The sequence below is a fragment of the Flavobacterium sp. GSP6 genome (genome assembly GCF_003984855.1).
Lineage (GTDB): Bacteria > Bacteroidota > Bacteroidia > Flavobacteriales > Flavobacteriaceae > Flavobacterium.
Map to the genome: position 1 here is coordinate 1 of NZ_RYDO01000001.1, position 57,671 is coordinate 57,671.

Annotated in this window: 44 protein-coding genes and 1 tRNA gene (1 of these 45 running past the window's edge); 23 read left to right on the top strand and 22 right to left on the bottom strand. The window is 35.3% G+C overall.

Features of this window, described 5'->3' with window-relative positions:
- Positions 1-43 precede the first annotated feature (43 nt).
- The 3 genes from EKM03_RS00005 to EKM03_RS00015 form a co-directional block, all read right to left on the bottom strand.
- Complete coding sequence (locus tag EKM03_RS00005) at positions 44-535, bottom strand: hypothetical protein (RefSeq protein WP_126739662.1); 492 nt, start codon at positions 533-535, stop codon at positions 44-46.
- Positions 536-619: 84 nt separating this feature from the next.
- Positions 620-3,985, bottom strand: coding sequence for a helicase-related protein (locus EKM03_RS00010; RefSeq protein WP_126739663.1), 3,366 nt, complete (start codon positions 3,983-3,985; stop codon positions 620-622).
- Positions 3,985-7,137 carry a TaqI-like C-terminal specificity domain-containing protein gene (locus EKM03_RS00015; RefSeq protein ID WP_126739664.1) on the bottom strand — a complete coding sequence of 1,051 codons (3,153 nt, stop codon included), beginning with the start codon at positions 7,135-7,137 and terminating at the stop codon, positions 3,985-3,987. The genes EKM03_RS00010 and EKM03_RS00015 overlap by 1 nt, the downstream gene beginning before the upstream one ends.
- A 788-nt stretch (positions 7,138-7,925) precedes the next feature.
- On the opposite strand from EKM03_RS00015, the gene EKM03_RS00020 reads away from it, so the two are divergent.
- Complete coding sequence (locus EKM03_RS00020; RefSeq protein WP_126739665.1) at positions 7,926-9,365, top strand: hypothetical protein; 1,440 nt, start codon at positions 7,926-7,928, stop codon at positions 9,363-9,365.
- A gap of 98 nt (positions 9,366-9,463) precedes the next feature.
- Positions 9,464-9,952 carry a hypothetical protein gene (locus EKM03_RS00025; RefSeq protein ID WP_126739666.1) on the top strand — a complete coding sequence of 163 codons (489 nt, stop codon included), beginning with the start codon at positions 9,464-9,466 and terminating at the stop codon, positions 9,950-9,952.
- A 124-nt stretch (positions 9,953-10,076) separates the two neighbouring features.
- Here the strand turns inward: EKM03_RS00025 and EKM03_RS00030 are convergent.
- Positions 10,077-10,150: transfer RNA gene (locus EKM03_RS00030), tRNA-Ala, on the bottom strand.
- Between the two features lie 125 nt (positions 10,151-10,275).
- Between EKM03_RS00030 and EKM03_RS00035 the strand changes: the two genes are divergently transcribed.
- From EKM03_RS00035 to EKM03_RS00050, 4 genes are all read left to right on the top strand, one after another.
- The gene (locus EKM03_RS00035) at positions 10,276-11,043 is read left to right on the top strand and encodes an enoyl-CoA hydratase/isomerase family protein (RefSeq protein WP_126739667.1); all 768 of its coding nucleotides are present in this window, start codon (positions 10,276-10,278) and stop codon (positions 11,041-11,043) included.
- Between the two features lie 262 nt (positions 11,044-11,305).
- Entirely contained in the window at positions 11,306-11,770 is a 465-nt protein-coding gene (locus EKM03_RS00040; RefSeq protein ID WP_126458035.1) for a 6-carboxytetrahydropterin synthase, read from the top strand.
- Between the two features lie 4 nt (positions 11,771-11,774).
- Positions 11,775-12,533, top strand: coding sequence for a UDP-2,3-diacylglucosamine diphosphatase (locus EKM03_RS00045; RefSeq protein ID WP_126561296.1), 759 nt, complete (start codon positions 11,775-11,777; stop codon positions 12,531-12,533).
- Positions 12,534-12,536: 3 nt separating this feature from the next.
- The gene (locus EKM03_RS00050) at positions 12,537-12,743 is read left to right on the top strand and encodes a hypothetical protein (RefSeq protein ID WP_126515206.1); all 207 of its coding nucleotides are present in this window, start codon (positions 12,537-12,539) and stop codon (positions 12,741-12,743) included.
- A 58-nt stretch (positions 12,744-12,801) separates the two neighbouring features.
- On the opposite strand, the gene EKM03_RS00055 is transcribed toward EKM03_RS00050, so the two are convergent.
- From EKM03_RS00055 to EKM03_RS00080, 6 genes are all read right to left on the bottom strand, one after another.
- Complete coding sequence (locus tag EKM03_RS00055) at positions 12,802-13,158, bottom strand: hypothetical protein (protein ID WP_126458028.1); 357 nt, start codon at positions 13,156-13,158, stop codon at positions 12,802-12,804.
- 254 nt (positions 13,159-13,412) lie between these two features.
- Positions 13,413-14,681, bottom strand: coding sequence for an MFS transporter (locus tag EKM03_RS00060; protein ID WP_126739668.1), 1,269 nt, complete (start codon positions 14,679-14,681; stop codon positions 13,413-13,415).
- A gap of 10 nt (positions 14,682-14,691) precedes the next feature.
- Complete coding sequence (gene recJ / locus EKM03_RS00065) at positions 14,692-16,383, bottom strand: single-stranded-DNA-specific exonuclease RecJ (RefSeq protein WP_126739669.1); 1,692 nt, start codon at positions 16,381-16,383, stop codon at positions 14,692-14,694.
- Positions 16,384-16,489: 106 nt separating this feature from the next.
- Positions 16,490-16,834 carry a HopJ type III effector protein gene (locus EKM03_RS00070; protein WP_126553003.1) on the bottom strand — a complete coding sequence of 115 codons (345 nt, stop codon included), beginning with the start codon at positions 16,832-16,834 and terminating at the stop codon, positions 16,490-16,492.
- Positions 16,835-16,847: 13 nt separating this feature from the next.
- Positions 16,848-17,561: a 16S rRNA (cytidine(1402)-2'-O)-methyltransferase gene (rsmI, locus tag EKM03_RS00075; protein WP_126451961.1), complete on the bottom strand. Its 714-nt coding sequence runs from the start codon at positions 17,559-17,561 to the stop codon at positions 16,848-16,850.
- Positions 17,562-17,638: 77 nt separating this feature from the next.
- The gene (locus EKM03_RS00080) at positions 17,639-18,715 is read right to left on the bottom strand and encodes a hypothetical protein (protein ID WP_126739670.1); all 1,077 of its coding nucleotides are present in this window, start codon (positions 18,713-18,715) and stop codon (positions 17,639-17,641) included.
- 248 nt (positions 18,716-18,963) lie between these two features.
- Here EKM03_RS00080 and EKM03_RS00085 point away from each other — a divergent pair, with 248 nt between their 5' ends.
- A complete protein-coding gene (locus EKM03_RS00085) occupies positions 18,964-19,554 on the top strand; it encodes a thymidine kinase (protein WP_126451959.1) in 591 nt (196 codons plus the stop codon).
- A 423-nt stretch (positions 19,555-19,977) separates the two neighbouring features.
- On the opposite strand, the gene EKM03_RS00090 is transcribed toward EKM03_RS00085, so the two are convergent.
- Positions 19,978-20,583 (bottom strand): thioredoxin family protein, encoded by a 606-nt coding sequence (locus EKM03_RS00090; RefSeq protein WP_126552997.1) that lies wholly within the window; start codon positions 20,581-20,583, stop codon positions 19,978-19,980.
- Positions 20,584-20,688: 105 nt separating this feature from the next.
- Between EKM03_RS00090 and EKM03_RS00095 the strand changes: the two genes are divergently transcribed.
- From EKM03_RS00095 to EKM03_RS00110, 4 genes are all read left to right on the top strand, one after another.
- Positions 20,689-21,468 carry a patatin-like phospholipase family protein gene (locus EKM03_RS00095; RefSeq protein ID WP_126451957.1) on the top strand — a complete coding sequence of 260 codons (780 nt, stop codon included), beginning with the start codon at positions 20,689-20,691 and terminating at the stop codon, positions 21,466-21,468.
- A 68-nt stretch (positions 21,469-21,536) separates the two neighbouring features.
- The gene (pyrH, locus tag EKM03_RS00100; RefSeq protein ID WP_126458007.1) at positions 21,537-22,244 is read left to right on the top strand and encodes a UMP kinase; all 708 of its coding nucleotides are present in this window, start codon (positions 21,537-21,539) and stop codon (positions 22,242-22,244) included.
- Between the two features lie 77 nt (positions 22,245-22,321).
- Positions 22,322-22,885, top strand: coding sequence for a ribosome recycling factor (frr, locus tag EKM03_RS00105; protein ID WP_126451955.1), 564 nt, complete (start codon positions 22,322-22,324; stop codon positions 22,883-22,885).
- 111 nt (positions 22,886-22,996) lie between these two features.
- Entirely contained in the window at positions 22,997-25,495 is a 2,499-nt protein-coding gene (locus EKM03_RS00110) for a DUF5686 family protein (protein WP_126739671.1), read from the top strand.
- Here EKM03_RS00110 and EKM03_RS00115 read toward each other — a convergent pair.
- Positions 25,492-25,821 (bottom strand): multidrug efflux SMR transporter, encoded by a 330-nt coding sequence (locus tag EKM03_RS00115; protein WP_126457989.1) that lies wholly within the window; start codon positions 25,819-25,821, stop codon positions 25,492-25,494. The genes EKM03_RS00110 and EKM03_RS00115 overlap by 4 nt on opposite strands.
- A 1-nt stretch (position 25,822) precedes the next feature.
- On the bottom strand, positions 25,823-28,093 hold the full coding sequence (locus tag EKM03_RS00120) for a cation:proton antiporter (protein WP_126552992.1): 2,271 nt from the start codon (positions 28,091-28,093) through the stop codon (positions 25,823-25,825).
- Positions 28,094-28,291: 198 nt separating this feature from the next.
- Between EKM03_RS00120 and EKM03_RS00125 the strand changes: the two genes are divergently transcribed.
- The 4 genes from EKM03_RS00125 (at position 28,292) to rpoN (ending at position 34,641) form a co-directional block, all read left to right on the top strand.
- The gene (locus EKM03_RS00125; RefSeq protein WP_126739672.1) at positions 28,292-30,709 is read left to right on the top strand and encodes an RND family transporter; all 2,418 of its coding nucleotides are present in this window, start codon (positions 28,292-28,294) and stop codon (positions 30,707-30,709) included.
- 137 nt (positions 30,710-30,846) lie between these two features.
- Positions 30,847-31,143: a hypothetical protein gene (locus EKM03_RS00130; protein WP_126457980.1), complete on the top strand. Its 297-nt coding sequence runs from the start codon at positions 30,847-30,849 to the stop codon at positions 31,141-31,143.
- A gap of 520 nt (positions 31,144-31,663) precedes the next feature.
- Complete coding sequence (gene asnS, locus EKM03_RS00135; RefSeq protein ID WP_126739673.1) at positions 31,664-33,100, top strand: asparagine--tRNA ligase; 1,437 nt, start codon at positions 31,664-31,666, stop codon at positions 33,098-33,100.
- 74 nt (positions 33,101-33,174) lie between these two features.
- Positions 33,175-34,641, top strand: a complete 1,467-nt coding sequence (gene rpoN / locus EKM03_RS00140) for an RNA polymerase factor sigma-54 (RefSeq protein WP_126451949.1) — start codon at positions 33,175-33,177, stop codon at positions 34,639-34,641.
- A gap of 266 nt (positions 34,642-34,907) precedes the next feature.
- On the opposite strand, the gene EKM03_RS00145 is transcribed toward rpoN, so the two are convergent.
- Positions 34,908-36,047, bottom strand: a complete 1,140-nt coding sequence (locus EKM03_RS00145; RefSeq protein WP_126739674.1) for an 8-amino-7-oxononanoate synthase — start codon at positions 36,045-36,047, stop codon at positions 34,908-34,910.
- A 294-nt stretch (positions 36,048-36,341) separates the two neighbouring features.
- On the opposite strand from EKM03_RS00145, the gene EKM03_RS00150 reads away from it, so the two are divergent.
- The 4 genes from EKM03_RS00150 (at position 36,342) to EKM03_RS00165 (ending at position 40,380) form a co-directional block, all read left to right on the top strand.
- Complete coding sequence (locus tag EKM03_RS00150; protein WP_126739675.1) at positions 36,342-36,881, top strand: hypothetical protein; 540 nt, start codon at positions 36,342-36,344, stop codon at positions 36,879-36,881.
- A gap of 485 nt (positions 36,882-37,366) precedes the next feature.
- Positions 37,367-38,290 (top strand): transporter, encoded by a 924-nt coding sequence (locus tag EKM03_RS00155; protein WP_126561309.1) that lies wholly within the window; start codon positions 37,367-37,369, stop codon positions 38,288-38,290.
- Entirely contained in the window at positions 38,280-39,836 is a 1,557-nt protein-coding gene (locus EKM03_RS00160) for a phosphatase PAP2 family protein (RefSeq protein WP_126739676.1), read from the top strand. The genes EKM03_RS00155 and EKM03_RS00160 overlap by 11 nt, the downstream gene beginning before the upstream one ends.
- A 334-nt stretch (positions 39,837-40,170) precedes the next feature.
- Complete coding sequence (locus tag EKM03_RS00165) at positions 40,171-40,380, top strand: helix-turn-helix transcriptional regulator (RefSeq protein ID WP_126552982.1); 210 nt, start codon at positions 40,171-40,173, stop codon at positions 40,378-40,380.
- 167 nt (positions 40,381-40,547) lie between these two features.
- Here the strand turns inward: EKM03_RS00165 and EKM03_RS00170 are convergent, their stop codons facing one another.
- The 7 genes from EKM03_RS00170 to EKM03_RS00200 form a co-directional block, all read right to left on the bottom strand.
- Positions 40,548-40,829 (bottom strand): F0F1 ATP synthase subunit epsilon, encoded by a 282-nt coding sequence (locus EKM03_RS00170; RefSeq protein WP_126457953.1) that lies wholly within the window; start codon positions 40,827-40,829, stop codon positions 40,548-40,550.
- 69 nt (positions 40,830-40,898) lie between these two features.
- On the bottom strand, positions 40,899-42,410 hold the full coding sequence (gene atpD / locus EKM03_RS00175) for a F0F1 ATP synthase subunit beta (protein ID WP_073204939.1): 1,512 nt from the start codon (positions 42,408-42,410) through the stop codon (positions 40,899-40,901).
- A 258-nt stretch (positions 42,411-42,668) separates the two neighbouring features.
- Positions 42,669-44,138 (bottom strand): SGNH/GDSL hydrolase family protein, encoded by a 1,470-nt coding sequence (locus EKM03_RS00180; protein ID WP_126457950.1) that lies wholly within the window; start codon positions 44,136-44,138, stop codon positions 42,669-42,671.
- 33 nt (positions 44,139-44,171) lie between these two features.
- On the bottom strand, positions 44,172-46,997 hold the full coding sequence (locus tag EKM03_RS00185) for a carboxypeptidase-like regulatory domain-containing protein (protein WP_126552976.1): 2,826 nt from the start codon (positions 46,995-46,997) through the stop codon (positions 44,172-44,174).
- A gap of 387 nt (positions 46,998-47,384) precedes the next feature.
- Positions 47,385-49,232, bottom strand: a complete 1,848-nt coding sequence (gene glmS / locus EKM03_RS00190) for a glutamine--fructose-6-phosphate transaminase (isomerizing) (RefSeq protein ID WP_126457944.1) — start codon at positions 49,230-49,232, stop codon at positions 47,385-47,387.
- A gap of 9 nt (positions 49,233-49,241) precedes the next feature.
- Positions 49,242-50,831, bottom strand: a complete 1,590-nt coding sequence (locus EKM03_RS00195; protein ID WP_126567881.1) for a DUF4270 domain-containing protein — start codon at positions 50,829-50,831, stop codon at positions 49,242-49,244.
- A gap of 20 nt (positions 50,832-50,851) precedes the next feature.
- The gene (locus tag EKM03_RS00200; protein WP_126457938.1) at positions 50,852-51,658 is read right to left on the bottom strand and encodes a glycogen/starch synthase; all 807 of its coding nucleotides are present in this window, start codon (positions 51,656-51,658) and stop codon (positions 50,852-50,854) included.
- 108 nt (positions 51,659-51,766) lie between these two features.
- Here EKM03_RS00200 and panC point away from each other — a divergent pair, with 108 nt between their 5' ends.
- From panC to EKM03_RS00220, 4 genes are all read left to right on the top strand, one after another.
- Entirely contained in the window at positions 51,767-52,615 is an 849-nt protein-coding gene (panC, locus tag EKM03_RS00205; RefSeq protein ID WP_126552972.1) for a pantoate--beta-alanine ligase, read from the top strand.
- Positions 52,616-52,629: 14 nt separating this feature from the next.
- Positions 52,630-52,980 (top strand): aspartate 1-decarboxylase, encoded by a 351-nt coding sequence (gene panD, locus EKM03_RS00210; RefSeq protein WP_126451936.1) that lies wholly within the window; start codon positions 52,630-52,632, stop codon positions 52,978-52,980.
- A gap of 235 nt (positions 52,981-53,215) precedes the next feature.
- Entirely contained in the window at positions 53,216-54,577 is a 1,362-nt protein-coding gene (radA, locus tag EKM03_RS00215) for a DNA repair protein RadA (RefSeq protein WP_126451935.1), read from the top strand.
- A gap of 378 nt (positions 54,578-54,955) precedes the next feature.
- Positions 54,956-56,923: a transglycosylase domain-containing protein gene (locus EKM03_RS00220; protein WP_126739677.1), complete on the top strand. Its 1,968-nt coding sequence runs from the start codon at positions 54,956-54,958 to the stop codon at positions 56,921-56,923.
- A 51-nt stretch (positions 56,924-56,974) separates the two neighbouring features.
- Here EKM03_RS00220 and EKM03_RS00225 read toward each other — a convergent pair whose 3' ends face one another.
- Positions 56,975-57,671 carry the 3' portion of an aldo/keto reductase gene (locus tag EKM03_RS00225; RefSeq protein WP_126457926.1) on the bottom strand. Its footprint extends 341 nt past the window's final position, so only the last 697 of its 1,038 coding nucleotides appear in the window; its start codon lies beyond the right edge, outside the window; it ends in the stop codon at positions 56,975-56,977.

Consider the following 57,671-nt stretch of genomic DNA (forward strand, 5'->3'; position numbering starts at 1 on the left):
CTATTGAAGAATTTAACAATCAAATTAATTACAAAAATGTAGCTTAACTTAATGTGCAGTTTTTATTTGCATATCCACAGTAATGTGCCATACATAATGTGACATCATTTAAAAGTATTTCACGAATTTTAATATCTTTTAATGAATCCGTTTGGTAAGCAATATTTCTTCCTTCATCATCAAATTTATGAAAATGTGGTGTATCAACTTTTAGCTCATTTAAAGGAATTAATGGCGTTTTATTTAAATGTGAAAGACCATCAGAATCAAAACGAAAGAATGGTTCTCCAGTCAAACCCGTAGCTCTTAATTTGAATTTAAAATTTCTTTTGTCATCAATTTTTGATTCAATTAATAATTCCACATCCATTTTAATTGTTGAATGTTCTACCTTAACAGATTTTAATCTTGTATCAGCATGATTTTTTTTAATTTCATCTAATATGATTATTTTTTTCTCACAATTTTTTTCACCTGCCAATAGTTTTTCATATTTATCAAAGTGAATTTTAATTTCCTTATTGTTTTTAGTCATAATTTAATTATTTAAAGCGAAATTCACTACCTCACTAGCAACAATCATTTCACTATCATTAGCATGCCTTTCCCATAAATTTTTTTATTCCTTCACATTACTTACCGCTATTATTACATCATTTTCAATTTGACTACTTCTGGTTAATATTAGGTCGAGGTAATCAGCTCCAAGTTTTCTTTTTACTTCAATAATATTAGTTATAAGTTCATCATAATGGTTCTTACCATCTCCTAATATTAATCTTCTCAAAGTGAATTTAGACAGGGTTTTATATTTCTTAATATCTTTTAAAAGTGTACCAATAAATGAAATAAGTTCTTGGTCTAAATCATCTCTTTTTACTTTTAATAATGTTTTTAAAGATGTATTTGCTTTAACTTCTAAAGTTGCTTCAGACTTTCCAGTACTATATTTAGGTTTGTAATCTTTAATTTCTTCATAGGACTTCCAGAATTTTTTAGTTAATGGTTGCCGTTCATCTTCATGTGTACATTTTACAAATTCTAATAATTCTTCAAATGTTTTTTCTGTTGGTTTACCTTCCGTTTTTTCATTTTCAAATTGATGAACTATTGAAAATAAAGCCATTCCTTTTTTTCGCAGAACAACAACATTATTTTCATCATATAATTTTGCCGTTTTGGTTCTATTAGGCAATTTCTTTATTTTTTCAATTATTTCTGGGTGATTATTAAGTATATCGTTGTAATCATTCCTAATTATGGTATTAAGGCTTAATTCTTCAAAGTCTTCGGGATTTTGGCTAATCTTAGTAAATAAACCACTTGGTGTTGGTTCCTCATCTGAATCAAACATTTTAGCATCTTCACCTAATGCACTATGAATTAAAAACATTTTTTGCTGAGCAATTTCTCTGCTTTTTACAATGTCTGCACCTTGGTCTGTCGGAAAAAAATTGTAAATATGTAATTCTTCAAATACTTTGGCACTCATCCTGTTAATCCTTCCTACACGTTGAATCACTCTTGTAGGATTCCATGGAATATCATAGTTGATAATTAGCCCAGCTCTGTTTAAGTTGTACCCCTCAGATAGTTTGTCACTCGTGATTAGCACATCATAATCATCTACTTGATTTTTAAATTTAGCATCAAAATTAGCATTCAATTCCAACGCAAAATTTTTCGTGATATTACCATCACAAAACATAGTTCTTACACCCAATTCTTTTTCAAAAAGCCTTTTCAAATGTCTAACAGTATCCGTATATTCAGTAAATAGAATAACTTTCCTTCTTGGATTAGCTTCTTGATGAAGCACATTTCTAATAGTTTGTAAAACTGCTTTTCGTTTAGGGTCATTTTCCACCAATTTTAAAGTCTTAACTTCATCGTCAATTTTTTCAAATAATAAAATGTCATTTTTTATGTCGGTGATAAACTTATCTTTAAATTCAAATTCAGCAATATCATAAATTTTGGTATGCTTAGGTTTCTTTTTAAATTCAGCATTCTTCTCAAACTCTTCTAATGCTTTTTTAATGGCATCATAAGTAAAATCATCAGCACCGTCATCATCATCATAAATATGTTCAATTACTTTTCTGTCCATTACATATTTACCCGAATGCTCAATAAATGAAAGTACCATTCTATGTGTTCTTAAAAAACGCTCGATACTTTTTTCAAATGCACCAAATGAGCTTTCAAAACGCTTGACCAACAATCTACGCATAAAATCAAATAAGTTACGCTGTTGTTGCAACGCTCTATTGTCGTTTTCAGTTAATTTGTCTTCATCTTTTATCTTACTTTCATATTCAAATGGCTTATAAATAGCTCCACTAAAATTTCCTTCTTCGCTAAAATAATCCGTTATAATCCTGTTATAAAAATCAGATTGTTCTTTAGATAGTTCAAAAAATTGCTCTTCTGGGTCTTTAACTTCAGATAAGTTTTGAACTTCATTTTTGTACTCAAAATCAGTTTTTAAATCTAATCTGTTGCGTCTAAGTACAACTGGTGTAATGATGTTTTTAATATCATTAGCCATTGCTCTCACGTTTTGCCTTACCATATGAATATCTATTGGGGGCTCAATACCAAACAATTTGGTGTAATCGTTTTCGGCTTTTCTAAGCTTATCAACATTTAACGATTGGTGATTTTTTATAATATTAGACAATCGCTTAAAACGATAATTGTAAGCATTAAATCTCCCTTCTAAATCTTGTTCTAATGTAATTCCAGATTGACCAGGGATTATAAATAATTTCAACAATGAAAATATATCAGCTGGTGAATTGTTAAATGGTGTAGCTGTTAACAAAATAACCTTTTTACCTCTACAAATATCTAGTAACGCTTCATAAGCTGAAGTATCTTGGTTTCTAAATTTGTGAGCTTCGTCTACAATAATCACTTCGTAATCTAAATTATTGTTTAAGATACTTTCAGCCTCATTTTCTAAGTTACCAGAACTAGCAATATCCCAATTATGGAGTTTGAATTTATTTTTATATTCCCACCAACCAGTCCCATCTTTTTTGCTTCCAATTAACCCTGGGGGACATAAAATCAATCCTCTTTTACCTAATTGATTAGCTACTAATGAAGCAATTATTGATTTTCCAAGTCCTACCACATCAGCTATTATAACACCATTATAGGTTTCAATAATATTTAAAGCTTGATTAACAGCATCTATTTGATACTTGTATTTTTCAAATCCATTGTCTTCTAAAATACGGTCTATGGCACTGTTAATTTTTTTTACCTCTTGTAGTTCTAAATATGTTTTTAAAATTAGTGTATAGGCTTCATATGGTGTTATAAGCGAAGCTTGACTTTTGTTTTTTAAAAAATCTATAATAACTTTTGTGCCGTTTTCTGCTTCTGTGATGGGAATCGAACTTAACCATAAATCATCAAAATACTTTTCGGCACTTTCAAACCCGTAATCTTTAATTTCTACATTAAATTCCTCTTGTCCATGTAAACCAGCTCTGGTTAAATTACTACTGCCTGTAATAAAACCTTGTTTTAATATTTGCGAATCATTTAACTTAAATAAGTATAATTTAGCGTGATTTGGATTTAATGTTTTACGAATGACCAGCCTACCCTCTTCAAGTAGATGAATGAAAAATGCCATTTGATTATAGAATTCTTCATTATCCATTTCAGCATTGTTGATAGCATTACCCATCGATTTCATAAATTGGGTAAAATGCTCTTCTTGACTCAAGCTATCATCTTTTACACCTACTTCAACAATATTTGACAAATACTTATCTACTTGCAAGCCTACCAGAATTTTTAAAGTCACTTCTTGGTTAGTTTCTAGTTTTTTGTATATCTCTTGCCATCCAGAAAAATAGAAAAAACCAACCAAGAACTTTAATTCTTTACTTGCTGAAATTAAGGTTTCTAAACGTTTTTTTAGGCTATCGTTATTTACGCTATTAGTTATAAAGTTATTCGTCATTATTCAATGGTATAATTTTCGTATTCTTCTTTTGTTAGCATAAATTCGGGGTCTATTACTTTTATTTCGTCATAATTTACTTCATAAAGTTTATATATGAAATTATCTATTTTATTTTCAAGCTCGATTGTTGGTAAATTCTGTTTTTTTAATTCTAAAATAGTATCAATTAATAATGTTATGTTAGATTCGTTTTGTTTCGAAGTTAATTTTATTGGAAGTTTTTGAACAGAATTTGCTTGTATTTCTGAAAATACTTTCTTTGTTGATTTAAATTTGAGAACATATAGATAGTTGAGCAATGTTGAATTTAATATAGCTAAAAGATATTTTAGATTTACTGTGTTTTTTGGTTTGTGATTAACAACTACCAATGTGTTTAAAGCAAAATATTGTTGATTATCATAAGTGAAGATTAGTTTTCCAGATACCCTTCTAAAAAATAATTTTTCGTCACTTTCAAAAATATCTTTACGTTTACAAGAATGTATTCTGTCTAAAGAATAATCCAAAAATTCTCCAGTCCAATTTATACTATATTTATTAATATTTCTCCCGTCAAGCAATTTATAATGATTGCTTTCAGAATTATTATCATATAAAATTGATGCAGATTTATCACCCTTAAGGGCAATTCCTTGGTTAACTAAACATAATTCTTCTAATCTTATAATATTGTTTTGGGTGAATAATTTATCAATAAAAGAATTTGATTTAAAATTAAATGAATAGTTATCTTGTTTAATAAATTCTGAAGAGTTTAACTCTTTTATTAATTCGATAGATTTTAGATTGTCAGATGTTATTTTAATGTTTTTATTAGTTCTTTTTTTCTGAATGAATAAAGTAACATTTTCAACAACTGCATTTTCAAAAGGCATTTTGTCATAATTAACAATTTCATTAAGTTGAAATTTTGCTAAAATTAATTCTCTAGTATAAGTGTAGTAATCTTGAGTCAAAATGGTATTGGGAATAATTAATGATAACTGACCATTTTCGCTTAAATATTCTAATGATAAATGTAAAAAGAAAATAAATGTATTCAATCTTCCTCCAGATGTATTATATCTAGCTTTTAAATATTTTTTATAACTTTCACTGGTGTTCTTTAATTTAGATAATTGGACATAAGGTGGATTCTGTATTATGATGTCAAATCTTTTTACTCCAAACATCCATTCTGGGTCGAACCAAGTAGAAGCATCATCGTTAAATGGATTCCAGCTCATTAATTTGTAGGCTCTGCTATTAGTATCGGCAAACAAGTTGTTTTGAATTACGAATGCTTTTTTTTGAACTCTTAAAAAACGTTCTTTTATTTCATTTTTCTTTTTACCTGAACTTTGCAAATAGTCAGACCTTAGTTGTTCTAATAATTGCAGTTCTTCATAATTATTAAACATTCCTTGCTGTCCACTTTCATCTGGTAACCCAATAAGAGTATTAGCACTAACAAATTTAAACTCTAAGTTAGGGAGCGGCTCAATCCCACGGTTTTCAGCATCATCAACAATATTTTCATCAATTATCAATGATAAAAAACTTCGTAATTTTGAAATCTCAGTAGCTATAGGTTGAATATCGACACCGTAGATAGAATTCTGAATAACGCCTAATTTTCTAATATAATCCGCACTTTCTTTATCTAATTTTTCTTGCATATATTTTCTTGCAAGAGCATTAGGTATGTTTTCAATTTGTTTTTCTTTCCACCAAGAAGCGTCTGGGTCCAATTTATGAAGTACAGTAATTATTTTATGCAATGCTCCCATAGGAAATGCTCCAGAACCACAAGCTGGGTCTAAAATTTTAACAGTATTTAGTGCCTCTAAAATTTCTTCCGTTTGCTCTGAGTCAAATTCATTTTCTCCACCTTCTTTAAATAAATTTTGTAATGCAATCTCATCTTCAACACTTGTTTTAGTTTTTAAATATTGAATGATAGATTGTTCTACCATATAGTCAACAATTTCTCTTGGCGTGTAAAAACTTCCAGTTGCTTTGCGAGCACTTTTTTCTGTATCTGGGTCAATTTCAGCTAATAAATTTTCAAAAATAGTTCCTAACATTTCGGGGTCAATACTTACCTCAGCATCGTTAATACTATTTTCATCAATGGTAAAGTTGAAAGATTCTAACACTTCAAATAATTTAAAAAACCATTTATTTGGGATTTTTAAACCATATGACATTTTATGAATGCCATTGCTATCTCTAGGGAAAAAATCGTAAGGATGAGGTTCAAACAAACCACCATTTAAAAATGGAATAGATTCTTCACCTACTGGTAATTCATAATCTTTTCGTTCATCTTGCTTTTTATTTAAAATTAAGAAAAATAACTTTTCTAAATAATCATGGTAATAATCTAACCCACCATTACTTAATAAATCCACTGTATCAGATGACAACCAATTTTCGGGTATTAAAGGTTTTTTAGCTTCTGATTTTTTATTCTTTAGGAACCAACAAAAAATGGTTCTACCAATAAGCCTAACAGCAAATTCTTGATAAATCTTTCGATTAGCTAAAGGAGTTGAAGGTAACTCTAAAAGGGCATTAAAATCATATTTTTTACTTGCAATAGTTATTTTACCGCCAATTAATTCATAAAACGCTTTGGAAATCTCTTGATAAAATAGCTTGTTTAACGGTTCAACACTAAAGGATTTTATAATTTCATCCAGTGAACTGAAATTACATTCACCAACTTGTTTCTTAAACGTTTTATTTGCTTTTATTGATGATACAAAATAACTATAACGTTTAAAATCTGTGAAATTTCTTTTATTACCTAAGTAATTAGCTTTTACAAAACTGAACCTAAAGTTGCCTTCATCATCAAAAAATATGAATAAAGCCGCATCTTTCAGCTCTTCTTTTAATATCTTTTTTGCAATTTCATATTGATTTTTCTTTCCAGATTTTTCGGTTAACGGGTCTGAAGTTTTTGATGTTATAACTATCAAGTCATCATTTTGAATGGTGGCTTCTCCAATTTTTACAATGGATTCATATTTTTCAAACACTTCGTCATCAAACAAATAACTTAAATCGTCTTCGCCTTGTTTAAAGGTTGGTATTTTGTTTCTTAGGAATTGGGTTAAATTATTTTGACTAAAAGTGTATATGAGGTTATCGATATGCATAATTCGTAGAAAAGTTTAGCCATAAAGATAAAAATTTATATTGTTTAACACCATGTTAATAATAAATATTGGGTGAAAAAAATTTTCATTCTATGAATAATTTTAAGTTTTTTCTTGTAGAATCTATTTTAGCCGATTCATAAAATTATTGTATTTAAACTATTAAAATAGAATAATTATCTCATTTAATAAGGTATTTTAAAAAAATCTAACAGATTTTATTGACTGAATGAGGGTCATATCATAGGGATGCTACTTCAGTGCTCCAAAATCGCCATTTAAAGTCAATAAGACCACAATTGTTAATAATGGCTTAGAATGGTACGGTGCTAATATCAGTACGTTAAGTACATATTAAAGGCCTTTATCTTCGGTATATTTATTCAATAAGAACAATTATTTTGCTAAAAAATATAAAAAAATAATTTTTTAAATAGAGGTGTCTCTTTTCTAAATTACAAAAATATCCGCAGTTTAGTTTAGGGTATTATACCCATGTATAGTAGGGCCTGCGGGGGACAGTCTGAGGGAAGAAACGAGGGGAGTCCTTATGGGGGAAGGGCTACCGATGGGAAGGGTCGGGCAGAATTTAATTTCATAATTTGCTTGACTTATTTTTAAAAATATCTATATTTATAAATGTAGGGTCTATTATCTTACAGCTGGGTTCCAGATAGTAGCTCTATCTGGTTCTCTCCCTAGCTAAACAACAACTGAGAGAAAAAAAATATAATATAAAGAGAGAATAATATTTTATGACCAAATATACCAAGTACAGAACCTTCTGTTTGCCAAAAGAAATTGTTGATTTACTTTTTCTTTCAGCTCATATATCACCTTTAGAAAACAATAAAGAATCAGAAATAATAATAGGATTAACTATTGTAAATGATATATTATCTAAATCAAATCAAAATCGAAATTTAGAAGATTATCCTTTTCATTGTATTCCAATGGATTCTAGATACCTTCAATTGAAATATGGAAATGAATACAATTCATATATGACATGGTTAATAATTAGTAATGTTGTTTGGCATGATTATTATTATGATGGAAGAACAACACATTATTATCTTCAAAGTATGGAAACATATATTCAAAAGATAAATAGTTTATTAAAGATAAATGAGGATAAGATAGAGGATGTAGTTTATACCTATTGTTTACGTAACAACATACAAATATCTCTTGAAAGTACTGCTGTCAAAGGGATGATGGTGACTAGAAAAAGTAGGATTTATGATATGTGGTATAGAGTTAAAATTCCAATTACTAAATCAAATAAAAAGTTCCTAACGAAGGATTACGAGTCTGATTCTAAAGAAATAAATAATGCTCCCACTCATATCAAAAAAATGGGAAGCTATTACAGAAAGAATTTAGAAATAAATTATGATGAAGCAATAGAACATTCTGAGAATCGATATTTAAAAGAACTTGAAGAATCAGCAAATGCGGATGAAGAATCTAAAACTTTTAAACGATATTCATCAAGGATTTCATCCATAAATAACATACATAATGGCCGCAATAATAAAACATTAAGATTTAAAAGGAACGCTACCAATAAAAGATTAGATACCAACCTTACTAACATGGCCAGTGACCTAAGACCTTTTATTGTTGGTTATGAAAACATGTCCTATTTGGATTTGTCTAATTCTCAACCCGTTTTATTCAATATTCTGCTCAAAAAATATCGTGAGGGTGCACCTGGAGAGGTTATAATCGAATTGGATAAATATTTAGAAATTACCACTGACGGTCTTTGGTACGAAGAATTAATTAGGGTATTTGATATTACAAAATATGGAAACCCAGAAACAACAACTTTTGCTACTTATAGAGATACTGCTAAGAAAACTTGGATGTTATTAGCCTATTCCCGAAATACTGATTTGCGTGGGTTAAAGAAAAGATTTGCTGAAGAATACCCATTTATTTCTTCAGTCATGAAATCGATTAAAAAAGAGAAATATGAACAATTTGCAATAACATTACAAATTATCGAGAGTGAAGTTTTTATAGACAAAATTTGTAGAATCTTAGTAAATGAGGGAATTGTGCCCTATACGCTACATGATGGTTTGTTGGTGCCAAATGAATTTGAAAAAAGAACCTTAGAAGTTATGACCGAAGTACTTTTAAAAGAAATTGGAGTTGTTCCGCAAATTAAAATTGAAAACTATAAGCTTAACCAGTTAGATAGAGCAAGTGGTGTTTAGTATTTTTTTAATAAATTAATTATGATGCATATTAACATTGAAGAATTTATAATAAGTTTGGAAGCAAGGATAAAAGAAACATTAAACCTATTTTGCGTATGACTCCAATAATAAAGTTGATTAATTTATTTGAAAGTGTTTTTACTACTTCATTTAAACATACTGCTAGTATGTTGTATAGTGTAACATTTGAAACAAGTAATGTATCAATAACACACAAGAAGGTAATAGAGTTGGAGCACAATTTCACAAATGGCATTCCCACTGGGAAACACGTAGGGCTACAAATAACGATGGATGACATTACTATCGTTAAGCAGAGTCTTTATTCACTTATTCTAGCTTATCAATTAATGCATGAGATAAATGCTACGCCATCAAAATTGAAACTCCATGAAATGATTAAAGAACTGCGAGAAGGAGAATTAAATAAAGATGCAAAACATTTAGCTAAAGACGTTGTTAATGAGATTTTAGCACCGCTACAAACGGGTCAAAAACTAACTAAAAAACAACAAATACATGATTTAGCAACTAAGAAATCACTAGAAAGGCAAATTGACATGTTGAAGAAGCTTGGTAAATAGTGAGTTTGCGTCAATTTCCAATAAAAATAGCAGTGCTAAAACAGTGCTAAATAAACTCAAAATAGCTACTTTTTGAGCATAAAAAAACCCTTTAAACGCTGTTAAAGGGCACTTTTTATGTTAGTGGAGAATATCGGATTCGAACCGATCACCTCTTGCCTGCCAGGCAAGCACTCTAGCCAAATGAGCTAATCCCCCAAACTAGTTCGCAAATATAACATATAAATTTCCCAAAAAGCAAATTTCAAAATACAAATCCATTCTATTTGAAAAAAAGTCAAATCCTCCTTTACTTTTTTTAACTTTACATCAAAATCCCCACTATGGTATCAGAAAACCCAATAGGTTCGCTCTTCACAACAATTGAAAATAATATTGCTACCGTTACATTTGGTCATCCTTCGAGCAATTCTTTTCCAAGAGAATTGTTGGATCTTTTAACGAATGAGTTCACTATTTTGAGCACAAATTCAGCCGTTTCGGTGATAGTTATACAAAGTGGAGGCTCGGGTGCCTTTTGTGCGGGTGCTTCTTTTGATGAACTTTTAGCTGTTTCCAATGAAGAAGCAGGAACACAATTTTTTTCTGGATTTGCGCATTTGATCAATGCAATGCGTTCATGTTCCAAGCTTATCGTCGGGCGCATTCATGGAAAAGCAGTTGGTGGAGGCGTAGGAATTGCTTCCGCCTGTGATTATGCATTGGCTACAAAAAATGCATCAATAAAATTATCAGAATTGGCCATCGGAATTGGTCCCTTTGTAATAGAACCTGTCGTTTCGAAGAAAATCGGAAAAACGGCAATGGCCGAAATGACCCTCGCAGCCCATGAATGGAAAACCGCTGATTGGGCGGTAGCCAAAGGATTATACGCTAATACTTTTGAAACCATAACAGAACTGGATGCCGCAATAGCTGATTTCACTGGTAAATTATCCGGTTACAATCCAGAAGCTTTATTGGAGATGAAAAAGGTTTTCTGGGAAGGAACGCAACATTGGGATACATTGTTGATAGAACGCGCCGCGATTTCGGGTAAATTAGTGTTGTCTGATTTTACCAGAAAAGCATTGTCCCAATTCAAAAAGTGATTTTCGAAGGATTTATTCTGAATTTATTTCAGGAGCTATTTCCTGCTGTACACTATATCTTTTTATAAGGTGAAAAAAAATCACCTTATAAAAAGGATGCCGTTTCCATCAGGGCTAGAACATTTGTGGATTATCAAATTCGGATTACAAACAAAATAATTTCATCCTATCTCCCTCCACTTTGGGGAGGGTTGGGGAGGGAAAATATTTACATCCCATTTCTCATATCAATTTGCTAAATTTGCATCAAAATTAAACTCCAATGAGCAATATCAGAATTACTAAACAATTTAGTTTCGAAACCGGACACGCCTTATATGGCTATGATGGGAAATGTAAAAATGTCCACGGACATAGTTATAAATTGTCAGTAACGGTAATTGGAACCCCAATTTCAGATCGCTCTAATGTGAAATTTGGAATGGTGATTGACTTCACGGATTTAAAGAAAATTGTAAAAGAAGAAATAGTAGATCAATTTGACCATGCGACTGTTTTCAACGGAACAACCCCGCATATCGAATTGGCAAACGAATTAATAGTTCGCGGACACCATGTTATTTTAGTAGAATACCAACCAACAAGCGAAAATATGGTAGTTGATTTTTCTCAAAGAATCATCAGAAGATTACCCGAAGGAATCACCCTTTTCTCTTTGAAATTACAAGAAACCGAATCTTCTTTCGCGGAATGGTTTGCCAGTGATAATGTGAAATCCATACTGTAACTTCATGCAATTACACAATAACAAAAAAATATATTTTGCCTCCGACCAGCATTTTGGAGCACCAACACCCGAATTGAGTTTCCCGAGAGAACAAAAATTCGTAGCTTGGCTCGACGAAGTAAAAGACGATGCTGAAGCTATTTTTCTATTGGGCGATTTATTTGATTTTTGGTTCGAATATAAAACCGTAGTCCCAAAAGGGTTTATCCGTATTTTAGGTAAATTGGCCGAAATCCGAGACAGTGGAATCCCTATTTATTTCTTCGTGGGAAACCATGATTTATGGATGGAAGATTATTTCCAGAAAGAACTGAATATTCCCGTGTTTCATGACAATCAAGAATATACTTTTGGAGATAAAACATTCCTTATTGGCCACGGCGACGGAAAAGGTCCCGGTGATTTAGGATACAAACGCATGAAAAAGATATTTACAAATCCGTTTTTCAAATGGCTTTTTAGATGGCTTCATCCGGATATTGGAGTTAAACTGGCGCAATACCTGTCCGTAAAAAACAAACTGATCTCTGGTGATGAAGATGTGACTTTTCTGGGTGAAGACAATGAATGGTTAATTCTGTATTCCAAAAGAAAATTAGAAACCAAACACTACAATTACCTTATTTTTGGCCATCGTCATTTGCCTATGAAAGTAACAGTAGGAGAAAATGCCGAATATGTGAATTTAGGTGACTGGATTACGTATTTTACTTATGGTGTTTTTGACGGTGAGAATTTTGAGATTAAAAAGTATAAAAATTAAATTATGAAAACTGAAAATAAAGTATCTAAATTTTTTATTCATTTAGGAATTATATTGTTGACTGTTGGTTTTTTATCTATCGACTTGGATGATTTTTCTTTTGAAAATAATAAAAAATCATATTTCAAAATTATCGTTGCAATTGTATCTTTCATGATTTCGTTTTACAGAATTCAAAACGAAAAACATACCAATCAAATTAAAAACTGAAAAGTATATAAGAAAATACTTTTTGTATATTTTGCAATTATCGCAAATAAACCAATCCCTAATTCATTCCCTCTCCATACAAATAATCATCTAGATTTATTTTAAACAAAGTGCCTTCTACCAAATCTTTTACGGCATCTAATTCTTCCATGGAAACGGCCAAATCAATTTGGGAACAAGGTGTTTTTAGTAAAAATTTGTGGCATTTGTTTTTCAGTTCACAATCGTCGCAGCATCTGTTTTGGATATAGCTGTCTTCAATACAACGCTTAAATAGTTGCAGTTCCTGTTGGGTAAAATAAAAACCCATTTCTCTAAAAACCAATTGGACTTTGTCCAGCACAACGTCATTATCTTTTCTCCAGTAGAAAGCAGTGCCTAAATTGTTATGATATATTTGTTTTATTTCTTGCATGTTTCATTAGTTTGAAGCAAATATAAGTATTATTTATATTTGTTCTAAATAATAAAACATAAAAAAGCATAAAAGTTTGGTAAAATAATCTTGAAATTTTTTAATATAGCATGTATAATGCCATTCTACTTTTGTAATAAACAACCGTGCAATTTGTCATTTCGACGAAGGAGAAATCACATCAAGTTATTCAAATTGTGTGATTCCCCCTTGTCGGACACGAGTGATAGCAAACTGGCGAAGCAATGACAATATTACTCGCTATTTTCATGTTCCTCAATATCTTTTTGCAAGTCCAGTTTTCTAAAAGTAGGGAATACAGCTCCTGTAATAAATACAGTAATCAGTGTCATGCTTCCACCAAAGACCACTGCGCTAACAGTTCCCATCAGCTTTGCGGTTAATCCACTTTCAAAAGCACCCAATTCATTAGAGGAACCCACAAATATAGAATTCACGGCTGCAACTCGGCCTCTCATGTGATCTGGTGTTTTCAATTGCAAAATAGTTTGGCGTATCACCACCGAAATCCCATCGAAAACACCGCTTAAAAATAAAGCCGCAACTGACAACCAAAAAATCGATGAAAGTCCAAAAACGATAATACAAATCCCAAACGCAAAAATTGCCGATAACAATTTCATACCTGCATTTTTGGTAAAAGGAATATAAGCGGATATTATTAGCATCAAAAATGCGCCAACTGCCGGTGCGGCTCTCAAAACACCAAACCCTTGGGGACCGACTTTCAAAATATCCTGTGCAAAAATGGGTAACAGCGCTACAGCTCCTCCAAAAAGGACGGCAATCATATCTAGTGATAAAGCACCTAAAATCGTTTTATTGTTGTAGACAAACTTCACACCTTCCTTCAAACTTTCCATAATAGGTTCGCCAATTTTTGGATTCAAAATAGGTTTCGTTGCAATTTGGGTTAAAGCGATTAACGCAAAAAGTGAACACCCCAAAACGATGGACATGGACCAATGAACACCAATCAAATTGATCGAAAAACCGGCTACCGCAGGTCCTAAAACGGAACTTATTTGCCAAACAGAACTGCTCCAAGTGGCAGCATTGGGATATAATTTTTTAGGAACAATCAAAGACAAAAGAGAAAATATCGTCGGGCCAAGAAAAGCACGAACCAATCCACCTAAAAACACGAAAAAGTAAATAGAATATAAAATAGTTTGGGTAGAAAAGTCTTTTATAAAGGGTGGCCATGTAAATAAAAACAAGCCCAAACTAATAATTGAAAATCCTAATATGCATTTAAATAGCAATCCTTTTTTCTCCTTTTGATCGACTATATGTCCGGCAAATAAAGCCATTGAAATGGCTGGAATAACTTCCATTAATCCGATAATTCCTAAGGACAACGGGTTTTTGGTTAAACTGTAAACTTCCCATTCAATGACAATAAATTGCATCGACCAGCCAAAAACCATAGCAAAACGCAATAACAAAAAAATATTGAATTCTTTATACCGCAGTGCCGAATACGGGTCTTTTTTTTTCATATCAAAATAATCATTCTTTAATATCTCGCAATCGCAATTGCAAGCTTATTTTTCCTTTCCATTCGTTTTCATCAATGCAATAGACCGCTTGAAAAGGTTTTTGATGCGTAGTCAGTTCCATTTTGTCACCTAAGTTAAAACCAATTGCAGCAATACCTTCGGAATTATTTTGTTTGACAAAAAGTTTTAGGTGTTCCTCTTCTTGACCCATAGGTTTTCCATAACCAGTGTCTTTAATGTTTTTAGTCAGGAAAATTGGCGTCATATTTTGTGGTCCGTACGGTTCAAATTGTTTCAGAATCCGGATTAATTTTGGAGTAATATCCGCAAAATCAATCTCGGCGTCAACTGCAATTTCGGGTGTCAACATATCCGGATGAATGGTTCTTTCCACTTCTTTTTCGAAAGCGTCTTTAAAGATTTGATAGTTTTCTGCCGCCAATGTCATTCCCGCAGCATACATGTGACCGCCAAATTGTTCCAAATATTCTGTACACGCTTCGAGTGCATTATACACATCAAATCCTTTTACGGAACGTGCCGAAGCCGCATATTTATCGCCACTTTTGGTGAAAACAAGTGTTGGACGGTAATACGTTTCAATCAAACGGGAAGCAACAATTCCTATTACTCCTTTGTGCCAATCTTCTTGAAAAACTACGGAAGTAAAACGTTCTTTTTCATTGTTTTCCTCAATCTGTTGCAACGCTTCTTTGGTAATTAATTTGTCTAAATCTTTTCGTTCAGAATTATATGCCTCAATTTCAGAAGCAAATTGTTGGGCTTGCTCAAAATCAAATTCGGTTAATAATTCTACCGCATGATTGCCGTGTTTGATCCGTCCGGCAGCGTTTATTCTGGGAGCGATGATGAAAACAACATCGGTAATATCTAAAGTTTGTTTTTTTATCTGGTGGATTATAGCTTTGATTCCTGGTCTTGGATCCGTGTTTATAACTTGCAGTCCAAAATAAGCCAGCACCCGATTTTCTCCGGTCATCGGAACGATATCAGCGGCAATGGCAGCCGATACTAAATCCAAATACGGAACCAAATCCTCAATTGTCTGGTTTCGGTTGACACCCAAAGCCTGAATCAATTTGAAACCTATTCCACAACCACACAACTCATCATAAGGATAATTACAATCATCACGTTTTGGATCGAGAACAGCAACGGCTTCAGGCAGAGAATTTCCTGGTCTATGGTGGTCACAAATGATAAAATCGATGTTTTTTGCTTTGGCATACCCCACATGATCAATGGATTTTATACCACAATCCAAAGCGATGATAAGTGAAAACCCATTGTCATCAGCAAAGTCAATTCCTTTAAATGAAATTCCGTACCCTTCATCATAACGATCCGGAATGTAAGTCGCCACGTTTGGATAATAGGTTTTTAAATAGGAAGAAACGAGAGAAACTGCGGTGGTACCATCGACATCATAATCGCCAAAAACAAGAATATTTTCCTCATTTTCAATTGCTTTTTCGATTCTAGAAACTGCTTTTTCCATATCTTTCATCAAGTACGGATCGTGCAAATCATCTAAACTCGGACGAAAAAAGCGTCTGGCATCTTCAAAAGTTTCAATGCCGCGTTGTACTAATAAAGTGGCCACAAAATCTTCTACATTCAATGCTTTCGCCAAATGTTGAACGGCATTTTCGGAAGGTTTTGGTTTTAGGGTCCAACGCATATTGATTAGGAATTATAAAATTGTATTAAGAATTTTGTCAGGTCGAGCGCAGTCGAGACCAACTGATGTGTCTCGACTGCGCTCGACCTGACATCGGATTGTAATTTTATTTTGAAACCAAAGCACTTCCGTAAAATGCAATTCCATCCCATCCGGTTTTCATGAAATTGCGGATGTTTTGGTGATCTGTTCCGTTTGGATTTTGCAAAACATCTTCGTAATAATACGCTCCAAAACAGGCTAATGTTGCTGCTTCTGATAAACTTTGAATTTCAGCGAAAGCAAACAACTTGCAAGATCCTGAATTTTCTCCAGCTGCATTGTGTTGCAAACCATTCTCAAATGCCGTAGGAGTAAAATCGTAGTTATCTTCAATTGTTGCGATGGTTTCTGCAAACGTGATTATTTCTGGCGTTTGCTTTAATTTATCTAAAAAGGATTCTAAATTCATAGTTTTTTATGGGTCATTCTTCTTCCGAAAATTTACTTTTTTTAGGTTCTTTAGTGATAGTTTTTCCACTGATCACGACGACAATTTCACCTCTTGGCGCTATTTTATTAAAATGATCGACCACTTCTTTCACGCTTCCGCGAACATTTTCTTCGTGTAGTTTGGATAATTCTCTGGAAACCGATATTTGGCGGTCTTCGCCGAAAAAGGTAATGAATTCCGCTAAAGTTTTTACTAATTTATGTGGAGAAACATATAAAATCATCGTTCTGGTTTCTTCTGCCAACGCTAAATATCTAGTTTGGCGTCCTTTTTTATCAGGCAAAAAACCTTCGAAAACAAATTTATCATTGGGTAAACCGCTGTTGACTAATGCCGGAACAAACGCCGTTGCACCCGGTAAACATTCCACATCAATTCCGTTTTCAACACAAGCGCGGGTCAGTAAAAAACCAGGATCAGAAATCGCTGGCGTTCCTGCATCTGAGATTAAGGCGATATTTTCTCCGGCTTTTAACCTCGAAATTAAATTCTCGATGGTTTTGTGTTCGTTGTGCATGTGATGGCTGTACATGTGAGTGCCAATTTCGAAATGCTTTAACAATTTTCCGCTTGTACGCGTATCTTCGGCGAGAATCAAATCGACTTCTTTAAGAATCCGAATCGCTCGAAAAGTCATATCTTCGAGATTGCCAATAGGCGTAGGAACGATGTATAATTTTGACATAGATAAAATAATTAAATACAAAATTTAAAGAAAGTCTGTATTTGTTCAAATGTATATTCAGAACAATTCAAGGCGATTTACAAAAATTTTTTCTCTATAATATCCATAAAACGTTCTTCATACTCTTGTTTTCCTTCCCAGTTGTTATAGTCCGGTTTTACCATTTCCTGGATAAAATCTCTGGTTTCATAGAAGGTATCAAATGTGATTAATTGATTTAAAACGCGGTTGTAATCTTCGCTGCTGTTTCCAAAAAGATGTTTTATAAAAGCAATGCGGTCATTTAAATCGATATTGATTCCTTTGGCTAATTTTTCGTTCAGCGAAACTATTTTTGGCTCTACTTTTTCGGTTGGTGCTGCGGGAGTACTTTCTGATTCTGGTTCTTCAGGTTGTAGATTTTCTTTTGGAGTTTCAATAACTATTGCTGTTGGAATGTTATCTACTTGCTGTTTTTTTACAAAAAGCGTGTCGTGATAATTGCCTCCTAATAAATCCTCAAAAGAGATTTGCACCGCTTGCGCTTTCTTTGGCATTTCCAATTCCGTCTGCGTTTCTTCTTCCTGTGATAATTCAAAAGCAGGTTCAAAAGGCGCTTCCGGTTCTGCTGTCTCATCCTCTGCTTCCGTTTCCGTAGCAACAACTGTTTCGCCGACTACCATTTCCTCTTCTTTTTCATGCTCCTCAAGTAGCGCTTCGGCTTGCTCTAAAGGCATTTCGATAGTTTTCTCAGCAGCTGCTTCCTCAATAATTATTTCCTCTTCAGGAATTTTATCAGCTTCAGTTTCTTGGACTTCCACGGCACTTTCTTCTTCCGTTGCAACTGGATCCGGTTCCTCTGAAGGAGTTATTTCTTGGGTTTGTTCCAAAGTCGTTTCTACTGTTTCTTCAACTATTGTTTCTTCTAGTACCGCAACTGTTTGTGGTTGAACGGAATCAGTTGTATCAAAAACAGCTGCGATTTCTCTGCTGATTTCCGTTATACCAATGGTTGGTTTTGCTTCACTGAAATGTTCTTCCACAAATCGTAAGACAGAAAGTTTTTCATATAACTTCTGTGTTTCCAGATATAATTGATTGATATCAGATTTATTTTTTAGCTGTAATATTCTGTGTGCAATGCTGATTAAATCGGCTTCCAATTTTTTTTTCATGTCTGTTGAAATTATAGGGTGTTAAGCGGGTCTTTTTTGATGCGTTTTCGTATTCCGTTTGATATCGTCCCAAGAAAAGGGAATCTTTGTGAACACGATTTTTATTTTTTTAAATAAGTGCTCTCGAATCTCCCATTTGATATAAATTTTATACTTTTGAAACGACGTAAAAGTATACAATTTTTAAGTCGGTTTCTTTATTATAAAGCAATAAAAACTATTCATTTTTTAAGTCAGAAAAATACAAAATGTTTCTCGAAAATACAGTAAATCACAAAGAACAATTTGGTTGGATCGAAGTCATTTGTGGCTCCATGTTTTCGGGTAAGACCGAAGAATTGATCCGTCGTTTGAGAAGAGCGCAATTTGCCAAGCAAAAAGTCGAAATTTTCAAACCAGCAATCGACACCCGCTATGATGATGAAATGGTGGTCTCTCATGATGCTAATGAAATCCGTTCTACGCCCGTTCCCGCTGCCGCAAATATTGCAATTTTGGCGCAAGGTTGTGATGTAGTGGGCATTGACGAAGCACAGTTTTTCGATGACGAAATTGTCAAGATCTGTAACGATTTGGCCAATCAGGGAATCCGTGTTATTGTGGCCGGATTGGATATGGATTTCAAGGGAAATCCTTTTGGCCCGATGCCTGCTTTAATGGCAACTGCTGAATATGTAACCAAAGTCCATGCCGTGTGTACCCGCACGGGAAATCTCGCGAATTACAGTTTCCGCAAAACCGACAATGACAAACTCGTCATGCTGGGCGAAACCGAAGAATACGAACCATTGAGCCGTGCTGCGTATTATCATGCGATGCGGAAAGATCAGGAGAAGTAAATCCTCTCCCCTTCTTAATTCCATTTTTTTCTGAAATTCCCAAGTTAGATAATTCACATACGAATAGGTTTTATTTAAATCCAATAAATTAATGTCTGTTATCACAACTATTCCTTTTTAACAAAACTACAAAAAAAGGATTCTCGTGGAATAACTTTGTTAAATTGATTCCTGCTATAACTGACAAATAGAATTTAGTCTACACGGTTGAACTATATTTGAAACCAATAATCCTAAATCTGCAACTCTGATAGCAATAAAACAGGTGTTATGGTATCGATAACTTGATAAATATCAGATATTTTTTTAAAATAGTTGGTTTTAAGACATGCTACCATAAAAGTACATGCTTGACTTCCTATAATCACTTTTTAAACAAAATAGGTTAGACTATTCAAAATTTGATGCGTATTGACTTAAAAATTACACCTCTAAATTAACCATTAAACCAATCAACTCCTTTTGGGTTGTTATCCCTTTATCGTGCAAATACCAGAGTTGTAAGTTGGTTTTTAAAGTTTCGTCAATAACGCCAAATTCTTTTTTATAATCCGCAACCAAATCAGCAGCAGCTTTAGGTCTTGGTCCCCAACTACCGAGTATAGCGCCTGTTGTTTTAGCGACAACGATCAATATAGGAATTGATTTTTTTTTGTTCGTCAGATATAAGTTCATTAATTCTTCATTTTCATCACGCAGCACAATTCTCAAGTCAATTTTGCCAGATTGCACTGCCATTGTATTCATGATTGGCAACAACTGAGCAGCATCTCCGCACCAACCTTCTGAAATTACCACCCAAATGTATTCACTTTTTAGATTCTTTAACTTAATCTGATTTTCTTCCGTAATTGTAATGGTTTTGTCCAAGCGATGCATACGGGTTTCATTCAGGGTGCTATACTGCGTCAAATTTTCGGATTGTTCCTTTCCTGTGGATTTTCCTTCCAATATTAAATCTGAAATAAGTTTTCTGTATTCGGTATAGGAATGACTGTTAAATAATGCTTTAGCTACAGGAATTTTCATAATACGTAAGTTGTTTACACAAAGTTAGCATAAAATTGGCCTATAAAGATGACTTATATCAGTTTCAATTCTACAAAAAGTGTATTTTTATCCTAAATTACAAAGATGGATTTAAAAACAAAATCGATAGGATTAGTTCTCTCCGGAGGCGGTTCTAAGGGTATTGCTCATGCTGGCGTGATCAAATTTTTAGAAGAAAAAAACATACGCCCGTCTCAGATAGCGGGCACGAGCGCAGGTGCTATTGTTGGTGCAATGTATGCCTGGGGAAAGACACCGGAGGAAATTCTGGAGTTTTTCAAGTCGATCTATCTTTTTCATTGGAAACATTTGACCTTTAAAAAGGCGGGGTTGATTGATTCAGAATCCTTCAAAAGTTATTTTCATACTATTTTTGGAGAGGCCGTTTTGGGCGATTTAAAAATTCCAATTCAAATTACAGCTACCGATATGGTTCGAGGAAAACTAAAAATATTTGCCCCCGAAACAAAAATTACAGATGCTGTTTTAGCTTCCTCGGCGTTTCCGGGTATTTTGTCCCCTTATGAAATAAAAGGAAGCATTTATAGTGACGGAGGTATCCTAAATCATTTTCCAACAGATATCCTGCAAGGACAATGCGATACCCTGATTGGTGTTTACGTGAGTCCCATTCAAAAAATAGACGCCAAAGATTTGAATACGATCAAAGCGGTAACGACTCGGGCTTTTGATATTCTTTCGGCAAATTCTAATATGCATAAATTTAACATCTGCGACTGGATCATAGAACCAAAGGATTTATGCCTGTACAGTACGTTTGAAACCAACCGAATTAAAATGGATGCCGTATTTAACATTGGCTATGAAGCCGCAAAAAAATCGTACGAAAAACTAAATTTATAAAATTTAAATAACGCATTTTTTAGAAAACAGAATATGTCTATATTTGCACCAATCAACTCAACACACACATGAAATACAAAAGAATTCTTCTTAAACTAAGTGGAGAAGCTTTAATGGGCGACTTGCAATACGGAATTGACCCAAAAAGACTAGCTGAATACGCTGACGAAATTAAACTAATTCATGATAAAGGAGTAGAAATAGCGATTGTAATAGGTGGTGGAAATATTTTTAGAGGAGTTGCCGGAGCCAGCGCAGGAATGGACAGAGTGCAAGGAGATTACATGGGAATGCTGGCCACTGTGATCAACGGAATGGCCCTACAGGGTGCACTGGAAGAAAAAGGAATGAAAACCCGTTTGCAAACGGCGTTAAAAATGGAATCCATTGCGGAACCTTATATCAAAAGAAGAGCAGACCGCCACCTGGAGAAAGGAAGAATTGTAATTTTTGGAGCCGGAACCGGAAATCCATATTTCACAACAGATACCGCAGCCGTTTTACGGGGTATTGAGATCAATGCTAATGTGATTCTAAAAGGAACTCGCGTGGATGGTGTGTATGATTGTGATCCGGAAAAAAATCCATCTGCCGTAAAATTCGATTTTATTTCCTTTGAAGATGTCCTCAAAAAAGGATTGAATGTAATGGACACAACCGCTTTTACATTAAGCCAGGAAAATAAATTACCAATCGTGGTTTTTGATATGAATAAAGTAGGCAATTTATTGAAAATCTGCGAAGGAGAAAACATAGGAACCGTAGTAAATATATAGTTAATGGTTCCTGGTTATAGCTTTTGGATTGCTCCAAATTTCTAAAACCCAAAACCCAAAACCCAAAACCTAAAAAAATGACTGAAGAAATTGAATTTATATTAGATAGCACCAAGGAATCCATGACCGGTTCTATTGCACATTTAGAAAAAGAATTTTTGAATATTCGTGCCGGAAAAGCATCTCCTGCCATGCTGGGAAGTGTTTTTGTTGATTATTACGGATCGGCAACACCGCTTTCGCAGGTATCAAAAATCAGTGTGCCTGATGCCAGAACAATTACGTTACAACCTTTTGAAAAAAACATGCTGCACGTGATTGAAAAAGCAATTATGGTGGCCAACATTGGTTTTAACCCAATGAATAACGGTGATGTAATTATCATCAGTGTTCCTGCACTAACTGAGGAAAGAAGACGTGATCTTGCCAAACAAGCCAAAGTTGAAGCCGAAGACGCTAAAGTGGGTATCAGAAATGCCAGAAAAGATGCTAACACTGAGATCAAAAAATTAGAAAAAGAAGGAACATCAGAAGACATTTGCAAAAGTGCCGAAGAAGAAGTGCAAAACTTAACCAATAGTTATATCCGTAAAATAGATGAACTTTTAGTGGTGAAAGAAGCTGAAATCATGAAGGTGTAATTCCTTTTCAAATCCTATTAAAAATCCGTTCGCTTAGGGGAACGGATTTTTTTATTGTTATTTTTGCGATACCAAAATGAGATTATACCCGTTTTGCAGTAAACCCTATTTATGAAGCAATTGTGTGTGTTCTTCTTTTTTTTAACGCTTTCGCTACAGGCGCAGTTTCAAGTCAATGGAATTGTGAAAGAGTCTACAACCAATAAACCATTACCATTTGCTACGATTACTACAACTGACGGTATAAACTCCATCTCTGATGTGGATGGGAAGTTTAGTATCGTTACTCCAATTCCCTTTACAGCCTTTGATATTTCATATATTGGTTTCACCAAAGCCAGAATTACCCTTGAAAAAAACAAAAATTATTATGTGGTCATGCTATCTCAAAAAACAGATGATCTGAATGAAGTGGTGGTTCCAGACGAAAACCCAGCTTTGGCAATTATCCGAAAGGCGATCGAAAATAAAGACAATAATAACCCCCAAAAAAAACTCTACAGTTTCGAGTTTAAATCCTATAATAAACTCATTGTAAGCGCAAATCCTGACTCCATTGACGGGAGAATCGATTCTGTTTTTGTCCAAAAATCAAGCGGTGATCAGTTCTCAAAAATTGACTCTTCCGAGTATAAGTTTAAAGATATCGTACGTCAGCAGCATCTGTTTCAAACTGAAAAAGTATCACAATATCAATTTGCTAATAGCACATTAAAAGAAACTATATTAGGTACCAAAATGGCGGGTTTCAAGCAACCTGTTTATGAAATCATTGCATTTAATTTGCAGTCCTTCTCTATTTACGATTCCCGTTACGAACTTTTTGAGACCAAGTACAACAGCCCCATTGCCAATGATGCCCTAAAAGATTACAACTATAAACTGTTGGATTCCCTGATCATTGACGGCAGAAACACCTACATGATTTACTTCAAGAATAAGAAAAAAAGAAGAGCGTCAGGACTGGAAGGCGTACTTTATATTGACCAAAATAATTTTGCTGTCGCCAAAGCAGTAATGCGCATAAAAGGCGTTCTTGACATTAGTGGAATTCATAACTTTAAGTACATTCCCAGTGAAAAATTATGGTTTCCAACGGACAAAACCTTTAAAATTGTAAAGGGCAAAAATGATGACGATATAAAAATCCTTGGCGGAACGATTCAATTTGATGGTGATGTAGAAAACGATTTTAAAGAACGAAAAAAAACAGCCTCGGATTTCACCTATTTATTGTCGCAAACCAACAATTTTGAAATCCAATATAACATTCCAATCCAAATAAAAAAATCAGCCGTCACTATCGAAATCAAAGACGATGCGATTAATAAACCAGAAGCTTTTTGGGACACTTACAGAAAAGACAGCTTAGACAGCCGAAGCAAAAAGACCTATCAAGCACTCGACAGTATTTCGATCAAAAAAAGAATTGAAAGCCGCCTCCGTTTTGGCAGGAAAATTATCAACGGGTATTTACCTATAGGAAAATTCGATTTAGACTTACGAAAATTGTTTAGCTATAATAACTACGAAGGATTTAGATTGGGAATTGGGGGCACTACAAACGAACGATTTTCAAAAAATTTCAGAGTCGAAGGATACACCGCTTACGGAACAAAAGATAATGATTTTAAGTATAACTTAGGAATAGCAGCACGTGTAGGGAAATTTACTAATTCCTGGATAGGAGTTTCCTATACGGATGATCTTCGAGAAATTGCCAGTACCGTATTTGCAATTGACAAAAAGCCTTTTAAAATTTATGATCCCAGACCAATAAACATCAGTACTTTTTATAATTATGTAACTTGGAAAACATTTATAGAGACTAAAATCATTCCAAAAACCGAAAGTTTATGGGAACTCTCTAGAACGGCTGTGGAGCCACAATTCAATTATATTTTCAATTTAAACGGAAAATTATATCCTAATTACGTGATGACTACTGCGATGGTTTCTTTGCGCTGGAATCCATTTAGTGATTATATGCAAACGCCTACGGGACGAATTGAGGTTGAAAAACGTTTTCCTAAATTTACGTTTCAATACACCCAATCCCTCCCCAAGATCTGGCAAAATGATTTTGAGTTTAGCAAAATAGATTTTAAAACAGAGTATGAAAAAAAATATTTAAACGGTCAAAAAACAAGCTTACTTTTCGAGGCAGGATATTCTTTTGGGGCAATACCCTTAACTCATTTGTACAACACCTCGCCTAATAATATTACCAAAGAAACTATCATTCAAAGGATCACTTTTTCAGGCAAAAACAGTTTTGAAACCATGTTTTTCAATGAGTTTTTCTCCAGTCAATATGCCTATTTTCAATTCAAGCACGGGTTTAGCCGTGTCACATTATTCAAAAAAATAAAACCGTCTTTAGTCATTGTATCCCGAGTGGCTTGGGGTAATTTACAAAACCCGGAGCAGCACATCGGATTGGATTATAAGACACTGAACAAAGGGTATTTCGAATCGGGAATCGAACTGAATCAAATTTACAAAGGACTTGGATTAGGTGGGTTTTACCGGTATGGACCCAATCAGTTGAGTAAATTTCAAGATAATATTGCTGTCAAAATAAGCTTCGTTCTCAATATAGGAATTTAATGACTCGACACAAATTTTAATCCTATAATAGAACTGATCAAAGTGGTGATGAAAAATATTCGCCAAAAATCAGCTGGTTCTTTAAAGACAAAAATTCCAACCAATACGGTTCCCACTGCTCCTATCCCAGTCCAAACCGCGTATGCGGTGCCTATAGGCAAAGTGAGTGTGGCTTTGTAAAGTAATCCCATGCTTATTGCCAGACAAATCAAGAATCCGCACAACCAGAATGTGGCTGCCATTCCGGAACTTTCCTTGGCTTTGCCCAAGCAAGTGGCAAAACCCACTTCAAAAAGACCTCCTAAAATTAATAAAATCCAGTTCATATTATTGTTTTAAAATTAATACCGAAGGAACGCCGCTCAGCCAAGTGCTTCTGGAGTCCACCAAGTCTTTCCAACTTTCAAGACTGACTACCATTAAATCCTGCTGATCTAAAAATTCCTTTTTAATGATTTTATCGGTTATCAAACCAATGTTATTTGGGTATTTTTGCTCCAAAGAATCAATAGCGCTCTTCATGACAAAATTAGTCGTAAGATGCCCATTTACATCCAAAAGAATAATTTTAGAATTGTTGTTGTAAATTAATTTTTGCACATAATCAATCAAAAAAGAGTCTTCAGGGCTAAAAATTGGAATAAAAATATGGTTTACGTGCTGTAAATCTTTATCGATCAAAATCCCTATTGGCATCTTGGTTTTAGAAATAATCTGTCTGGTTCTTTCATCAAAGGGCGAGTTTTCAAACAAGCCTTCTTTGCCGGTAAACTTATCAATCAAACGATCCGGATTGATGATCCGTGTGGTAAAGCCAATTACTTTTCCAAGAATAGTCCCTTCAAAAATAGATTTCCCTAGACCTATCAATAACAAGTCATAGTCGCCTTGATTGGCTACATCGGCAATTTCAGTTTCAATATCCATCGTTGCTTTAAAAATCGTGGTGATGTCCTGTTTCAGGAGATGGGATTCTTCAACAATAGGATAAAAACTATTTTTTTCTTTGTCTTCCATGTTAAAAGTATGTACCTCATCACTTAAAGACAAATGCATGACGGTAACACTGGAAGTGTTTTTCTGTTTTTTTATCAAACTATTGGCCAATCGAAGCAACGATTTTCCTTTTTCATTGTTTCCAAATGAAATTAAAATTCGGTATTTGTTATCATTTGATGGTTCCAAAATCTCAACCCCATCTTTAGTTTTAAAAATATAATTGATGAGATCTAAGGCCGGACCTGTCATAAAAGTAGTGACCAAAGCCATAATGACCATCATGGTAAAGACTTCAGGAGTCAACACTTTAAGCTCCAACCCGATGTTTAACACAATCAATTCCATCAAACCTCTGGTATTCATCAAAGCGCCAATTGTCAAACTATCCCGCCAACTTTGCCCTATAAATCTGGCGGCCAATGCACTCCCCAAAAATTTTCCTACTACCGCTACCAGAATAATAAAACCGGTCACTTTCCACAAATACGGATCATTGATCAGCCCAATTTCAGTTTTCAAACCTGTGAATACAAAAAATAAAGGCAGTAAAAGAATCAACGCCACATCCTCTACTTTTTCTATAAATATGGTCCTGAATTTTGGAACATCTGGCATAATGGCTCCCGCCATAAACGCTCCAAATAAAGCATGAATACCGATAACCTCAGTAGCATACGAGGAAATAATAAGTACCAGAAAAAAGATCGCCACAACTGGTTTTATAATACTGTCTTTGGAACCATATAAATCCCCAATTCTTTTTAGAAATGGTTTTACAATAAAAATCATAGCTACAACATAAAGTACCGCCAACATAATAATGTATAAGGAACTCACGAACGTTCCTGCTTTCACGATCGCAATGACCACTGCCAGAATACACCAAGCCGTAATATCATCAGCAGCAGCACATGTAATAACAATAGCGCCTAACTTTGTTTTATGAATTCCTCGTTCCTGAACGATTCTGGCCAGAACTGGAAAAGCAGTGATACTCAACGCAATTCCCATAAACAAACTGAAAGAAAGGAACTTAACTCCTTCAGGAGCAAATCGATTGTACACAAAATAAGCCAGACCAATCCCGAGAGTAAAGGGAATGACGATGCTCGCATGACTGATTACCACGGCTTCATTTGCTTTGTTCTTCAGCACTTTTAAATCGAGTTCCATCCCTATCACGAACATAAAAAGAATCAGTCCTATCTGACTCAAAAACTTTAAGTTTCCTAACGATTCAACAGGAAATAAAGCAATTGAAAATTCCGGAAAATACAATCCCAGTAAGGATGGTCCTAGAACAATACCCGCAATAATTTCCCCAATTACTGAAGGCTGACCAATTTTCTTGAAAATCCAGCCAAAAACACGAGCAACTAGAATAATCGTAATAATTTGCGCCAAAAGGATAGCCAAAGGATCTTGGAAGTTATGCCGAATCGACGCTAAAAAATCACTCCAGGAACCGTTTCCACTTTCTGGTGTCACTATCGTTTCTGCAACTTCTAAATGCTTCCCTTTAGTTATAATCCAATACATTAGTGCTATAAAACCGCCAGTAACACTTAAATAAAATAGTGTGTTTTTATAATTCTTCATATTTGTTTTTATATGGACTTTCCCAACTTTAAAGAAACAAAGATGAGAAATTCAAATGTATAATTTATATGCCACAAAATTATTTTATTGTAAAATAAAAAAAGGGTATAATTAGCCCGGTAAAACAACAAAAAGTTTCTTTTAAAAGAAATGATTTATAGTGGTTTTGACTACCTTTACCGCCTTTAATATTGACTTATGATTAAGTGGTTTAGTTTAGGATTTTGGGAATTAATAGCGCGAATTGTCCTCAGAAATAGAATTTTGATGTTATCCATTATTGTTGTGATAACAGCTCTTTTAGCACTACAATGGAAAAATATCCACTTCACTTTTACCGAAGCCAATTTATTACCGGATGATAATATTGTAAATATTGAGTACAACGCTTTTCTAAATAAATTTGGCGAAGAGGGAAATCTAGTCATCATCGGTGTAAAAGATAACTCCATATTTACCCCAAAAGCCTATGCTTCCTGGAGCAAAATGATGAATACGCTGAAAGAAGACAAAGCGGTAGATTTAGTAATTTCGTTAAATGACTTAAAGAAATTACAAAAAAATGATTCGCTGCAAACCTTTGAACTCGTTCCTTTTGTGGACCAAAGCAAAACTCTTGATCCGGCATATCTTCAAAAGATCAAAAAAGAACTATTCAATGATTTGCCTTTTTACGAAGGATTACTTTTCAACAAAAGATCGGGAAGCATTCGCTCTGCCGTATACATGGATAAAAAAATTGTAAACACAGCAGCCCGAAAAGATTTTATTCTGGATAAATTAGTTCCCGCAGTCGAAACATTCGAAAAAGAAACCGGAATCGACCTGCGCGTTTCAGGCATGCCTTACATCCGGACGCTAAACGCAAAAACCATCACCGATGAAATAAGTATCTTCATTGGAGCTTCACTATTAGTTACTTCACTGCTTTTCTTTTTCTTTTTTAGAAGTTTTAGGGCGACGTTAATATCAATGGTAATTGTCATTATTGGGGTAATGTGGTCTTTTGGATTTTTAGGATTACTGAACTACGAAATCACTGTTTTGACCGCTTTAGTTCCGTCATTAATCATCGTAATCGGAATTCCGAATTGTATTTTCCTGACCAATAAATACCATCAGGAATATAAAATTCACCACAATAAAGCCAAAGCATTACAGCGTGTCACTACCAAAGTAGGAATGGCAACCTTGATGACGAATCTCACCACGGCCATAGGTTTTGCTACGTTTGTGGCTTCTAATAATCAATTGTTACTGGAATTTGGCGTCGTGACTTCTATCAATATTATGGCACTTTTCTTTTTATGCATCATTGTCATCCCTATTTTTCACAGTTATATTCCGGCTCCGAAAGAGCGCCACATCGAACACCTAGACCGCAATTATGTGAAGGTTTTTATGGATTGGATTCTGAGAAACGTAAAATACAATCGCTTTTCAATTTATGTCGTTTCTGTTATTCTTTTAGTAATTAGCATTGTAGGCATCTACGAAATGCGCATTTCCGGTAGTTTAATTGAAGACATGCCTAAAAAAGAAGCCTTTTTTGAAGACATTGTTTTCTTCGAAAAAGAATTTGATGGAGTGATGCCCCTCGAAATCATGATTGACACCAAACGCAAAAAAGGAGTTATGAAATTGTCTACGCTTAGGCGAATGGAAGAACTGGAGGAAACCATTGATGAAATTCCGGAATTGTCAAAACCCATTTCTATTGTCAATTTAATTAAATATTCCAAACAAGCGTATTATAACGGAAACCCAGACTATTATGAATTGCCAACGTCACAGGAACAGTCGTTTATTTTGTCGTATGCTAAAAATGCTACAAAAAACTCGAAAGATAATCTGATGAAAAGCTATGTAGATTCCACTGGACAATTTGCCCGAATCACGACTTTTATGCGCGATGAAAATGGCGATAATATTGCCAAAATTGAAGCTGAAATTCGTAAGAAAGCTGATAAAATTTTCCCGTCAGATCAATATAAAGTCACCATCACCGGAAAAGCTTTAGTTTTCCAAAAAGGAACCGGTTACCTACTGGACAACTTACTTTCGTCGCTGGCTTTCGCCTTTTTCCTGACCGCACTTTTGATTGGTTTTATGTTCCGTTCGTTCAAAATGGTGTTGGTTTCTATCATTCCTAATTTATTGCCGCTAATGCTAACCGCAGGAATCATGGGCTTTCTGGACATTCCGCTGAAACCGTCGACGATATTGGTTTTCGGAATTGCGTTTGGTCTTTCGGTGGATGACACCGTAAGATTTCTGTCGCAATACCGCGAGGAATTAAAGAAAAATAACTGGAAAATTCGCAAATCCGTTTACGCCACATTTACGGATGCCGGCCTGAGCATGTTTTATACTTCTATCGTGTTGTTCTTTGGATTTTCGGTGTTTATGTTGTCCAGTTTTGGGGGAACAATAGCACTTGGCGGATTGATTTCGCTAACATTATTATTCGGAATGCTATCCAATTTGATGTTGTTGCCAGCTTTAGTCTTGACCTTGAATAAAACTTTGGCCAACGAACAAGATTTTATCGAACCCAAAATTGACATCATCGAACCAAGTGATGCCGAGATTGATGATTTAGAGCAAAAAAAATAAGTAAAGTTTATATACACTGTACTTGAATATTATTTTATATTATTCAAAGTAATATCGTACTTTAACTCCCAGAAAGGTATCGTAAGAATACCGTTTATCTGGCAATCGATACTAATTTAAATTAATACAATGCGGTCATGAAAAAACATAAATACAGCAATTTTCTCTTAATTACGTTAACCGGCGTACTTGTTTCCTGCGGTGATATTTCAAAACAAGCTGAAGAAAAAATCAATCAGTTGAATGCCAAGGCGGAAAAGTTAGATTCACTGGTTAATAAAGAGTTGAAGAAAGTAAATTCCCTTGATTCTATAATCAACAAAGAAGGAGCTAAAGTAAAAAAACTCGACTCATTAATTACTAAATCAACTTCAAAAATTGATTCTATTGCCAATAGTAAACTGAATCTACTAAAGAAAATTAACAATAATTAAGAATCATAAAATTTATTTTTCAACTTACATTCCCATTTTTGAATTTTCCTGCTCTTCTGCTTCGCAAAGTTTCTAACTTTTAGGATGTAACTTTTAGTTTTTTACTGATGGAATTAGATTCAAACCAATAAATCATGCTCCTCAAAGTTGGAAACTTTGAGGAGCATGATTTATTGGTTTGTACTGCTGGTATTTGAGGCGAGATTGTGCCTATCAAAATACCAAGAATTAATTACCAGAAAATATTCTCATTTATGTAATCAAAAAACTAAAGCATTTCAGTTACCAATCACAATCCTATTTATTCTCAAAGAAGATCTTCAAAAACCGTACTTTCACTACTCCCTAGCCCTGATTGCAGTGTAAATCCTTTTTATTTTTTCTTTAAAAATAAAAAGATTGCAACGGAAAGCGGGAAATAGCTCCAGATTGCTTCACTCCTCGCAATGACTTTTAAAACAAATCATTTATATTTGCAGTTCAGTTACAGACAATTTTTAATATCAATTATACCCCTAAAATGAGACATACAAAAGTTAAAGACTTACTAAATAGCACAACAACGCTTCATGAAGTGAATGCAAAAGGATGGGTGAGAACTTTTAGAAACAATCAATTTATTGCCTTAAACGATGGCTCGACTATCAATAATATACAATGTGTTGTCGATTTTGAAAACACTCCAGATGAAACCTTGAAAAGAATTACCACTGGAGCAGCAATATCTGTAACCGGAACTTTGGTAGAAAGCAAAGGTGCAGGACAAAAATTTGAAATTCAGGTAGCTAAACTGGAAATCCTTGGAGATTCGGATGCGGAGAAATTCCCAATACAACCTAAGAACAAACCGAGCTTGGATTTCTTGCGGGAAAATGCGCATTTAAGAGTGCGTACTAATATGTTTGGAGCGATTATGAGAGTGCGTTCGGTATTGTCATATGCAGTTCACAGTTATTTTCAAGAGAAAGGTTTTGTGTATGTGAATACACCAATCATCACGGGATCGGATGCTGAAGGTGCCGGTGAAATGTTTAAAGTTACCGCTTTGCCATTTGACGGAACGCCAAGAACCGAAGATGGAAAAGTGAATTACAAAGAAGATTTCTTCGGAAAAGAAACCAACCTAACGGTTTCGGGACAACTGGAAGGAGAAACTTTTGCAATGGCTTTGGGTCAAATTTATACTTTTGGACCAACATTTAGAGCCGAAAACTCGAATACTTCGCGTCACCTTGCAGAATTTTGGATGATTGAGCCCGAAGTGGCGTTCAATGATTTGAACGACAATATGGATTTGGCCGAAGATTTTATTCAGCATGTAATCAAATACACTTTGGAAAAATGTCCTGAGGATTTGAAATTCCTGGAAGGAAGATTATTGGATGAAGAGAAATCGAAACCAGTTGCGGAAAGAAGCGAAATGCCACTTTTGGAAAAATTAAACTTTGTTTTGGAAAACAATTTCAAACGGGTTTCGTACACCGAAGCCATTGATATTTTAAGGGATTGTACGCCTAATAAAAAGAAAAAATTTAACTATATCATCAACGAATGGGGAGCTGATTTACAATCAGAACACGAGCGTTATTTGGTGGAAAAACACTTTAAATGTCCGGTAATCTTGTTTGATTACCCGGCAAATATCAAAGCATTTTACATGCGTTTGAACGAAGACGGAAAAACGGTTCGTGCGATGGATATCCTTTTCCCAGGGATTGGAGAAATCGTGGGCGGTTCTCAAAGAGAAGAGCGTTTTGATGTTTTGGTTGAAAAAATGAAAGCCTTAGGAATTGATGAAGAAGAATTGTGGTGGTACCTTGATACCCGAAGATTTGGTTCAGCGGTTCACTCTGGTTTTGGACTTGGATTCGAAAGATTGGTATTGTTTGTGACAGGAATGACAAACATTCGTGACGTAATTCCTTTTCCAAGAACGCCAATGAATGCGGAGTTTTAAAAAGTTTATTCGGTTAGTCGGTTATTCGGTTAATCGATTCAACAAATAAACGGTTAACCGATTAAACAATAAAAATGCTGAAGCAATTCTTAAATTTAAAATTATCACAGAAATTATCTCCTCAACAAATTCAGTTGATGAAGTTAATTCAATTGCCTACGCAAGCTTTCGAACAGCGTTTACTGGAAGAAATGAACGAGAATCCAGCTTTGGAAACTGGAAAAGAAGAAGATGAGTATGAAAAGGATGAATTCGAAAACGAAGATTATGACGATTATGATGATGCGGAATCAGAGCGAATTGACGCCGAAGACATCAACATTGACGAATATTTAAGCAATGACGAAACTCCGGATTATAAAACGCAGGCTAACAATTATAGTGATGATGACGATGATCGCGAAACGCCTTTTGCCGCGCCAGTGAGTTTTCATCAGGATTTAATCAATCAGTTGAATACCTTCATCCTGAATGATGAAGAGCGTGATATTGCCGAATTCCTTGTAGGAAGTATTGATGACATGGGATATATTCGTCGCAGTGTTGCTGATATGGTAGACGATATGGCATTCACGCAAGGCATTTATACCGATGAGAAAATGGTCGAAAAAATGCTGCAGGTAATTCATGAACTGGAACCATCTGGTGTAGGCGCACAAGATTTACAGGAATGTTTGTTGTTACAATTGAAACATAAAACACCGACAGAATCCGTAGAACTGGCCACTGACATTATCGAAAATCAGTTTGATGCTTTCACTAAAAAACATTATGACAAGCTGTTACAAAAATACAATGTTTCAAATGAGCAGCTTAAAAAAGCAATTCACGAAATAGAAAAACTGAACCCAAAACCAGGAGGATCCTTTACCGGAAACAATAAAATAACAGAAAACGTAGTTCCTGATTTTGCCATTAGAATTGTAGACGGTGAACTGGAACTGACTTTAAACGGTCGAAATGCTCCTTCTCTGCACGTTTCTAAAGAGTATCAGGAAATGATGCAAACGTATAAGGATTCCAGAGACAAATCGGCACAGCAAAAAGATGCAGTGCAGTTTATAAAGCAAAAGTTGGATTCAGCTAAATGGTTTATCGATGCGATACGCCAACGTCAGGAAACCCTTTTTGTAACCATGAATGCGATTACGCATTATCAGGAAGAGTTTTTTCTGGATGGTGATGAAACCAAGTTGAAACCGATGATTCTAAAAGACATTGCGGACATGGTGGGTCTAGATATTTCGACTATTTCACGTGTGGCCAACAGCAAATATGTGGAAACGCCTTATGGCACGAAACTGATCAAGGAATTCTTCTCGGAATCGATGAAAAACGACCAAGGGGAGGATGTTTCGACACTGGAAATAAAGAAAATTCTTCAAAATACAATCGAGGAAGAAGACAAGAAAAAACCGCTTCCAGATGATCAACTAGCCGAAATCCTAAAAGAAAAAGGATATCCAATTGCGAGAAGAACCATTGCTAAATACAGAGAACAACTCGATATTCCTGTGGCGAGAATGAGAAAGAAAATATAGGCGATGCGTTAAATAGGGACCAATTTGAGCACTCAAAATTCGTACAACAAAAAATTAATTTACAAACCATATTAGGTTTAAATACTAATCGCTTCTTTCCTAATAAAGTATCGATAGTTTGTACTACAATTCACACGTATTCTTTATGCTTTTTTGATTATTTGAATTCAGGATTAATCTGCAATCAAAAGTAAACCCATAATTACAGCAAGAAGTACGTTAATGCACTAATCTGTTTTAATCCTTAAATCCGAAGCATCCGCTGGCTAAAAAAGAAAAGTGCACAACAAATGCAACACTTCCGTAATTTCTTGCGTCGAATTGTAACTATGAATGCAAAAACGCAGGCGTTCCTGCCCTTTGGGAACTGTTGGCGAAAGTATAGCTTTCACATCAAATCCTTTTTCCTGCAGTTGACTGGCGATGGTTTTTACTTTTTCATTTCCGGGAATAATGGCCGATTGTATTGCCGATTTGCTTCGGACGAAAAGTGGTTTTAAACTCAATAGATTTTTCTGCTGATTGAAAAAGACAATGTTTTCTTTTAGTTTTGAAATTGAAGCCGAATCGATTTCTAAATGCTGGTACGCAACCAAAATCGCAGCAACAGAATGTGGCGAAAGCCCTGTGGTATAAATAAAACTTCGGGAGAAATTTACTAAATAATCCCTCAATTCAACCGAGCCTAAAATCGCTGCTCCATGGCATCCCAATCCTTTCCCGAAAGTCATAATTTGAGCAAAGACATGTTCTTGTAGACCCTGCATTTGAACCAATCCCTCGCCTGTTTCACCAAAAACGCCCAAAGCATGCGCCTCATCCACAACAAGATAACAATTGTATTTAGTTGAAACCAAAACCAATTCTTCCAAATTGGGACAATCACCATCCATAGAAAAAACAGATTCAGTAACGATATAAATAATAGTGTTTGGATTCCGTAAAATCAATTTTTCTAAATCCTCAAAATCATTATGATTGAATTTATAGGCTTTGGCATTCGACAGTTGGATTCCGTCCCGAATAGAAGCATGACACAATTCATCGTATAAAATCAAATCGCCTTTTTGTGGAACGGCACTAAAAAAACCAATATTGGCATTGTAACCCGAATTAAAAATCAAGGCTGTTTCTGATTGGTGGAAACTGGCAATACAGTTTTCTGTTTCTTGATACAGCTTATGGTTCCCGGATAACAATCGGGAACCCGTCGCCCCGTTTTGAATGATAGTATTCGTAATTAAATACTCGTGCGTCTGATTAAATATAATTTCTGATTGTGAAAAGCCCAAGTAATCATTGGAAGAAAAATCAATTCTTTTACTTGATAAAGGCAATTTTCGCAACGCATTATTTTGCTTTCGAATTTCAAGTTTAGCGGATAGATTTTCTGGGAAATGTTTCATAGTCCACAAAAATAAGCATCTTTTTTGGTTTATGAATTTTGCGCCATTTTTGTTTACTAATTTCTTCCAATTAATGAATTTTGAAACAGAAATTCTAATACAGAATCTTGTTTCATTATTCAAAAAAAAATAATTCTATAAAAATTAACTATTAAAAAACAACTATTAAAAAAAAATCTACAAATTTTTCCGAAAACGGTTTCGTTTTATAATTTTATAAAATTGTGTTAAAAAAAACTTAAAATTAATATTGAAGATAATAACCTATGAAATAGTTTTCTACTTTCGGCAAATATGAAACGAATTGCATCACTTTTTTTAATAGTAACGTTGTTTTACAACGTGATGGGATACTATCTAATGTTTGCTTATCAAGAAGAGCAAGCGTGGGTATCTACTATGGAAAAAAGACATGATACAGAGTTTGAAGTAATCCAATTGAATGCAACTTTATATTCTTTTATTGAAGACACTGATTTTGAATACGTCAATGAAGATGTGGTTATCAACAATAAAAGGTATCATATTTTCAAGAAAAGAATTCAAAATAACATACTAAGTTTGTATTACCTGCACAATGCGCATCAAGATGCAATAAACCAGGATTTAAAAGATATTGTTGACAATCAATTATTTAATGGATCTTCCTCTAAAGAGTCTCCGGTTAAAAAACTCATGAAGTCTTTTCTTCAAGATTATATTCCAAATAATACTGTTTGCGTAGCTTTTTATCCAAAAACAGCGATACTTTCTGCTGAACCTATCATTACGCCAAACCAGGCGTTAGATTCCGGGTACACTTCCATTTCGTATTCACCACCTGATTTCGTTTAAATCTTCATTCATTTTAGTGGAATCATTCGCTTTTATCCGGTTTTTGTAAGTCAAGATAATTCATGATTACTTTAGCTACATCTGTACATTTATTACACCCTTTCGATAGAAATTATGCCCTTTATAAATACAAAACAGGTTTTTGTGTTTTCTGAATTCACTTTTGTGAATAATTTGATAGGCCATTTTGCATTGCTATTCTGGTATACTTTGTACAACTAGCCTTTAGGACCATAACTTAAATGGATTTATAGAACAGTTCTCTGTTTGAAAAACGCCCTTAATCAATGCATTTAGCCTTGTAAATTCAAAGAGATTTTTTGGCTGAAGCCAAAAACAAATCTTGTTTTACAGCGATATTACTTGACAAACAATCACTATTTTTTTAACTCAGACCTTCTTAGGTAAAAAGTTGTTGTTGTACTATTTTATACCATTATCCATTCTAAAAAAGGCTAAAACCATTAACCAAAAACCATTTTTTAATGAAAAAAATTTATCTGAACTGCCTGCTATTGGTTCCTCTATTTATAAATGCCCAAACCGAGATTGACGGAATTATGATGAGTAAAAATAATTTTTGTTTTGGAGCCGTTTACCAGTATAGCAGCTGGGATAAGTATTGGGAAGGAACCTTTAAAAGAGAAAATCTTAATCTGGGTACTGTTTCAACAAAATCAATTGCTCTAATGGGAAACTATGGTGTTTCTGATAAATTGAATATTATTTTCAGTCTTCCTTACGTGGATACACATGCAAGTGCTGGAACAATGGAAGGCAAAAAAGGATTACAAGATATTTCACTAACAGTAAAATACATGCCATTTGAAAAAACAATTGGTAAAGCTACCTACTCGTTATATGCTTTGGGAGGACTTTCGGCTCCGGTTACTGATTATTCAGCTGATTATTTACCCTTGAGTCTTGGCCTAAAAAGCAAGACAGCTTCTTTACGAATCATGGGTGATTATCAAAGAGGTCATTTTTTTACCACTATATCAGCCGCTTATGTAAAAAGAGATAATATAACCGTTGACCGAAACTCCTACTATACAAACGAAATGCATTACACCAATGAAGTAGACATGCCAGATGCAATTTCTGTAAACTTGAGAATTGGCTATCGTTCCACTAGATTAATAGCCGAAGCGATTCTGGACAATTGGGTATCGCAATCCGGAGGATTTGACATCACTACCAACAACATGCCTTTCCCGAGCAATACTATGAATGCCTTAAAAATTGGCGTGAATACTAAATACACACTCCAGAAAATTCCGGGATTATCTCTTATTGGGGGGTGCAATTTTGTTACGGAAGGTAGAAATATTGGCCAATCAAACACCTTCTACGGTGGTTTATTTTACATCCTTAATTTAAAAAAAACAGCACAAGAAAATGAAAAATAAAACACAAAAAATAGCCTATTACAGTCTTTTGGTTCTGTTTCTTGCAGTGAACCAATCTTGCAGTGATGAGCTAACAGAACGCAACGAGCAATTCCCTCAATTAAATCCTATCAATACAGACGAATTAGCAGGGACCTGGAAAACATTCTTACTGACTACTCCGGATGAGTTCTCTTTGGATGCACCAATAGCAACTACTGCAGCGGCTTTTACAAGAGAAATAAATGAGATAAAAAGCTATCAGGCAAACATCACGCAAGACCAAAGAAACATCATAAAATACTGGAGTGCCGGAGGAGTTTTGCGTTGGAATGAAATCATGCGAACATTAGTGGCAAGACACAATCGACCGCCGTATCAAAATGAAGACGGAACCTACCCTGCACCATCTGGAGCAAATCCGTTTGCGAATCCGCAGTTTCCATTCTCAAATCCGCCTTATGCAGCCAGAGCGTATGCCTATGTGAGTGCGGCGCAATGCGATGCGATGATAGCAACTTGGCATTATAAAAAACTGTACAATAGAGCTGCACCTTTTACGGTTGATGCTACATTACCGGTTTTAATCCCAAAAAGCAACTTGCCTTCCTATCCCTCTGAAGATGCTGTTTTAGCAGGAGTAACGGTTGAGTTATTAAAATTATTATTCCCAACAGAAATCGCTTACATACAAGAAAAGGCAGCGGAACAAAAATTATATCGCATTATTAGTGGTGCCAATGTTCGCAGTGATGTGGATGCCGGAATTATTCTAGGCAGAAAAATAGCAGCCAAATTTATCGCCAGAGCTACTGCTGACGGAACAGCAGCTGCTATTGGCAATCAAGCGCTTTGGACACAACTGGAAACTCAAACGGCAGCAACCGGAGAAACTCCATGGAAATCATTAGATATACCAGCAAGACCTCCAATGCTACCATTATTTGGAAAAGTAAAATCATTTCTTATGACTCCTGAAATGGTTGTGGCCAGCCGCCCGATTCCACCACCATCTACAAAATCAGAACAATTTGCAAAAGAATTAGCTGAAGTAAAAAGCTATGGAAAAAATGCCACTAGAAAAAACATGGAAATTGTTGCTTTTTGGGCTGATGGAGTAGGAACTTATACGCCACCCGGACACTGGAATGCAATTGCATCAGAGTCATTTGTAGCACTCAATTATAGTGAGGTGCGCTGGGCACGAAATCTAGCGTTGCTAAATATTGCTATGATGGATGCGGCGATCTGCTGCTGGGACGCAAAATACACGTACTTTAACCCCCGACCGTCCCAAGTAGATCCGTCTATAAAAACATTAACCGGGATTCCAAATTTCCCTGCTTATGTATCAGGTCATTCTACCTTCAGCGGTGCGGCCTATGTTGTTTTATCACATCTCATCCCTGCAAAAGCACAAGGTTTTGTAGCTATGGCAAAAGAAGCTTCGGATTCCAGAATGTTTGGATGCATTCATTATAGAAGCGATTGTGAAAAAGGACTTGAATTAGGCGAAAAAGTGGGTGGCTTTGCAGTTGCAAGAGCTCTTATTGATGGTGCCGAATAACTAAAAATAATCAAGTTGGTGATTTGTTTTAATGGTTTGTTTTAATATCTCATTTTATCAACTACCGCCTAACAGATGTTGGAAACCAGTTAGGCTTTTTTAATTTTAAAAGCTCCGAAAGATTTAACAGAAGTGGCTGTCTTTTATTGCTGTTAAGCGTTTCTGGGATTATAATTAGACTGTTGGACATGAGTCAGAAGCCAAAGGACCAAATACTTTCTGATATTATTATGTATTTGTTACTACTTGCAATTGGCATTGGGTTATTAGCTTTTTCTGATGTTATTAAAAAAGGAAATATCATAGAAACTGAAAATAATTTAACAATATAATCATGTCTATAATCATCAACTTAGACGTAATGCTCGCTAAACGAAAGATGCGTTCGAATGAATTAGCGGAACGAATGGGAATCACAACAGCTAATCTTTCTATTTTGAAAACCGGAAAAGCAAAAGCGATTCGGTTTTCGACTCTAGAACTGATTTGTGAGATTCTGGAATGTCAACCCGGAGATATTATGGAGTTTGCAAAGGATAAATAATCTCTTGTTCTCGACTTTTTAGCCCAGATGGAAACGGCATCCTTTTACAAAGCTTCCAGCCTTTTGAAGGCTGGAAGCTTTGTAAAAGATATAGTGGACAGCTGGAAATAGCTCCAAAAAAAAAGCCCCACAAATTGTGAAGCTTTGATTTATAACTCAAAATTATTTTAGTCAACTAAAATAATAACTTTATTATCTTTCATTTCAATTGTTCCTGAAGTGATCGTTAGCGTATAATTTTGATCATCTAACTTCGTGAATTTACCTACTACCTCTTTTGCAAAAGCAAAAGTAGAAGCTGTAATTTTCACGACACCTTTTCCTAAAATAGAAACGATTGGCGCGTGGTTATTCAAAATTTGAAAGCTTCCGTCAACTCCGGGCAATGTAACCGAAGTTACTTCTGCTGAAAATAATTTTGCTTCTGGTGATACTATTTCTAATAACATACTTTTTAGTTTACAGTCTCAGTTTACAGTCACAGTACTGAATACTGAGCCTGAACACTGAACACTAATTTATGCTTCCGCTAACATTTTTTCTCCAGCTTCGATAGCTTCTTCAATAGTACCTTTAAGGTTAAAAGCGGATTCTGGCAAGTGATCTAATTCACCGTCGATAATCATGTTAAATCCTTTGATAGTATCTTTGATATCCACTAACACTCCTTTTAATCCTGTAAATTGCTCAGCAACATGGAAAGGTTGAGATAAGAAACGTTGTACACGACGTGCTCTTGAAACGGCTAATTTATCTTCTTCCGATAATTCTTCCATACCAAGGATCGCAATGATATCTTGTAATTGTTTGTATTTTTGTAAAATTTCTTTTACTCTTTGTGCACAGTCATAATGCTCATCACCTAAAATTTGAGGCGTAAGGATTCTTGAAGTTGAATCCAATGGATCAACCGCTGGATAAATACCTAGCTCAGCAATTTTACGAGATAATACTGTTGTTGCATCAAGGTGAGCAAAAGTTGTAGCCGGAGCCGGATCCGTTAAATCATCTGCAGGAACGTAAACCGCTTGCACTGATGTAATAGAACCTTTATTTGTAGATGTAATACGCTCTTGCATCGCACCCATTTCAGTAGCCAATGTTGGTTGGTAACCCACTGCAGATGGCATACGTCCTAAAAGTGCCGAAACCTCAGAACCTGCTTGTGTAAAACGGAAGATATTATCCACGAAGAACAATACATCTTTCCCTTGATCAGTTCCTGCACCATCACGGAAATATTCCGCAATAGACAATCCAGAAAGTGCTACACGAGCACGAGCTCCTGGAGGCTCATTCATTTGTCCGAAAACGAAAGTAGCTTTAGACTCTCTCATTCCTGGCATATCCACTTTAGACAAATCCCATCCTCCATTTTCCATAGAGTGCATGAATTCATCCCCGTATTTTATAATTCCTGACTCTAGCATCTCACGAAGTAAGTCATTCCCTTCACGTGTTCTTTCCCCTACTCCTGCAAATACAGAAAGTCCACCGTGACCTTTTGCAATATTGTTGATCAACTCTTGAATCAATACTGTTTTACCAACTCCAGCACCACCAAACAATCCAATTTTACCCCCTTTTGAGTAAGGCTCAATTAAATCGATTACTTTAATACCTGTGAATAAAACTTCAGATGAAGTTGACAAATCTTCGAATTTCGGTGCTTGTCTGTGAATAGACATCCCGTTTTCTCCTGTTTTTGGCAAGTTTCCTAAACCATCAATGGCATCTCCAATCACGTTGAATAAACGACCGTAAACATCAGCACCAATTGGCATTTGGATAGGATTCCCTGTTCCAACTACTTCATAACCTCTACTCAAACCATCTGTTGAGTCCATCGAAATGGTACGTACTGTGTTTTCACCAATGTGAGATTGTACTTCAAGTACTAATAGTGTACCATCTTTTTTTGTGATTTCTAATGAATCATAAATTTTTGGAAGTTCAACATCCTTACCGTTGAAAACAACGTCAACTACTGGGCCAATGATTTGGGCAACTTTTCCTATTACTTTTGACATCACTTATGTATTTATTAAATAGCTATTTAGGTTTATGAAACAGAACCAATCGAAACATATCGATTATACCCTTTTTTCAGTGTGCAAAGATAATTTTTAAAATATAAAATCAAGATATTTTTTTATAAAAAAAGATATTTTTTTAATAGATTATTTAGAAACGACTTAGAAACTAACAAAAGACCGAGTTGTCACTAAAATAAACAACCACCACGTCATCAAACGGGTGGTTGTTATTATGGAAAAATCAAATTCTAATTATTGAATAGAAGCCGGATATTGAATAGGGTAGAGTCCTAAATCAACAGGTCTTAGCGTAGCTGTATATTTAGCATTTATAGAATTTGCAAAAAGGTTTGCTATTAATGCATATCCCCTTGCGCTGGGATGCACTCCATCGAGTGAAAAAGCACCACCAGTAACATAAGCCGCCGTAATATGAAAATTCCCAAAACGAATTCCGCTTGAAGACAGTTGTGCCATAGTGGCTTTAGCATCTACAAAAGCTAATCCTTTAGCATCAGCAACTGCTTTGATGGTAACATTATAAGCATCTGTAGCAACTTTGACTTCCGCCACCTCCGCTTTAGATAAAACCCAGTTGTCAGCAAGAGGCACCGAAACGCCGTTTACAGCTGCAGCATTCCCTCCTACTAGTGTTCCAATAAAAGTTCTCGACGTAAGCACTAAAAGATCTTCTTTAGTTGCTTGTCTGAACGAAGGAACTCCAAAAGCACTCAAATTTGTCAAATAGCTATCTACAATCACCACGGCATTCGCTCCTGCAGCAAACTTAACAGTTCTTCTTGTTGCTTCAGCTGCTGTAAGTAACCCATTAGTGACCATTGCCTGCAAACCTCCATTATAAGCAGCATAACCTCCATTTAATTGTGCAGCCACAGCGGCAGTCAATGGAACTGGATTATAAGGAACTGTTGTAAAATAAGGAAGTGTAGTTACATAAGGAAGATTCGCAACCACCCCTTTTGCACCATTAGCCGTCAAGGCATTCACCAGCCCGGTATACACATTTGCAAAAACAGTTGGATCTGTAATATCATTAGAACCATAAGTAGCAGGGTTAAAATTTCCGGTTCTGTCCACTCCTATACCTCCAGAGGTAGCGTACGTCAAGACATCATTCCCGCCAATCCACAAGGAGAAGAACGTTGGTGCTTGAGTCAGGGCATCTGCTAAAACAGTCGTTCCTGAAGCTGAAGCAAAACGAGCAAAATACGGGTTAGCCGCACCAGAAGCCACTCCGGCTACGTTTCCATAGCCCGGGGCTACTAAATGAAAACTTTTAGCTCCTGGAATTCCTAGGTTGTTAATAGGCCCAGCTACTTTATTTGTAACTACTGTGGTAGGAGTACCGCTTACCTGAACAGGTCCTGAACCATTAAAATACAACCTATTTGTTGCAATTACATTCCCTCCCAACAATAAGCCACCAATATTATCATTGGTGTATGGCGTTTTAAATTCACCACCACCTGCTAAAGCGAACTGTTGCGACAGGATGTTTACATACGAATTTTCTTGTCCTTTTTTGAAAAGAGCGCCATCACTATATCCTGCGGCAAATGAATCTCCTAAAGCAACGTATTTTGAAAAACTTGCTGTTCCGGAAGTTATAGGAACCTCAACTGGCCCAGCATTGTCATCCTCGTTATTACATGCTGCGAAGGTTAGCGAAATCAACAACAGCCATTTGAAATTTTTTATCATAATATATTTTTTAAAATTATTGACTTTTCTGAACTACGGATTAATTGTCCAAGAAGCAAACCATTGCTGTCCGATGGCACCCGCTCCAATTACCTGAATATAATCCCTTCCTCCAATATTAGTAGCTCCCACTTTAAGCACTGATTTTAAGGCCGGAAAACCATAATTAATCTGAGCATCTAAGACCGTGTTTTCAGGAACAATTCCATCAGCAAAAGAGGACTGCCATAAATATTCCGTATTGTATCTCGCATTGATATTAAAACCAAAATTTTTGAATAATTTATCATTTCCTACAGACGCTTTAACCCTATGTTTTGGCGTATTGAAACCAGCTACAAAACCTGGATCTTCTGCTTGATCAAAACTAAATTCAGCAAAATTATAATTTACACCAACCTCAAAATCTTTATACACTTTCTTAGACAAGCCTACACCAAAACCTTGAGACGTGATTTTTGCAGTAGTATTCGTATACACTTGGTACACTCTTCTATCTCCATTACTTAATGCAGAAAGCGTCGCTAAAGTTGCTGGATTTCCAAAATCAAATGTCGTGTTAACGTCCCCATAATAAGGACTAATTACTCTTGAAACATTCATGAAATCATTATACACATTGTAATATCCATTAATATCAATTGATAAGTCATTATTTACAACCGTACGATATCCTAGCTCAAGTGCCTGAACTTCTTCTGGCTTTACCAGCCCTATATTAGCCACTTGCAACAAAGCTGCTGCAGCCGGAACATTAGCTGGATTAGCCGCTATTGCCGCACTAAAAGCCCGAACTGAAGCTAGCGTAAACGAATTGTTATACGCATTTTGTCCTGTTAATGTTAACGTAGCAGGAACGCCCATTGCTTGTCCCGCCGCACTAACTCCTCTAACCTCTGTAAAACGATCTAAGTTTTCAGGAGCTGAACCAATTAAAGCAAATGGCCCTAAGTCAAGACCAATATACTGGTCTTGAGTTGTTGGATTTCTAAAACCAGTTTGATAAGAAACCCTGAAATTATGTCTTTTTGACTCTCCCGCAGAATACACTAAAGAGACACGAGGGGATATATTTCCATTAAAATTTTGACTTTTATCGTACCGTGCAGACCCAGTAAATTTCAATCGGTCATCTAAGAATTTTTTAGTTAATTGCGTATAAGCACCATACTCATTATAACGTAAAGGACCATCAAAATCAGTGAAAATTGTTCCCTGAGAATTCATTTCATATTGTCTGAATGACCCTCCTAATTGGATCTCTGCAAATTTTATTAGATCTTTAAAATTATAATTTACATCTGAATGGTAAATTTTTGATTGATCAATAAATTTAGCTCCTTTGGTTAGATCCGGTTCCGCTATTGCAGTCGCCAAAGCACGATTGAATTGTACCGAACCCGGTTCAAATCGCGCACTCCCTGTTGGAGTTGGCAAAAAAGGAAGTCCAGCCGGTTTAATATTGTAATCGGCATAGTTCCTTGCATTCGCAGCAGATAACTGTGCATTAGTTCCCAAAACTGCACCTGAAAGTTGATATGCTGTAGCATAGTTCGTAAACCATTCTGTATCTGATTTTGCCGCTCTATTAACATTCCAAGCAGCAAAACGCATGTCATAGGAATTCCCTGCATCTTCATCCGTTATGTACCCTCTTACAAAGAAATTTTTTCCTTTTACTTCTATTTTAGTTTGTTGCATAAAGAAATCATTGAGTGCATATCTATTCGCTCCTTGATAAATAGTGCTCCCCAAACCTATTTTGTGCTGTAATATAATTTCGGTTTCCCCTTCCCATGGTTTAAAATGTAAAGAAAAATCTGCCTTTACACTTCTTACTTTATTGTCATTCAGGTCTTGTTCCCGGTATCCCGTTCTGCTTACCTGACCAACATTAGTGATGAAAGTAGTTACCTCATCACCGTATAAATTTAATCCGTCATAATTTTGATTATTAGCATGACCTATTGATCCGCCAGTAACGCTTCTTTGATCAGCAGCAATCCATTCTGTAGCTCTCATAAAATTAAAATTCCCTTTGGCGGCAAAATGCTTGCTGAACGCTTTGGCAGCTCTAAGTCCAAAATCAAAATAATCATTAGTTCCTGCTACTTTCTGGGTTGTTTGTCCATATTTTACGTAGGTACTGATCCCTTGATTTGTGAACGGATTTTTACTGTTCATAAATAAAATACCATTGAAAGCATTTGCACCATACAATGCAGAGGAAGCTCCCGGCAGTAATTCTACATTAGCAACATCAATATCAGAAAGTCCTATTAAATTCCCCAAAACAAAGTTTAAGGCCGGAGATGAATTATCCATTCCGTCTACCAGTTGCATGAAACGCGTATTGGCGACAGTTGAAAACCCCCTTGTATTAATCGATTTAAAGGAAATACTACTGGTATTAAAATGCACCTCTTTCAGGTTTTCTAAACCATCATAAAAGGTTGGCGCCGTGGTGTTTTTTATCTGCTGAATTCCCATTCTTTCAATAGTAACCGGAGACTCGATCACTCGTTCTGGTGTTCTTGAAGCAGAAACAACGATCTCATCTAGCTTGTTCTCTTCATCTAAAAGCTTTATGAGTAGTTTTTGACTACTAGAAACAACACTAATTTGTTGAGAAACAAACCCCACACTGGTCACCTCAATTGAATAAGGTGGTTTTTTAGAGGATTGCAATACAAAAGAACCGTCTAGATCCGTAATTGTACCAGAAGCATCTCCAACTATCTTGATGTTGGCTCCAGGAATTGGTTGGTTGTTACTATCAGTAACAGTACCTGAAATTGAGTTTTGAGCAAAGGTTAGACTGCAAAAAAACAATGACAAAAAAAGTAAATACACTCTCATTGGGTTCTATTTTGTTGGTTTAGGAAGCCAAAGTACAAATATTTTTGATATTAATAAAAAATCACCTGTAAAATTTCATATTTATCAGTAATTTTGCCTCATTTGCAGTTATTCTACATTTATATTTTATTTCAAAATGTTAAAATTTAGATTAAAAAATCAAAATTTCACTATGCATGCATATAAAAAATACATTTATCACAAAATTATTATTGATTTTTGGATATATGATAAAAGCGTCAAAAGAGCAAAACATTTATGATTCGTTTGTATTTCGGAAAAAAATTAAAGACAAAAGAAGTACTAATAAAAAAAGCCTCGAAAGTTTTTCTTTCGAGGCTGGCACTACTAAAAAGGATATCAGTAATATCCCTATTATATTTTATTTTATTCTACAGTAACCGACTTTGCTAAATTACGAGGTTGATCTACATTGCATTCCCGCATAACAGCAATATGGTACGACAAGAGCTGTAACGGAATTGTAGTTATCAGCGGCGATAAAGCATCTGAAGTTTCTGGTATTTCGATAACATAATCTGCTAACTCCCTAACTTGAGTATCGCCTTTAGTCACCACTGCTATAATTTTACCACTTCTGGATTTTATTTCTTGTATATTACTTACAATTTTATCGTAATGGCCTTGTTTAGGCGCAATAACGACTACTGGCATGTGTTCATCTATCAGTGCAATTGGTCCATGTTTCATTTCAGCAGCAGGATAACCTTCAGCATGAATATAGGAAATCTCTTTTAGCTTTAAGGCTCCTTCAAGCGCTACAGGAAAGTTATAGCCTCTCCCCAGATAAAGACAATTTGGAGCATCTTTAAACATCGCCGCAATTTCTTTTGCTCTCTCGTTTGTCTCTAAAGCTTCTTTTACTTTTTCAGGTATAATTTCTAATTCCTGTAAATAAGCATGAAAAACAGAATTTGACAATGTCCCTTTGGCTTTAGCCAAACGCAACGCAATCATAGTCAAAACCGTAATTTGAGTGGTAAAAGCCTTGGTCGAAGCAACACCTATCTCAGGTCCGGCATGTGTATAGGCTCCAGCATGTGTTTCTCTAGAAATAGAAGAACCTACCACATTGCATACTCCAAAAACAAATGCCCCGTTTTCTTTGGCTAACTTAATTGCTGCCATTGTATCTGCTGTTTCTCCAGATTGAGAGATGGCGATCACAACATCTTTACTGTTAATTATAGGATTTCTATAACGGAATTCTGATGCATATTCAACTTCAACTGGGATACGGGCAAATTCTTCAAATATATATTCCGCAACTAAACCGGCATGCCAAGAAGTACCGCAAGCAACGATTATAATTCTATCGGCGTTTAAAAATTTTTCTAAATTATCTTCCACACCAGACATTTGAATCAATCCCTGATTAGCATGAAGCCTTCCACGATAAGTATCTTTGATAACACTTGGCTGCTCATAAATTTCTTTCAGCATGAAATGATCATATCCTCCTTTTTCAATTTGCTCCAAATTCATTTGAAGTTCCTGAATATTCGGATTTACTAAAGAATCATCTTTAATTTTTCGGATTTTCATCGGTTTGTGCAACCTGATATTCGCCATTTCACCGTCTTCTAAATAAATAGCATTCGATGTATATTCTATGAATGGGGAAGCATCAGAAGCAATGAAAAACTCTCCTTCTCCAACACCTATAGCCAATGGACTTCCCAGACGGGCAGCCACAATTTCATTTGGATTTTTTTTGTCAAAGACAGCAATTGCATAAGCGCCCACCACTTGGTTTAAAGCGACCTGGACTGCTTTGCCTAATTTTAGATTGTCTTTTTTTTGTACTTCTTCAATTAGATTCACTAACACCTCGGTATCCGTATCTGAATGAAATACATACCCTCTTTTTATCAACTCTGCCTTTAAGGGCGAATAGTTTTCAATAATTCCGTTATGGATTATAGCTAGATCTCCCGAATTAGAAAGATGCGGATGCGAATTTACATCATTAGGAACTCCATGAGTAGCCCAACGTGTGTGTCCTATTCCAATTGTTCCGTTGGTAGTAATGCTAGAAGAAGCGCTCTCCTCCAGATCAGAAACCTTTCCTTTTGTCTTACACAGTTTCAAGTTTTCGCCATCATATAGCATGACACCGGCACTATCATACCCTCTGTACTCAAGCCTTTTTAATCCCTTTATTACAATAGGATAAGCTTCTCTATAACCGATATATCCAACGATTCCACACATAAATTTGACTTAATTTGGTTTTGTATAAAAAATTTCAAGTTTCAATCGTTTATCAACTGGGACGGTAGATTTTGAGCCATATAAAATAGTTCCCAAAGGACTCATAACAGAAGCTTTTGGCGCTCCGGTGATAAAAGAATTAGGAGTTCTCAATTTATGGGAAGGAAATACACTGATGTCTTCGGTAACAACAACACCTAATTTGACATTAGTTGAATCCTTAACATTGATAAGATTTCGTATTTGATTGGTTATTCTAATCTTGTATGTCAACCCTTTTTTGGAAGTAGCATTTACGTTAATATTCCCATCAAAAACTGTTTTTGCTTTTTTGAGATTGGCAGTATTAGACGTTAAGTCCATATAATAATCCACAATAGGCCGATTATTATTAAAATCATATAGATAGATCCTTTTTGGTTCATAACTACCTGACATAGCCTCCGCATCAATATGAAAAACAAGACTTGCTTCATTGATCAACCAGCCACTGTTCCTAATGGCTTCTAACTGACCCGGAGTGTTAAAAAGACTCAATACTGCAACGGATCCTTGGCCCCCTTTAAGGTATAATTTCTCGTCTCCTTCCGAAGTATTTCCCGTATTAGGCAAAGCATTATAGGCAAGTCCGCTACTTCCAAAATTGTTTTCTAACAAACTAACACAGTTTCCTGTCAGGTTCATCACTATGGTTTTTTTAACTCGTGTTGGGCTCCCTCCAGTAGTTGAGGCCAAATCTTCATTGTATTTTATCGTAATTTTTCCTGCTTTAAAGTCCAACATTGCTAAATTACCGGCACTTCCTGCCGCTTTCTCCATTTTAAAGTACAGGCCTCTAAAATAGTCTTTAAAAACATCATTTGTTGCTAATTTCCCCGAAGCAACAGCATCTATTATCCTTGTTTTAAAATAACCTCTATTTAGACTAATTTGCATTCCTGGAGCCGTTCTTGTTGTGGTAACAGCATTAGTTAAGGAATCCGTAACCGCGACTACATGCTCCGCAGGATCAAAGAAAAAAGCATCGTTTTGTGCTGTATCCACAGCGTCATTTAAACGACTGGATACTTTAACATTATCAAATTCTGTATTTTGGTTTGTAAAATAATTTTGAGCCTGTTGAAAACCACCTACCGGATCCGCATCTCTCATGTAGTAACCCGACTCATAGATGCTAATTTTCATTTTAGCTTTTTCAACACCATAAATTGAATCTAAGCGATACACATTTCCTGTTGTGGTAGATGAGGAGGTCAATGTGCTAAAATATGGAATTGTTAAGACTACACTTTCTATATAAGCATTTGCACCTATAGTAGATATAGGAGTGACCAATGTCAATTGTGTACCATAATTTGCTGTTACTTCGCCAAAATTAGGATTATTAAAAATCCCTAAAGGACTTACCGCAAGATTATTAGATTGTATTGGCCCCGTTTTTTGATTGTAGGCTATTACATCATACGTTTCTTTTTCCAGGTTAAAATTATTTTCACCTATTAAACCCGCTCCAATTTCATTATAATCTTTATCACAAGAATATAAAAAAGCAATACTTGCCACTACCAGAATTTTCTTAAAGAAAGAATTATTGTACATATTTAATAAAAAAGTTTAATTTAAAGAACCTCGTTTCTGTAGAAATTAGTATAAGCTTCCGCGAATGCATCTTTCGGGACGAAAGATAAAAAAGGTTTTCCTGAAGATTCTATAAATTTTGTTAAACTTGAAGACAGGTTTTCCGAGGCAATAATCACAGCGTCAGAATGTTTTATCGTGGCCTTAATAATATTTTCATAATCCGGGATTTCAAGATCAGCAATATCTTCTTTAGGTATGCCATCAAATTTTACTTTATTAATCATTCCAGCATCTAAAGTTCCTTCAAAAGACTGACTGTAAACCGATGTAACGATTTTTGTCTCTGAAAACAATGCTTCATTTTTATAATAATGTTTCATGTAAATGGGCAACATTGCCGCCATCCAGCCATGAACATGAATAATATCTGGCACCCAATTGAGTTTTTTCACGGTTTCTACCACTCCTTTTGCAAAGAAAATAGCACGCTCATCGTTATCCGGATACATCACGCCTTCTTCATCTGCAAAAGTCGCTTTGCGCTTGAAATATTCATCATTATCAATAAAATACACTTGTATTCGTTCCTTTGGTATAGATGCCACTTTAATAATCAAAGGCATATCCAAGTCATTCACTACCAAATTCATGCCCGAAAGTCTGATAACTTCGTGCAACTGATGTCTTCTCTCGTTAATATTTCCATACCTTGGCATAAAAATTCTTATCTGTCCGCCTTGATCATTAATCATTTTCGGAACGTCATAAGACATTAAAGAAACCTCGTTTTCAGCGAGATAAGGCACCACTTCAGATGATACGTATAATATCCTCTTATCTTTCATATTATAATTTACTTAATTTATTGGCAATAAAAACAGTGCAAAATTACAATAATTTATGCAGTTATTAACTAAAATAGTAAGTTTGCATTTAATTTTAATAATACAGTCATGCCTATTTTCTACGGAAAAGCATCTTTAATGAACTATTTGAAACCTATAAAAGCACTTCACTCCACCATTGGATTTGTTCCAACTATGGGTGCTTTACACCAAGGTCATCTGGCATTAATGCAAAAATCATTGTTGGAAAATGAGAATACGGTAGTGAGTATTTTTGTCAATCCTACTCAATTCAACAATTCCGAAGATCTGGCAAAATACCCAAGAACATTTGATGAAGACGTAAAAAAACTTACGGCTTTGAATCCAAATATCATTTTATACGCCCCTGAGGTGGTCGATATTTATGATGGAACACCCCTTGCTGAACATTTTGATTTTGATGGACTTGAAAATCAAATGGAAGGCAAGTTCAGACCCGGACATTTTAATGGTGTCGGTACAATTGTAAAACGTCTTTTTGAGATTGTTCAACCTACAAAAGCCTATTTTGGGGAAAAAGATTTTCAGCAATTGCAAATCGTAAAAAAAATGGTAGCTAAAAACCATTTAAACATAACCATAATTGGCTGCCCCATTTTTAGAGAGCCTAACAATCTGGCCATGAGTTCCAGAAATGAGCGTTTATCAGCTCTGGAAAGAGCCGAAGCAGCTATCATCTACAAAATATTAACTTCTGTAAAAGCCCAATTTTTTACAAAAAGTACCGCAGAAATTTCAGAATGGGTTCAAAAATCATTCCGGAACAATCCTACTTTTGTATTGGAATATTTCGTTATTGCTGATGAAGCAACCCTGCTTCCGTGTACCCGAAAACATAAAAATAAAAAATACCGTGCCTTTATTGTTGTAATAGTCAACAATATTCGTTTGATTGACACCATTTCATTAAATTAATTTACTTTTGTAGCATGCAAATTCAAGTTTTAAAATCAAAAATTCACCGCGTTAAAGTAACGGGAGCCGATCTGAATTATATCGGAAGTATTACCATTGACGAAACGTTACTGGATGCTTCTAACATCATTGAGGGGGAGAAAGTCTCTATTGTTAACATCAATAATGGTGAACGTTTTGAAACCTACGCCATCAAAGGCGAAAGAAATTCAGGAACCATAACCCTCAACGGACCTGCGGCCAGAAAAGTGCAAAAAGACGACATCATCATCATCATCTCATACGCAACAATGGAATTTGAAGAAGCCAAAACCTTCAAGCCTTGGGTTGTTTTTCCCAATGAAAAAGACAATTCTTTGACCTAAAACATTCCATTCTAAAACGGCTCTTTATGGTATCGTTTATGATACGCAAAAGGCCCTTGTCACTTCCAGCCACTGATGCTCTATTTTTTAAACAAGAAAAAGAAAAGCAACAGTGGCTAATTTTTTATAATGTAGTATATTGCTTCTCCTAGTGAGCGTGAAATACCCGTACTTTAACCAAACGGTTGCTACTAGAAAAACAGGATGCTATGAAAAGCCAAATACCAAAAAAATAATGTCAAAAGTAAAAACAACTTTTTTTTGCCAAAACTGTGGCGCACAATATGCCAAATGGCAAGGGCAATGCAATTCCTGTAAAGAATGGAATACAATAGCAGAAGAAATTATACAGAAACAAGAAAAAACAGCTTGGAAAAGCGAAACTACTTCTAGCAGTAAAGCACCAAAACCGTTACGAATAAACGAAATTGATTCTGCTCAGGAAATCCGAATGGACACGACAGATGGCGAACTAAATCGCGTTCTGGGTGGTGGAATCGTTCCCGGCTCCTTGATCCTTTTAGGTGGTGAACCCGGCATAGGAAAAAGCACGCTGTTGCTCCAAATCTCTTTAAAATTACCGTATAAAACTTTATATGTTTCAGGCGAGGAAAGCCAGAAACAAATAAAAATGCGTGCCGAAAGAATCACGCCCAGCGGTGACAATTGCTATATTCTTACCGAAACCAAAACCCAAAACATCTTCAAGCAAATTGAAGCCATACAACCGGAAATCGTGATTATCGATTCCATTCAAACCTTGCATACGGATTATATCGAATCCACTCCCGGCAGTATTTCTCAAATACGGGAAACCACTGCCGAACTAATCAAATTTGCCAAAGAAACTAATATTCCCGTGATTCTGATTGGTCATATCACCAAAGACGGTAACATTGCCGGACCAAAAATCCTAGAACACATGGTGGACACAGTTTTGCAGTTTGAAGGTGACCGAAATCACGTATATCGCATTTTACGTTCGTTAAAAAACCGTTTCGGATCCACTGCTGAAATTGGTATTTATGAAATGCTGGGCAATGGTTTACGCGAAGTTTCGAATCCATCCGAAATACTGATTTCGCATAAAGACGAGGAATTATCCGGAACAGCAATTGCTTCAACTTTAGAAGGCATGCGCCCGTTGATGATTGAAATTCAAGCCTTGGTAAGCACCGCCGTTTACGGAACGCCACAACGCAGCACGACGGGTTATAATGCCAAACGACTCAATATGATTCTGGCCGTTTTAGAGAAAAGAGCCGGTTTCAGGCTTGGCGCCAAAGACGTTTTCCTGAATATAACCGGAGGAATTTCAGTGGATGATCCGGCAATAGATTTGGCTGTAGTTGCCGCTATTTTATCCTCGAATGAAGACATAGCAGTCAATAAAGGTTTTTGCTTTGCCGGCGAAGTGGGACTTTCCGGCGAAATACGTCCTGTAAACCGCGTGGACCAACGCATTCAGGAAGCGGAAAAATTAGGTTTTTCGACCATTTTTGTTTCTAAATACAATAAAATTGCATTGAAAAATACCGGAATTAACATTCGATTAGTAGCCAAAATTGAAGACGTGGCGAGTGAGTTGTTTGGATGATATTTGTTGACAAATCTAAAATAACGTTTCTCTTATACATTTAGTGTTGCAACTAATTGTGATTGTTTGGTTTACGACGCAGAAGTTGTAGTCTTGATTTGTTTTCAAATACACTAAGGGCACGGATTGCAAATCCGTTATCGGGATATAAAAAACCGAAATACAATTACTAATGGCACTGCTGCCGCTAATATCAAAAACTACAACGCAGAAATGTTGTCGTTTTTTTATGTCCTAAAATGGAATAGTATTAATTTTATCCAATCAAAACTATAAAGAAAATTATAAAAAACTCAGCTTTAGTATTATTTTCCTTTTCTTTATGAATAATATTATAAACGCCTTGTATTTTAGATTCTTTTATTTTTAAAACTGTTTATGAAAACCAAAAAACAAAACATAATTCTAGCAACAAAAATACTTTTTGTATTGTTTACCACTATAATTATTGCTTTTTACCTCTTTCGTGATGCCGTTTTACAGCAAACCATTGCAAAAGTTTCCCATGAAATGAAAATGGATTACAACAGTACTTTTACGATAAAAAAAGCTTCTTTTGAAGGATTGTCCGGTCTAAATCTTACCGAAATAGCATTGGTTCCAAAAAATGCCGATACGCTTTTTAAAATTAAAAAATTAAAAACTAGTGTCAATTTGTGGCATTTGATAACCGGCGACCTACAACTTGGTACTTTAGAGGTTCAGAATGGTTTTATTCAATTAGTAAAAAAAGGGAAAAAGGGAAATTACGATGCTTTTTTAAAGAGTGACAATCAAACACCAGTACAAAATGAGAAAAGAGATTACGCTCAATTTGCCTACAGAATCATCTCAAAAGCACTAAATTTAGTTCCAACTGATATGATTCTGAACAATCTTTCGATCCGAATTAACGATAACGGAAAAAAAACAAACATCAATTTCCAAAAATTGCGATTGGTCAACAAGCAACTTGAAACTGCTATTCAAGTGCAAACCAACACCTTTACTCAGCACTGGAAAATTAAAGGATTTGCCGATCCCAGAAATAAAAAAGCCGATATTAGATTTGTTAATATCGACACCGGTGCCATCAAAATGCCGTATTTAGACGAGCGGTTCAACCTAAAATCAAGCTTTGACTCCATTCGTTTGAATATTCAAAACATAGATAAAGACGGTGATGAATTGCATATCGATGGGTTTATGGCTATTGCTAATTTAAAACTCAACCATCCTAAAATCGCCAGCAAAGATGTATTGCTAAAAAACGCCAAATTTAACTACCGTTTTCTTTTGGGTTCTGATTTTATTTCGATTGACAGCACCTCAACAGTTCAGTTAAACAAGATAAAATTTCATCCTTATGTGGCTTATGAAACTGAAAAAGACACGATTTATAAACTCAAAGTGAATATTCCAAAAATGAACGCGCAGGATTTTATCACTTCGCTTCCAGACGGTTTATTTGCCAATTTTCAAGGCATGAAAGCCAGTGGTACTTTTGATTACAAATTGGACTTTGCATTCAACCAAAACAAACCCAATCAACTGGTTTTTGACAGCAAACTAAAAAAAGAAAATCTAAAAATTACAAAATACGGTGAAGCCAACCTGAACAAACTCAATGGCGAATTTGTGTATCGCGCACTTATAAAGAACGTGTTGCTACGTCCGGTTTTAGTGGGCTCTGCTAATCCAAATTTCACGCCACTGGACCAAATTTCACCCTATTTACGAAAGTCGGTTTTGACAACGGAAGATCCTTCTTTCTTTTCGCATCGTGGTTTTATCAGCGAAGCTTTCAAACAATCCATCATCAAAAACATAAAAACTAAAAAGTTTTCCCGTGGCGCCAGTACCATAACCATGCAATTAGTAAAAAATGCTTTTCTGAGCAGGGAGAAAACAATATCACGTAAATTGGAAGAAATTCTATTGGTTTATATTCTGGAAAATAACCGGATTGTAAGCAAGGAACGCATGCTCGAAGTGTATTTAAATATTATCGAATGGGGTCCAAATGTATATGGAATTGGCGAAGCAAGTCAGTTTTACTTTCAAAAAACGCCTTTGGAATTATCGCTGAACGAATGCTTGTATCTTGCTAGAATCATTCCAAGTCCAAAAAAATTCATGTATCAGTTCAACGATCAAGGGATGTTGAAAGATTTTGCTGTAAAACAAGAATCGTTCTTAACCAATATTATGTTTCGAAGAGGACTATTAACTCCTGAAGACACGATTTACAAATCCTTACCAATTTTGATTTCAGGACCTGCAAAATCTTTTATCAAATTTAAAATACAAGATTCAACTCAAATAAAAATGGATTCCTTAGCCGTTGATGATGAATTTGATCTTTAATTATTAAAAACAACCCTGTCAGAGTTCCAAAATCTGACAGGGTTTATTAAATTAAGGTGCCGGATCCGGAATCACGGCTTGCACTTCATCAATCGCTTTTAAGATTTCATCCGAAAGTGACACTTGAATGGTATCAATATTTTCTTTTAATTGTTCCAATGTGGTTGCGCCAATAATCGTGCTGGTTACAAACAGCTGTTGGGCTATAAATGCCAACGACAATTCCGTCAAGGTCAATCCGTTTTTCTTAGCGATTTCCTGATATAGCCGCGTGGCTTCGGTGCATTGTGGACTGCTATATCTGGAATACTGCGGAAACAATTTGATTCTGGCATTTGGATGCGCTTCGCCAGTAAGGAATTTACCGGACAAAACGCCAAAAGCCATTGGAGAATACGCCAATAAACCAACATTTTCTCTCAGGCAAATTTCAGCGGACCCGTTTTCAAAAAGTCGGTTCAATAACGAATACGGATTTTGAATCGTCTTTATTCTTGGCAGATTATTGTATTTGCTTTCCTCCAGAAAACGCATAATTCCCCAAGGATTTTCATTTGAAAGACCTATGTGATTTATTTTTCCTTCCTTGACAAAACCGTCTAATGCTTCCAGCACATTATGAATATTATCTTCCCAAGCATCGTCTTGCACTTTGAAACCGCGTTGTCCAAAATAATTGGTTTTACGTTCCGGCCAATGCAATTGGTACACATCCAGATAATCAGTTTGCAGGCGTTGCAAACTACTG

What these genes read in the sequence shown, in the direction of transcription:
- EKM03_RS00005 (WP_126739662.1), bottom strand. Translation starts at nt 535, where the DNA reads ATGACTAAAAACAATAAGGAAATTAAAATTCACTTTGATAAATATGAA.
- EKM03_RS00010 (WP_126739663.1), bottom strand. Translation starts at nt 3,985, where the DNA reads ATGACGAATAACTTTATAACTAATAGCGTAAATAACGATAGCCTAAAA.
- EKM03_RS00015 (WP_126739664.1), bottom strand. Translation starts at nt 7,137, where the DNA reads ATGCATATCGATAACCTCATATACACTTTTAGTCAAAATAATTTAACC.
- EKM03_RS00025 (WP_126739666.1), top strand. Translation starts at nt 9,464, where the DNA reads ATGACTCCAATAATAAAGTTGATTAATTTATTTGAAAGTGTTTTTACT.
- EKM03_RS00035 (WP_126739667.1), top strand. Translation starts at nt 10,276, where the DNA reads ATGGTATCAGAAAACCCAATAGGTTCGCTCTTCACAACAATTGAAAAT.
- EKM03_RS00040 (WP_126458035.1), top strand. Translation starts at nt 11,306, where the DNA reads ATGAGCAATATCAGAATTACTAAACAATTTAGTTTCGAAACCGGACAC.
- EKM03_RS00045 (WP_126561296.1), top strand. Translation starts at nt 11,775, where the DNA reads ATGCAATTACACAATAACAAAAAAATATATTTTGCCTCCGACCAGCAT.
- EKM03_RS00050 (WP_126515206.1), top strand. Translation starts at nt 12,537, where the DNA reads ATGAAAACTGAAAATAAAGTATCTAAATTTTTTATTCATTTAGGAATT.
- EKM03_RS00055 (WP_126458028.1), bottom strand. Translation starts at nt 13,158, where the DNA reads ATGCAAGAAATAAAACAAATATATCATAACAATTTAGGCACTGCTTTC.
- EKM03_RS00060 (WP_126739668.1), bottom strand. Translation starts at nt 14,681, where the DNA reads ATGAAAAAAAAAGACCCGTATTCGGCACTGCGGTATAAAGAATTCAAT.
- recJ (WP_126739669.1), bottom strand. Translation starts at nt 16,383, where the DNA reads ATGCGTTGGACCCTAAAACCAAAACCTTCCGAAAATGCCGTTCAACAT.
- EKM03_RS00070 (WP_126553003.1), bottom strand. Translation starts at nt 16,834, where the DNA reads ATGAATTTAGAATCCTTTTTAGATAAATTAAAGCAAACGCCAGAAATA.
- rsmI (WP_126451961.1), bottom strand. Translation starts at nt 17,561, where the DNA reads ATGTCAAAATTATACATCGTTCCTACGCCTATTGGCAATCTCGAAGAT.
- EKM03_RS00080 (WP_126739670.1), bottom strand. Translation starts at nt 18,715, where the DNA reads ATGAAAAAAAAATTGGAAGCCGATTTAATCAGCATTGCACACAGAATA.
- EKM03_RS00085 (WP_126451959.1), top strand. Translation starts at nt 18,964, where the DNA reads ATGTTTCTCGAAAATACAGTAAATCACAAAGAACAATTTGGTTGGATC.
- EKM03_RS00090 (WP_126552997.1), bottom strand. Translation starts at nt 20,583, where the DNA reads ATGAAAATTCCTGTAGCTAAAGCATTATTTAACAGTCATTCCTATACC.
- EKM03_RS00095 (WP_126451957.1), top strand. Translation starts at nt 20,689, where the DNA reads ATGGATTTAAAAACAAAATCGATAGGATTAGTTCTCTCCGGAGGCGGT.
- pyrH (WP_126458007.1), top strand. Translation starts at nt 21,537, where the DNA reads ATGAAATACAAAAGAATTCTTCTTAAACTAAGTGGAGAAGCTTTAATG.
- frr (WP_126451955.1), top strand. Translation starts at nt 22,322, where the DNA reads ATGACTGAAGAAATTGAATTTATATTAGATAGCACCAAGGAATCCATG.
- EKM03_RS00110 (WP_126739671.1), top strand. Translation starts at nt 22,997, where the DNA reads ATGAAGCAATTGTGTGTGTTCTTCTTTTTTTTAACGCTTTCGCTACAG.
- EKM03_RS00115 (WP_126457989.1), bottom strand. Translation starts at nt 25,821, where the DNA reads ATGAACTGGATTTTATTAATTTTAGGAGGTCTTTTTGAAGTGGGTTTT.
- EKM03_RS00120 (WP_126552992.1), bottom strand. Translation starts at nt 28,093, where the DNA reads ATGAAGAATTATAAAAACACACTATTTTATTTAAGTGTTACTGGCGGT.
- EKM03_RS00125 (WP_126739672.1), top strand. Translation starts at nt 28,292, where the DNA reads ATGATTAAGTGGTTTAGTTTAGGATTTTGGGAATTAATAGCGCGAATT.
- EKM03_RS00130 (WP_126457980.1), top strand. Translation starts at nt 30,847, where the DNA reads ATGAAAAAACATAAATACAGCAATTTTCTCTTAATTACGTTAACCGGC.
- asnS (WP_126739673.1), top strand. Translation starts at nt 31,664, where the DNA reads ATGAGACATACAAAAGTTAAAGACTTACTAAATAGCACAACAACGCTT.
- rpoN (WP_126451949.1), top strand. Translation starts at nt 33,175, where the DNA reads ATGCTGAAGCAATTCTTAAATTTAAAATTATCACAGAAATTATCTCCT.
- EKM03_RS00145 (WP_126739674.1), bottom strand. Translation starts at nt 36,047, where the DNA reads ATGAAACATTTCCCAGAAAATCTATCCGCTAAACTTGAAATTCGAAAG.
- EKM03_RS00150 (WP_126739675.1), top strand. Translation starts at nt 36,342, where the DNA reads ATGAAACGAATTGCATCACTTTTTTTAATAGTAACGTTGTTTTACAAC.
- EKM03_RS00155 (WP_126561309.1), top strand. Translation starts at nt 37,367, where the DNA reads ATGAAAAAAATTTATCTGAACTGCCTGCTATTGGTTCCTCTATTTATA.
- EKM03_RS00160 (WP_126739676.1), top strand. Translation starts at nt 38,280, where the DNA reads ATGAAAAATAAAACACAAAAAATAGCCTATTACAGTCTTTTGGTTCTG.
- EKM03_RS00165 (WP_126552982.1), top strand. Translation starts at nt 40,171, where the DNA reads ATGTCTATAATCATCAACTTAGACGTAATGCTCGCTAAACGAAAGATG.
- EKM03_RS00170 (WP_126457953.1), bottom strand. Translation starts at nt 40,829, where the DNA reads ATGTTATTAGAAATAGTATCACCAGAAGCAAAATTATTTTCAGCAGAA.
- atpD (WP_073204939.1), bottom strand. Translation starts at nt 42,410, where the DNA reads ATGTCAAAAGTAATAGGAAAAGTTGCCCAAATCATTGGCCCAGTAGTT.
- EKM03_RS00180 (WP_126457950.1), bottom strand. Translation starts at nt 44,138, where the DNA reads ATGATAAAAAATTTCAAATGGCTGTTGTTGATTTCGCTAACCTTCGCA.
- EKM03_RS00185 (WP_126552976.1), bottom strand. Translation starts at nt 46,997, where the DNA reads ATGAGAGTGTATTTACTTTTTTTGTCATTGTTTTTTTGCAGTCTAACC.
- glmS (WP_126457944.1), bottom strand. Translation starts at nt 49,232, where the DNA reads ATGTGTGGAATCGTTGGATATATCGGTTATAGAGAAGCTTATCCTATT.
- EKM03_RS00195 (WP_126567881.1), bottom strand. Translation starts at nt 50,831, where the DNA reads ATGTACAATAATTCTTTCTTTAAGAAAATTCTGGTAGTGGCAAGTATT.
- EKM03_RS00200 (WP_126457938.1), bottom strand. Translation starts at nt 51,658, where the DNA reads ATGAAAGATAAGAGGATATTATACGTATCATCTGAAGTGGTGCCTTAT.
- panC (WP_126552972.1), top strand. Translation starts at nt 51,767, where the DNA reads ATGCCTATTTTCTACGGAAAAGCATCTTTAATGAACTATTTGAAACCT.
- panD (WP_126451936.1), top strand. Translation starts at nt 52,630, where the DNA reads ATGCAAATTCAAGTTTTAAAATCAAAAATTCACCGCGTTAAAGTAACG.
- radA (WP_126451935.1), top strand. Translation starts at nt 53,216, where the DNA reads ATGTCAAAAGTAAAAACAACTTTTTTTTGCCAAAACTGTGGCGCACAA.
- EKM03_RS00220 (WP_126739677.1), top strand. Translation starts at nt 54,956, where the DNA reads ATGAAAACCAAAAAACAAAACATAATTCTAGCAACAAAAATACTTTTT.